This is a genomic window from Pseudarthrobacter sp. TE9888 (genome assembly GCF_056279345.1).
Genome location: NZ_JBWBRD010000002.1, coordinates 1,633,283 through 1,688,545, shown reverse-complemented (window position 1 = coordinate 1,688,545; position 55,263 = coordinate 1,633,283). Strand labels below are relative to the sequence as shown.

Sequence of the window (55,263 nt, the reverse complement as noted above, 5' to 3'; positions counted from 1 at the left end):
GGGGGGTGGCGGATCTCGCACACCATCGGCTACAAGATCACCCGGATCGATCCCCTGCGCGGCTCCGTGGCCCAGACATTCAGCGCAGTGATGCTCTTTGTGGGTGCGATCGGGCTGCACTGGCCGCTCTCCACCACCCACACCGTCACGGCCGGCGCCCTGGGCGCAGGGGAGAACCAGCATTTTTCGGTCACCAACCGGAAGCTGGTGATCCGGATCCTCTGGCTCTGGGGGCTGACCCCGCTGGCTACCTGCGCCCTCGGCTTCGTGCTCGCGCTGGCCCTCTCCCCCCTCCCCACGTAGGCGGGGCTGCTCCCCCTATACAGGGAATCCGGCGTGACGTACATTCAAAGTGCGCCCCCGGGTCAACGGTGCCGGGGACCGGCGTCCGCGCCGTGTGCAGGGCTGCGGACGGCGCGCCGCTGCAGCAAACCGGCGGTTCGGATGCACAAAGTGGAAAAGAGCAGGCGTCATGTCTTCCTCGTATTCCCGGCGCCCCCTTCCACAGCCCCGGCAGCCCCGGTGCGAGGCATGCGGAACCGAGCACCAGCTCACCATCCACGCGATCACGGCCATCGGCGCGGCAGGCGGTGACCTCGTCACGGTCTCGTACACCTGCAACGACTGCGACCTGTTCCAGGAACACACCGCCTACGCCACGGACGTCGCGGCTGCGTTGAACCAGGTGCACTGGATGACCGAGGTCATCCTCTTCGGGGACGACTACATCCACTGCGGCTTCCCCATGGAAGAGGCGGAGTTCGAGGTGGAGCGGCTCTGCTACCGCAGCGGCAGGTCAGGAAGCACGCTCAGCGCAGTGTCCCTCCCCACCCGGGTCCTGCGCTGCCACTGCGGATTCCAGCTGGAGGTGCCGGAATAGCTACAGGGCGTGCTAGATCTCCAGGGTCACGGGAGCTGCGGCCGTCAGTACCGTGGTGAGTTCGTCCTGGGTCAGGTTGGCCGCCGTGCAAAGTTCATGGTCCGCTACTCCGGCTGCCGAGGCTTTGCGCACCGCCTGCCGCAGGGACTCCTGGGCGGTATCCAGTTCCCACTGCATGCTCTCGAGGCGGGAGCTGGTGCGCCACACCTCGGCCAGAACATCCTCTTCCTCGACGGGGGCCACGGCCAGCGAGAGATGCGGTTCGAGCTCAGGCGCCAGGGGCCCGGCTGCGAGGGGCCCCGCCAGCCCCGCCGCGGCGGCGAACGCCTGGGCCGGTTCCACGGCATCCTGCACGGCGTCAATCTCAGGTACGGAAACAGTAAGCTGGGGGCCCTTGGGGTCACTGGCCGTCTGCGTCATGGCAAAACTCCTTTAGCGGGCTTACTACTAGTTCCGAAAGTATCTAGATTAGCGTACTAAACGCCTCAGTAGATCGCCAACGACGCCAATGCTTATCCGAAGCGGCCGGAAACGTAGTCCTCGGTGGCCTTCTGCACGGGGTTGCTGAAGATGGTGTGGGTATCGCCGTACTCAATCAGCTTGCCCGGCTTGCCGGTTCCCGCGATGTTGAAGAACGCCGTCTTGTCGGACACACGCGCGGCCTGCTGCATGTTGTGGGTCACGATCACCACGGTGTACTGGTCCTTGAGCTCGTTGATGAGGTCCTCGATGGCGAGGGTGGAGATGGGGTCCAGGGCGGAGCAGGGCTCATCCATGAGGATCACCTGCGGCTCCACGGCGATGGCGCGGGCAATGCAGAGGCGCTGCTGCTGGCCGCCGGAGAGGCCGGAGCCGGGCTTCTCCAGCCGGTCCTTGACCTCGTTCCAGAGGTTGGCGCCCTTGAGCGAGCGTTCCACCAGGACGTCGGCCTCGCCCTTGGAGATCTTCTTGTTGTTCAGCTTCACGCCTGCCAGCACGTTGTCCCGGATGGACATGGTGGGGAACGGGTTGGGCCGCTGGAAGACCATGCCGATCTGCGAGCGCACGGTGACAGGGTCCACGCCGGGGCCGTAGAGGTTGTCGCCGTCCAGCAGGACCTCGCCCTCGACGCGGGCGCCGGGGATGACCTCGTGCATGCGGTTCAGGGTGCGGAGGAAGGTGGACTTTCCGCAGCCGGAGGGGCCGATAAACGCGGTGACGGACTTGGCTTCGATGTTGATGCTGACGTCCTCAACGGCGAGGAAATCGCCGTAGTACACGTTCAGGTCCTTGACGTCGATGCGCTTAGACATGGTGTTCCTTCACTTACTGGGTATGGATTGAAGTCTAGGATCCGCCGCGGTGTGGCGGAAGATGCGGCAGGTCTGGCTACCGGCCCGTTTTGGGGGCGAAGATCCTGGCGATCAGGCGCGCCACCAGGTTCAGGACCATCACCAGGATGATCAGCACCAGCGCCGCACCCCAGGCCCGCTGTGAGGACGGGTCCGGGTTGGAGGGGGAGGTGGGGTTGAGGATCTGGGTGTAGATGAACGTGGGAAGCGAGGCCATCCAGCCGCCGAACACGTTGGAGTTGATGCTGGTGGCAAAGCCGGCGGTGACCAGGATGGGCGCCGTCTCACCGATGACCCGGGCAATAGCCAGGGTGACGCCGGACGCGATGCCCGAGATCGCCGTCGGGATAACCACCTTGAGGATGGTCCGCCACTTGCGCACGCCCAGGGCGTAGGCGGCCTCGCGGAGCTCGTTGGGGACAATCTTGAGCATTTCCTCGCTGGAGCGGACCACCACGGGGATCATCAGCACGGAAAGCGCGACGGCGGCCACTGCACCGGTCTTGGTGCCCGGGCCAACCACAGCGAAGAAGAACGCGGCCGCGAACAGGCCGGCCACGATGGAGGGGATGCCGGTCATGACGTCCACGAAGAACGTGATGGCTTTGGCCAGGCGGCCGTCGTGGCCGTACTCCACCAGGTAGATGGCCGTGAGCAGGCCCACGGGAACGGAGATGACGGTGGCCAGCAGCGTGATCTGCACGGTGCCCAGGAGGGCGTGGTAGATGCCGCCCATCACCGGGCCGCCGCTTTCCACGGCCTTGTTGTCGAAGGCGCCGGTGACCCCGTTCATGGAGGTGGTGAGGAATCCGGGGTCGATCAGTCCGGGTATGCCGTTGACCAGCACGGTCCAGATCACCGAAACGAGGGGCAGCAGCGCCACCAGGAACGAGCCGACCACCAGGCAGGTGGCCAGCTTGTCCTTGGCCCTGCGGGAGCCTTCCACGGCGGCGCTCCAGGAAACCAGGCCAACGGCGAAGAGAATCGCGGAGACCAGGCCCCAGCCGAACGCGTTGAAGCCGATCAGGGCGAGGATGGCGGCCCCGACGATCAGGGCTCCAACGAGCACCGCATAGGGTGCATATTTGGGCAGCTGGCCCTTGGTGAGGGCCGACCGCTTGCTGCGGACCGGAGTAAGCGTGGAGGTCATTTAGTTGGCTCCCGAGAATTCTTTGTGCCGGGTGATGACCCAGCGCGCGATCATGTTCACGCCAAGGGTGATGATGAACAGCACCAGGCCGGCGGCGATCAGGGTGCTGACCTTGAGGCCGCTGGCTTCGGGGAAGTTCAGGGCGATCTCGGCGGCGATGGTCTGGTTTCCGGACTGGATCAGGCTGGCAGTCAGGGCACCCGAGGAGAGCACCAGGGCAACGGCCATGGTCTCGCCGAGCGCACGGCCCAGGCCCAGCATGATGGCGCTGATGATGCCCGGGCGGGCAAAGGGCAGCACGGCCATCCTGATCATTTCCCAGCGGGTTGCACCAAGCGCCAGCGCAGCTTCCTCATGCAGCTTGGGGGTCTGCAGGAAGATCTCGCGGGACAGCGCGGTGATGATGGGCAGGACCATGACGGCGAGGACGATGCCCGCGGTGAGGATGGTCTTGCCGGTGGTGGAGGCGGGGCCCTGGAAGATGGGGAGCCAGCCCATGTTTGCTGCGAGCCAGCCATAGGCCGGGGAGATCTCCTTGGCAAGGAAAGCCGCGCCCCAGGCGCCGTAGACCACGGAGGGGATGGCGGCGAGCAGGTCCACCACGTAGCCGAGGCCGGAGGCCAGGCGGCGGGGTGCGAAGTGGGAGATGAACAGCGCCACGCCGATGGCGATGGGGGTGGCGATCACCAGCGCGATGGCCGCGGCGATCAGGGTGCCGACCACGATGGGCCAGATGTAGGCGAAGAAGCCCTGCCCGCCCTGGATCTTGTCCGCGGGCGCGGTCAGCGCGGGAATTGCCTGGACTACCAGGAAGAGTGCGACGCCGAAGAGGACGGCGAGGATCAGGCACCCGGCGGCGAGCGTGGCACCGGAGAAGACTTTGTCCCCGGCGCGCCCGGCGCCCTGGGAACTGGTCAGGGAGGTGGCGGTCATGCGACGGCCCTTCGATTCGTTGCTGGATTAAGGAAGCGGGGTGCAAAGCCAAGTTCCCCGCACTGCCGTCCGGCAGGCGGGGAACCCGGTTTTACAGCGCTGGCTAGGACTTGACCTTGATCGAGTCGATGGCCTTGGCGGCCTTGGCTGCGAGGTCGGAGGACAGCGGGGCGGACTTGGCCGATTCTGCTGCGGCCTTCTGGCCTTCGTCGGAAACTACGTAGTGCTCGAAGGCCTTGACCAGGTCAACGGTCTCCTGCTTGTCGTAGGTGGTGCACAGGACGTGGAAGGACACCAGGACGATCGGGTAGGCCCCGGCGATGGTGGTCTTGCGGTCCAGCTTGATGGAGAGGTCGTTGGCGGCGCGGCCTTCGACGGGCTGGCCGGCGTCGACTGCCTTGGCAGCAGCGTCGGCGGAGATCTTCGTGAAGGAATCGCCCACCTTGATCTGGGCCACGCCCAGCTTGCCGCTGACGGCGGAGTCGTCGGCGTAGGTCACGGCGCCGGGGGTGTCAGTGACGGTCTTGACGACGCCGGAGGTGCCCTTGGCGTTTTCGCCCTGGAGGCTGGCGGGCCAGATGCCGGCGGACTTGTCAGTCCACACGTCGGACGCAGCAGCGGCCAGGTAATCAGTGAAGTTCTGCGTGGTGCCGGAGTCGTCGGAACGGTTCACCGGGGTGACCTTCAGGTCCGGCAGCGTAACGCCGGCGTTCAGGGCAGCGATCGCGGGGTCGTTCCACTTGGCGATCTGGCCGCGGAAGATCTTGGCCACGGTGGTGGCGTCCAGCTTCAGGTCGGTGACGCCGGGAACGTTGAAGGCCACGGCGATCGGGGAGATGTAGACGGGGACGTTGATGGCGCCGTCGGGTCCGCACACGGACTTGGACGAGGCGTACTCGTCATCCTTCAGGTAGGCGTCCGAGCCTGCGAACTGGGCCGAGCCGTCCAGGATTGCCTTGCGGCCCGCGCCGGAGCCGTCCGGGGAGTACTGCACGCTGGCGCCGGAGTTGGCGGAGGCGAAGTTGGTCTTCCAGGCGTCCATGGCTGCGCCCTGGGCGGAGGAACCAATGCCGGTCAGCGTGCCGGTGACCTTGGGGCCGGAGGCGGACTGGGAGCCGGCAGGCGCGGTGCCCGTGGCGTTGTCTGAACCGCAGGCGGTAAGCGCGAGTGCGCTGGCTGCGATAACAGCGATAGCCGCGTGGCGGCCGAAGCGGAGTGCCTTCACTAGATGTACCCCTTCCAGGGTTATTCAGGTGCGGGACAGGGACGGAGAACCCTGCTGCGCGATGCGTACGTTTTGTACCTTCAAGTAAGTTATGGGCCGCAGGTAACGGGATGGGCTGTCCAAAGTGAACGGAGGATTAACGACGGCGGGATTTTGGCTGACAAATGCCGGGTCACCATTGCGCAGATCACATGCGCGGCCGTAGTGCACCTGCGCAGGGCGGTGGAGCGGCACTGAATAGTATTGGACCCATGGCCATCCCAGCAGGACTCTCATCAACCAAGCGGTTCCTGCGCAGCCGGGTCCGGACCGGTCTGATCCGCAGCCGCAACTCGTTTGTCCCTGCCATCCAGATGACCGTCTGCGCCGTGGGCGCGTACGCCTTCGCGGAGTACATCCTGGGCCACACCGGGCCGCTCTTCGCCGCCACCTCGTCCCTGATCGCTCTGGGGTTTTCCCGGGAACCCCGGCTGCGTCGGGTGATGGAAGTGGGCCTGGGCTGCACCCTGGGCATAGTGGTCGGTGATCTGCTCCTGCATTGGCTTGGCGGCGACATCTGGGTGGCCGCCGTCGTGCTCCTCTTTTCCATCCTGCTGGCCCGGTTCCTGGACAGCGGAAACATCTTCACCACCCAACTGGCGCTGCAGTCGCTGCTGGTGGTGCTGCTCCCGGCACCGTCCGGAGGCCCGTTCACCCGCAGTATCGATGCGGTGGTGGGCGGCATGTTCGCCCTGCTGGTGACCATCCTGGTGCCCAAGGATCCCCGCCAGGAGCCGCGCCGGGATGTGCAGAAGCTGCTGCATGAACTGGCGGAGGTACTGCGGGAATGTGCCGGGGCGCTGGCCAACAGTGACTCCACGCAGGCCTGGCACGCCCTGATCCGCGGCCGGAACTGCCAGCCCCTCGTTGATGCCATGCGCCAATCCCTGCGCGCGTCCGGCGAGGTGGCCACCCTGGCCCCCGCCTACCGCCGGCACCGCGATGAACTGGACAGGCTGAAGCAGTCCCTGGATTTCATCGACCTTGCCCTGAGGAACAGCCGGGTGTTCGCCCGGCGGCTGACCAGCGCCATCAACCACACGGCGCTCTCGGACGAGGCGACGGACAGCATCGCCGGCGTGCTCCAGGAGACGGCCGCCGCCATCGACGAGCTGTCGCTGGGGCTCGCGGAAACGCACGAAGGAGTCCGCCGCGCCCACCTGCGCACTGCCCGTCGGGACCTGAGCGAGATCGCCCTTCGCCTGCATCCGAAGCTGCTGGAGGTCCAGCGGCTGGAAGGCGAAACCGTGGTCATGCTGTTCCGGCCGCTGATGGTGGACCTGCTGGAAGCCACCGGCATGGACGCCGCCGAGGCCAGGGACGTCCTGCCCGCGTTGTAGTGTCAGTGCCCGCCAGTAGGGTTGAAGGCATGGCAACAAAGACATCCCGGGCGTCCAAGGCGCCCGCGTACAAATGCGCCGAATGCGGCTGGACCACCGCCAAGTGGGTGGGCCGCTGCGGCGAGTGCCAGGCCTGGGGCACGGTTGAGGAAACGGGCACGGCCGTGGCGCGGACGACCGCTGCTACGACAGTCGTGGAGCCGGCGCGCCGGATTGCCGATGTCGACGCCACCACGGCGGCTTTCCTGCCCACCGGCGTGGACGAACTGGACCGGGTGCTGGGCGGCGGCCTGGTTCCGGGCGCCGTCATCCTGCTGGCAGGCGAACCCGGCGTCGGAAAATCCACGCTGCTGCTGGACGTGGCCGCCAAGTTTGCCCGGACTGCCCAGGATGTCCTGTACGTGACCGGCGAAGAGTCGGCTGCCCAGGTGAAGCTGCGCGCCGAGCGGATCGACGCCGTCGCCGAATCCCTGTACCTGTCGGCGGAGACGGACCTCGGGCAAGCCCTGGGCCAGGTGGAAAAGATCGAGCCGCGGCTGCTGATCGTGGACTCCGTGCAGACCCTCAGCAGCGCCGACGTCGACGGGAGCGCAGGAGGCGTGTCCCAGGTGCGCGAGGTGGCGGCCTCGATCATTGCTGCAGCCAAACGGCGGAACATGACCACGCTGCTGGTTGGGCATGTCACCAAGGACGGTTCCATCGCCGGGCCCCGCCTGCTGGAACACCTGGTGGACGTGGTGTGCCAGTTCGAGGGTGAGCGGCACTCCCGGCTGCGGCTCCTGCGTGCAGTGAAGAACAGGTACGGGCCCACCGACGACGTCGGGTGCTTCGACCTCAATGAGAACGGCATCGAGGGCCTGGCCGATCCGTCCGGCCTGTTCGTCAGCCGCACCAAGGACCCGGTGTCCGGGACCTGCATCACGGTCACCATGGAGGGCCGCCGTCCCCTGCTGGCGGAGGTGCAGTCGCTGCTCGCCGAGAGCCCCAACTCGCAGCCGCGCCGGGCCACCAGCGGCCTGGACAGCTCGCGGGTGTCCATGCTGCTGGCCGTGCTGCAGCAGCGTGCGGGCACTCTGCTGCACAAGGATGACTCCTACGTTGCCACCGTGGGCGGGGTGAAGCTCAGTGAACCGGCCACGGACCTTGCCGTGGCCCTTGCGGTGGCCTCTGCCAAGGCCCGCAAGCCGTTGCCCATCCGCCTGATTGCCTTTGGCGAGGTAGGCCTGGCCGGCGAGGTCCGGCCCGTTCCGGGGATCAACCAGCGCATCCAGGAGGCCCACCGGCTGGGCTTCACGCACGCCGTGGTGCCTGCCAGCCACACCGGGCCCGGGCCAGTGCCGGCCGGATTCTCGGTACGGGAAGTGGAGCACCTCACGGAGGCGCTCAGCCTGTTGATCGGCTAGCAGCCGGGGTCCGTCCGGCTTGCGGCCCTGGCGGCTGCCCGCGTTCCTGGCAGGTACTCTAAGTGCAGAACCTTCAGGCAGACGGAGGTCGTTGATTTCTGTGCTGGGGGAAGCTTGGTAATCCAGGAACAGCAGGGCGCCGCAGACGCTGCCGGCCACGCACGAAGGGCGCCCATGCAGCCTGTTGTATCGGACCGTCTGGATGGTCTTTTGGGGGGCCTCAGTGCGCGCAAACGCGTAGCCGTGTGCCAGCTGCCGGTCTCGGTGACTGTTGGGCTGGTGGTGCTTGCCGCTGCTGCCTTCAGCCCGGAGACGCTGGCCAGCAACCTGTTCATGGCGGCCCTGCTGTTCCATGTGGCCATCGCCGCGGCCTGCGTGGCCGTCCCGTGGGGCAGGCTCCCGGCCAGCGCGTTTGCCGTTATTCCGCTCCTGGACTGCCTGGCCATCGGGTTCACGCGTGAGGCGGGAGGCCCGGCCTTCAGTGTCCTGAGCTTGACGCTGCTCTTCCCCGTCATTTGGCTTTCGGCGCAGGTCCGGCCGTTCATGCCCGTTCTGGCCATTGCGGGGACCGTCCTCAGTACGGTGGCCCCCTCCGTCCTCCAGGGCTCGGTGCCGGCGGGCGGATCAATGATCCGTGTCCTCATCCTCCCGCTGGTGATGACCGTCGTCGCGGTCAGCGCCCACGTGGTGGCCACCACCATCCGCCGGCACCGCGCGCGGATTGTCCAGAATGAGCAGGACCTGGCCCGCACCCTGGACGAAAGCATCCGCCGGCAGGGCCTGCTCGACGCCGTACTGAAGGCCGTGGGCGTGGGCGTGTGGGTGGTGGACGCCCGGGGCCGCACCGTGCTGGCAAACAAGGCCATGCGCACGGACCCTGCCCTGGCCGGCGTCGTGGATCCTGCCGGTGCGCCGGGCCTGCTGATGGCGGACCGCTGCACCCCCGTACCGCCGGCCCTTCTTCCTGCAGCCCGGGCCGCGGAAGGGGACGCCTTTGCGGATGAGCTGTATTGGGCCGGCCCTCCGGAACGGCAGCATGCCTATTCCGTGAGCTCGCACGGTTTCCCGCCGGCCGGGGGCCAGGAAGCCGGCGCGGTCATCACCTTTGTGGACGTCACCACCCTGGTGAGTGCCCTGGCGGCCAAGGACGACTTTGTTGCCACTGTCTCGCACGAGCTGCGGACACCGTTGACCTCCATTCTGGGCTACCTGGAACTGGTCCTGGACGAACCCGATCACGAGGACATCAGGGAGGAGCTCCAGGTGGTGCGCCGGAACGCGGAGCACCTGCTGAGCCTGGTCAATGACCTCATCGCCGTGGCTTCGGAGCGGGTTGACCTTTCGCTTGAGGAGGCGGACCTGGCCCGGCTGCTGGCACTCGAGGTTGATGCCGCCCAGCCCAAGGCCGCCGGCAACGGGCTCCATCTGGTGCTTGAAGCGGAGGAGCCGCTCCCTGCCAGGGTGGACCCGCAGCGGATCAGCCAGGTGTTCCGGAACCTGCTCTCGAATGCCATCAAGTACTCCCCCAACGGCGGCATCATCACGGCCCGTGCCGTCAGCACCGACTCGGGCATGGCCTGCTCCATCACCGATACCGGGCTGGGGATGACGGCTGAAGAGCAGGAACAGGCGTTCACCAAGTTCTTCCGTTCGGCGCGGTCACGCGAAACCGCCATCCCGGGCGCCGGCCTGGGACTGCCCGTCAGCAAGACCATCGTTGAAGGCCACGGGGGTTCCATCAGCCTGGACAGCGAGCCCGGTGTGGGCACCACGGCAACGTTCATCCTGCCGCACGCCTAGCGGCCCGGAACCCTGCCCGCCGGAGCCGGCAAAGGGTTGCAGGCAGGCAAGTCAGGACGCGGCGCCGGCCAGCCAACTGGAAACGTCGCTGCGCAGCACCAGCAGTGGGCCGCCGGTGGCGCTGACGTTGCCGTTTGCCACGTAGTACCCCCGGCCAGAGCCTGTTCCCCCGGCCGCGCGGTCCAGCGCATCCACCAGATGCCGCGGCAGGTGGCCCTGGGGGCCAAGGCTGCGGAGCTCCTCCACTTCTTCCGCCGTGAGTCGTCCCAAAACCTCAGCAATGTTGGCCACGAGTGCTCCCTTCGAGCGGAGTGCCTGGCAGAGTGCCTGAAGGAATAACCTAGAGCAGCGCCGTGAACTCCACGTTAACGGCGGACGGCAACTGCACTTTTCTGAAGATCCGGAGACCCAATGCCCATTCGAAGCGCAGGCATCCTGTTGTACCAGCAGGACCCCGCCACCCCCGAGGGCGCCCGGAATGGGTTGCAGGTGTGGATCGCCCACATGGGCGGCCCCTTTTGGGCCCGCAAGGACACGCACGCCTGGTCCATTCCCAAGGGTGAGTATGCCGACGGCGAGGATCCGCTGGCCGCAGCGCTGCGGGAGTTTGCAGAGGAGATGGGGACCGCGGCCCCGGAGGCCGACTACCGGCTGCTGGGCGAGTTCCGGCAGTCCTCGGGAAAGCTCGTTACGGCCTATGCCGCCGAGGCCGGGTTCTCCCCTGAGGTGATCACCAGCAACACGTTCCCGCTGGAATGGCCCAAGGGGTCCGGCAAAATCCAGCACTATCCCGAAATTGACGACGCCCGCTGGTTCCCGGCGCAGGAGGCCCGGACCAAGCTCGTGAAGGGCCAGCTGCCTATCCTCGATGCACTGGTTGAGGGCTTGGCAGGCAGGTAGCAGGCCTGCCTGCCAAGCCAGGCAGGGGCGGCGGCTAGAACGGCGACCGCCGCGAACAACGCACGGCAACCGGTCCCAAACGAGCCAAACCGGTCGTGCACGCCACCGCCCCGAATCAGCTGTGGAGCTGGGACATCACGATGCTCCACGGCCCGGGGAAACACACCTACCGGCTCTACACGATGTTGGACGTGTTCTCCCGCAAGGTCGTTGGGCACCGGGTCGAACACACCGAAACCGCGTCCCTGGCCGCGGCACTGATCAACGACGCGGTCACCGCGAACCGGCAGCGCCCAGAGGTGCTTCATGCCGATAACGGGGCACCCATGAGGGCCGGCAGCACCCTTCAGCTGGCCCAGTCCCTGGGCATCACTCTGTCCTACTCCCGGCCAAGGGTCTCGGACGACAATCCCTACTCCGAATCACTGTTCAAGACCGTGAAATACGACCTGGACTTTCCGCGCCGCTTCCGCGACATCCAGCACGCCCGGGACTACATGGCGGCTTGCTTCGCCAACTACAACGCCAACCACCGCCACAGCGGTTTGAACTACTACACCCCGGACCTCGTCCACAAAGGGCGCGGGAACCAAGCACGCCTACAACGGCAAGCCACCCTCGACGCGATCTATGCACGCCATCCGCAGAGATACCGCAACAAACCCACCGCACCAGCTGTGCCCTCTCAGGCCGGCATCAACCACAAAACCACCCCGCTGTCACAGACAGCTTGATATATACCGCCGTTCCGGCGATCGCGCACCGTTCAGGCGTTTTCGGTGTTTGCCTAGGCGCCGGCGAGCACCAGGGCAACACTGTGGCCGCCAAAACCGAACGCGTTGACCAGGCCGGCTCGCGGGGATCCGGCAGCCAGGGCCAGGGAGTTTCCGGTTACGACGTTGAGGTCCACTTCCGGGTCCAGCGACTCCACGTTCAGCGTCCCTGGCAGCTGTCCGGTGCGCAGGGCTTCGAGGACCACGACGGCGGCCAGCGCACCGGCGCCGCCCAGCAGGTGTCCGGTGTGCCCCTTCGTGGACGTCACCGGCACGGAGGCGCCGAAGACGGCATTGATCGCCTGGCCTTCCAGCCGGTCGCCCACCGGGGTGGACGTGGCGTGTGCGTGCACGAAGCCAATGTCCGCCGGCTGCATGCCTGCCGCATCCAGGGCCTTCTGCATGACGCGGCGCTGCATGGCGGGATCTGCGGCCACGATGTCGTTGGCATCTGAGGTAACCGCTCCGCCGGCCATGGCCCCAAGGACGGCGGCGCCGCGGGCACGGGCGTGCTCCTCACTCTCCAGCACCACCACCCCGGCGCCCTCGGCGAGCACAAAGCCGTCCCGGCCGCCGTCGAACGGGCGCGAGGCCCGCTGCGGGTCATCCGAGCGGGTGGACAGGGCCCGGATCTGGGCGAAGCCGCTGATCACCAGGTCGTTGACGGAGGCGTCCACACCGCCGGCAATCACGACGTCGGCGGCGCCGGAGCGGATCAGCTCGGCTGCCTGGACAATCGCCTCGGCCCCGGAGGCGCAGGCGCTGACAGGCGTCCGGGCGCCGCCGCGCGCGCCAAGGTCGATGGACACCCACGCGGCCGGGCCGTTCACCATCAGCCGGGTCAGGGTATGGGGCGACACCTTGCGCGGACCTGACTGGTTCAGTGTCCGGTCCTGCTCGATGGTGGAACCCAGTCCGCCGTAAGCTGACCCGATCACCACCGCGAACCGTTCGGGGTCCAGGTCGGGGCTGCCCGCCTGGGTCCAGGCCTCCCGGGCAGCAACCAGGGCAAGCTGGCCGCAGCGGTCCATCCGCTTCATTTCGCGGGTGCTGAGGTGCTCCGAGAGGTCGGTGGTGATTTGGCCGGCCATCTGGACCGGCAGCTGTTCCGCCCAGTCCTGGTCCAGCGCGGTGATTCCGGAGCGGCCGTCAAGCAGGGCTTCCCAGGTTTCCTTGACCGTGGACCCAAGGGGGTTGATGGTTCCGGCGCCGGTGACTACGGCGCGGGGTGCAGGAGTTTCCACAAGTGCCTTACTTCGCCGGGTTGTGCGTGCCGATGGTCAGCAGCGTTAGGTCAGGGTGGTTCTTCTCGATCCGGCGGAGCGCCCAGACGTCGTTGAACAAGGCGAGGTATTCGCCGTCGGACCGCAAAAGCACCTCAGCGCCCGGCACGTTTGCCAGCGCGGGCATGGCATCCGCCGTCGAAATCCTGGCCAGCGAGTAGGGCAGGCGCTCCAGCCGCATGGGGGCGCTGAAGTCATGCGCCATCCGGTCCTCCACCACCTCGAACTGCATGGGCCCGACGGCGGCAAGCACCGGCGCCTGGTCTCCGCGGAGGTCGGAGCGGAGCAGCTGGATGACGCCCTCGTGCTCGAGCTGCTCGATGCCGCGGCGGAACTGCTTGAACTTGCTGGGGTCCTTGGACCGGGCCACCTGGAAGTGTTCGGGCGCGAACAGCGGGATGGCCGGGAATTCCACCGGGTTCTCCAGGAAAAGGCTGTCGCCGACGCGCAGCGAGGAGGCGTTGACCAGCCCCACCACGTCCCCGGGGTAGGCCTCGTCGATGACTTCACGTTCGCGGCCGAACACCTGCTGGGCGTACTTGGTGGCGAAGGACTTGCCGGTGCGGGTCTGGGTGACCACCATGCCGCGCTCGAAGACGCCGGAGCACACGCGGATGAAGGCCACGTGGTCGCGGTGTGCCTTGTTCATGCCCGCCTGCACCTTGAACACGAAGCCGGAGAACGGCGATTCAACCGGTCGCGGGTTGCCGTCGATGTCCGGGCGGGGCGCGGCCGGCGGGGCAAAGTCCACCAGTGCGTCGAGCAGTTCCTTCACGCCGAAGTTCAGCGCTGCCGAGCTGAACAGGATGGGGGTGGCCTTTCCGCCGTGGAAGGCCTCGACGTCGAAGTCAAGGTTGGACTCGATCACCAGGCCTGCTTCGTCGACGGCGTCGGACCAGTTGCTGCCCTGGTCTTCGGCTGCTTCCTCGGGGCTGAAGTACTCGGTGATGGCGATCTGGGCTCCGGCGTTGTTGCGCTGGAACCGGGTGAAGCGGTCGTTGCGGAGGTCCCAGACGCCGCGGAAGTCGCCGGAGATGCCCACGGCCCAGGTCAGCGGCATGGGCTGCAGGCCGGTGCGTTCAGTGATTTCGTCCATCAGGGCCAGGGCGTCCAGGCCGGGCCGGTCCCATTTGTTGATGACGGTGATGATGGGCAGGTTCCGCTGCTTGCAGACCTCGAAGAGCTTCATGGTCTGGGTTTCCAGGCCCTTGGCGGCGTCCACCAGCATGACGGCGCAGTCGACGGCGGCGAGCACGCGGTAGGTGTCTTCCGAGAAGTCGGCGTGGCCGGGGGTGTCAAGCAGGTTGATGACAGTGTCCCGGTAGGAGAACTGCAGTGCGGCGGAGCTGATGGAGATACCGCGGTCCTTCTCCATCTGCATCCAGTCCGAGACCGTTTCCTTGCGGTTGGCCTTACCGCTGGAGGCGCCCGCGGTACCGATCACCTTCGCGTGCAGGGCCAGCGCCTCCGTCAGCGTGGACTTACCGGCGTCGGGGTGGGAAATGACGGCGAAGGTCCTGCGGCGGCCCGCCTCCTTGTGAATCTCGGAGATCCGGGCGGGGGTCAGGACATCTTGGGACACGGTGCTACTTTCGCTGCGGTTGTGGCTGCCCAGGGCCTTTCGGGTTCTGCACTGCGGCTCAAGGGCGGGAATGTCATTGGCAAACGGCCAAAGTACAAGTTTATCGCAGGCCCGCAAACCGGTACCGGCTGCGCTTAACGCGGGCGAAACCGGACGTTCAAAGCCTCGAAATGCCGGGCCGTTAGCTTGGGGCGCATGATGCATGGCGCCATATTCCCGGGCAACCCCTTCTTCGATCCGCTCGCCACCAATCTGGCCGCGGGCCCCGTGGGTGCGGGTACTGTTGGTGCGGCCACTCAGGGGCCCGCCGCTGCCCTCCCGTCGGCCCCGCAGCGAAAACGGGGCGTCCAGACGGCGGCCGAGCACAAAGCGCTGCGGGCGGCGTCCCTCTCAAAGGTCAGCCGGGATTTGGAGCGGATGCTCCGGGACCGCAAGCGCTGACATTTACCGGCCACCCCGCAGGACCGGCATGATGTGCTTATGCGCAGCATCGAACTGGTCTTTGATGACAGCACCGACGCCCTCATCCGGGCCGATTGGGCAAGGCTCGAGGCCGCCGGCCTCCCAAGCCTGGCCGCGCACACCTCCCCCAGCAACAGCCCGCACGTCACGATGGCCGCAGGCATGGACCTGGAGTCCAGCCAGGAAGGGCCCTGGGCGGCACTGCCCCTGGACATAGCGTTCTCCGGCGCCTTCGTTTTTCCGGCCGGTCCGGGCAAATATGTGCTGGCACGCGCGGTCCTGCCGACCGCTCCCCTGCTGGACCTGCACCGGCGCCTGCACCAGGGTCTTTCCGGTGCGCAGCCGCTGACCCTGCCGGGCGCCTGGACACCGCACGTCACCATCTCCCGCCGCATACCGGGCCACCAGCTGGGAATGGCCATGGACCTGCTGGACCTGCGGATCGGTGGCCGATGCGCGGCGGCCCGGCTGTGGGACAGCAGCACTAAAACGGTGGCGCCGCTGGCTGGGCCCGCCTGAGCGGACGTAGCACCTGCGCGCCGGAAACAGTGAAAAGTACCCTCCGGGTGCGGGGTCCAGACCGCACTTTCCCTGTCGTCCGGCCCACCCCCTAATGAGGCACTTTGGGGCTTGTCCGTGCGGAACTTGGGCTTCTTACCCCTATCATTGAGCTTGCGGGAACCAGAGCACTTTTTGGTCCTGCCGGACAACTGCAGATGCCGGCATTCCTGCGGGCGGCGGTCCGCACCTTTGAAGGGAAACACCTATGGCGCGGAGCCCCGAAGAATCGCTGAGGGCCACTCTGGGCCGGGTTGCACCCGGAACCCCCCTCCGCGACGGCCTGGAACGGATCCTCCGCGGGCGCACCGGCGCCCTGATCGTCCTGGGCTCCGACCGCACCATCGATTCCATTTGCTCAGGCGGCTTCGATATCGGCATTGAGTTTTCTCCCACCCGCCTGCGGGAACTGGCGAAGATGGACGGTGCCATCATCTGCGACAAGGACGCCGGCAATATCCTGCGGGCAGCGGTCCAACTGGTTCCGGACTCAAGCATCGAAACCCAGGAGTCAGGCACCCGCCACCGCACCGCGGAACGGGTGGCCAAGCAGACCGGAGTCCCCGTCATCTCCGTCAGCCAGTCCATGCAGATCATCGCCCTGTACGTCAACGGCTTGAGGCACGTCCTGGAGGGCTCGGAGAACGTCCTGGCCCGCGCCAACCAGGCCCTCGCCACCCTGGAGCGGTACCGCGCCCGGCTCGACCAGGTCACCAGTTCGCTGTCCGCGCTGGAAATAGAGGCGATGGTGACAGTGCGGGACGTTGCCGTCACCCTTCAGCGGCAGGAAATGGTCCGCCGCATCTCAGAGGAAATTTCACAGTATGTCCTGGAACTGGGCGAGGACGGCCGGCTCCTCTCCCTCCAGCTCGACGAACTCACCGTGGGAAGGGGTCCCGGCAGCGACGTGATCATCCGCGACTACGCCAGCCCCAACGCCTCCGCGGATGACATCGACAAAGCCGTCCACGAACTAGTCAACCTCGGCCCCACGGAACTGATCGACCTGGGCAAGATCGCGGCGATCGTTGGTTTCGCAGGCGGGGAAGCCAACCTCGACGCAGTGGTCCAGCCCCGCGGCTACCGGCTGCTGTCCGGCCTGAAGGCAGTTCCCAAGGCCGTGGCCGACCGCCTGGTGGACCATTTCGGTGGCCTGCAGTTCCTGATGGCCGCCACCATCGACGACCTCATGACCGTTGACGGGATCGGCGACCAGCGCGCCCGCACTGTCCGCGAAGGCCTCAGCCGCATGGCAGAGGCCAGCCTCCTGGACCGCTTCCTCTAGGCACCCGGATAACACTCATCGAATGCTCCCCACCGGCTCCCAGCCCTCGCAAGCTCGGGCCGGGGCCCTCGCCGGCGTGGGCCCAAGCGCCGTTTTGAGCGCTGAAAACGACAGTTACGGAGCAATCGATGAAGAGGCAGCTCAGTTCAGCTGGAAGACGGCCTTGGGACTGGCCCGCGAACCGAGTTTCGCGGTGAAGATGTAGTACGCCCCGCCGCCACCGGGCGCCGCGGCCACGGCTTTGCAGCCGTCGGCGCTGCGGTTCCTGCCCCATGGGAAGTTGGCGGTTTCGCTGGCGCCCGGCGCAATCACCTTCACCAGGTCTTCGCTCGAGGCCTGGCAGTCCTTCGAAGAGAAGATCCGGTCGGCGCCGCTGGTCACCAGGAACTCCATCTGTGAGGTTCCGATGTTGACCTCGCAGGGGACGGTGCCGCCGTTGGTCACTTTCAGGGTGAGCAGCGGGTTTTCGCCCGGGCCGTAGGCGGGCTTGTCGGTGGCGGCCGTGACGGTCACCAGGTTCTGGTTGCAGGTGGGGGTGGCCGCCGCAGTGGGCGTCGGCGTGGCGGACGGAGATGCCGTTGCCGAAGCTGAAGGGGCAGCCGCGGAGGCGGAATCGGTGGAGGAAGGCTGGGTGGACGAGGCCTGCTGCGAACCGCCGCGGAAGGCACCGGCCAGCGCGAAACCGCTGACCACCAGCACGATCGCCAGCAGGAGCGCACCGCCAACCACCAGGCGCCGCCGCCGGTATACGGCGGCACTCGGTTTCCGGACGCTGCTGGAACCCGCTGCGGTGCCGCGCGCTGATGAATTGCCTTGCCTGCCCATCCTCCTAGGCTAGGGAAACCCGCCGGATCTGCACTGCCACCACGCCGCCGCATCCGCATCGCTCTGGTCACAACCGGTTTGCCGGCCGCCCGAACCCATCAACTACAGTGTTGGCATCGACACTCAAACCTCCCCCATCACGCCTGCCCGGGCGGACAATGCAGAACTCGACCTGCTCCACCACCGGATCAACGAGTGGTTCGCCGGCATTGCCCGCGATTTGCCCTGGCGTGCACCCGGCTGCTCCGCGTGGGGCGTCCTGGTCAGCGAAATCATGCTGCAGCAAACCCCGGTGGTCCGGGTCCTTCCTGTGTGGCGCGAGTGGCTCAGGCGCTGGCCCACCCCCGCCGGACTCGCGGGCGAAACTGCCGGCGAAGCCGTCCGCTCGTGGGGCCGGCTGGGTTACCCGCGCCGGGCGCTTCGGCTGCACGCCGCGGCGACGGCGATCGTGCAGGACCACGGCGGCAGGGTCCCGGACACCCATGCCGAACTGCTGGCCCTTCCCGGGGTGGGCAGCTACACCGCCGCCGCAGTGGCGGCGTTCGCGTACGGCCGCCGGGAAACGGTGGTGGACACCAACATCCGCAGGGTGCACGCCCGGCTGGTGTCCGGCGCCGCGCTGCCCGCCCCGGCGCTGACGGCGGCCGAGATGCGGCTCGCCGCTGCCCTGTTGCCGGACGACGACGAAACCTCCGTGCGCTGGAACGCCGCGGTGATGGAGCTCGGGGCTTTGGTGTGCACGGCCCGGGCGCCCAAGTGTGCCGCCTGCCCGGTCAAGGACTCCTGCGCGTGGCTGGCGGCGGGTGAGCCACCGCCGTCGTACGTTCCCAAGGGGCAGGCCTGGCACGGCACCGACCGCCAGGTCCGCGGTGCCGTCCTGGCCGTGCTCCGGCTGGCGGAATCGCCGGTGCCGCCGGACATGTTCCAGCGTGAACCCGCCGACCTTGGCTTCGCCCCGGAAGGAATCGGCGTGCCGCTGGCCGCGCTGCACCGGCTCAACTCCGCGCCGGAACAGCTGGAGCGGGCGCTGGCGGGGCTGCTGGCGGACGGGCTGGCGGAGATGCACGATGGCGGTTACCAGCTTCCAACCTGACCCGCCGGGGTGCCCGCCCGGGATGGCATACTTCTTGGTGACCGGAACCGGGGGAAACATGAAGACCATTCTGTACATCGTGTGGGCAGTGTTCGTTGCCGGCATGATATTTTCGCTGCTCTTCGCGGCGCGCAGGACCAGGCGCCAGCAACAACAGATGGCGTCCTGGCCGAAGGCCCAGGCCACCGTCACCGGCAGCGCTACCGGCTGGACCAGCGGCATTGGCGGCGCCAGCCGGAACCTCCGCCACTTCCCCACGTACCAGTTCACGGACCCGCGCGGAACCCTCTTCATGGGCAAGTCGGAAATCTCCGGGGTGGAACCGCCTATACCGGGTTCGCTGATCGAGGTGGCCTACAACCCGGTGGATCCCAATGAGTCACTCCAGGTGTCATCGGAGCCGCGTACCGCCATGGGCTGCCTGATCGCGTTTTTCGCCGTCTTCGCGGTGGCGTCGTTCTGGTTCATCGGAATTTTCCCGCTGGGCTGAGTGTCCCGCCGGCGCGGTAGCCTTAAGGCATGCACAAGCCTGGGCTGCTGGTGGCGATGGTGGCGGCGGCCCTCGTGTCCGGTTGCGGGCCCGCCGGCACCGCCTGCCCCGCGATTGCGCAAGCGACCGCCGTGGCCCTGACTGTCACCGCCGAATACGCGCCGAGGGTGACGGCGCTCCACCTGCAGGCCTGCCAGGACGGCACCTGCAAGGAGGCCGACGTCGAACTGCGCCCCGGCAGCTCCTCCGTCGACCAGGGGTGCACCGAAGAGGGTGCGTGCTCGGCCACCGCATCTCCCGACGGCACCAAGATCGCAGCGCTGATGCTTGAGACGCTGACGGAATCAGCCATGGAGGTCACCGCTTCCGGCACGGCATCCGACGGGACCACGCTTCCTGTCAGGACCCTGGAATTCCGCCCGCAGGCGTTGTATCCGTTCGGTGGGCAGTGCGGGAAGTTCCTGTCGGCATCACTCACGCTGGATGGCGGCGGGCTGCACCAGCAGCCGGCATCCCAAAAGCCGCGGGCTAGAAAAGCGCCGGCTGGGTGAAGGTATCGCCCTCCGGGTTACCGGGCAGCGGTCCTCCGGCCACCGGCCCGGCACTCCAGTCGAAGCCGAGTTCGGCGAGCAGTTCCTCCACGGAGGCCTGGCCGTCCAGCACTTCGATTTCCTGGGAGTTTTCTGCAAGCGGCCGTTCCATGGCATCGAGCTTATTCGCAGGAACCCTCTGGCGGTTCAGGGCTCGCCGAAGCCGGCCTCCACCAGGCCCCCGACGTACTCCACGGCCCTTTCCGCGTCGGCGCCCCACGCTTCGACATGCAGCACCGTACCCTTCCCTGCCCCGAGCGTCATCAAGCCGGTCATGGACGCTCCGTCCACCCCGTTGATGGTGACCTCGGCGTCAAGGGATGCCAGGCCTCCCGCCACCTTCGCAGCGGGCCGGGCGTGCATGCCGGCCTGGTTGACCAGTTCAAAATCCCCCGTGAAGTCAGGGGCGGCGCTGGCGGGAGCTTCCAGGTGCTCCGTTCCGCCGTCGGCCGGTGCCGGCTGGCCGGCGGGGCTCCCCGCTTCTTCGGCCGCCTTCCGGACCGCCTGCACGTCCGCGCCTCCCTGCGCGGCGACGGCCGCGGCCACCAGTCCTTCCACCAGCGGCGCGTCGGCAAGCAGGACGCCGGCGGGATTCTCCAAAAACTCGAGGGCCGATTCCGCGGTCATCACTGCCGATCCGAGGTCCGTCAGCACCACGGTGCCCTCCGCGCCGGCCCCGCCCGACTGCCCGCCGGCTCCTTCCAGGGCGGCGAGGACCTTCTCCAGGCTGGTGCCGATCCTGCCGTCGTCGGTGCCCCCCGCCGCCAGGATCATCACGTCCGGCGCCATCTGGGCGGCAAGCTCCACGGCGCCGTCGGCAATCTTTTCGCTATGGGACACCACCACGATGCTTACGGTCACGCGGCCGCCCCAACGGCAGCACGGAGGATCAAAGCGCTGGAGGCTGCCCCGGGGTCCCGGTGGCCCGCGCTGCGTTCGCCAAGGTAGCTGGCCCGGCCTTTCCGCGCCACCATGGGGTCTGTGGCCACCGCTCCTGCCTCGGCAGCCTCGGCGGCCGCGACCAGCACGCCCAGGACGTCCGTGCTGCCGCCGTCCGCAGCGGCCCTGGCAGCATCAACTGCCGGCGTCCACGCATCCACCATGGTCTTGTCCCCGGACTCCGCCTTGCCGCGCGCCACGATCCCGTCCCGGGCGGCTTCCAGGGCGCCTGCCCAGGCGGATGCATCAATCTCTGCGGAATCACCCAGGGAGGTGGCAGCGCGAAGGAACGCGGTCCCGTAAAGGGGGCCGGCGGCCCCGCCCACCTTCGACATCAGGGTCATGGCGGTCATCTTCAGCGCGGCCCCCGGGGTCTCAGGCGTCGATTCGCCCAGTTTGGCAAGGACCGCCTGGAAGCCGCGGTCCATGTTCTCGCCGTGGTCGGAGTCCCCGATGGCGCGGTCCAGCTCGATGAGTTCGACGCGGTGTTCAGCCATGGCCTGTGCGCACAGCGTCAGCCACTTCACGGCCCAGTTGGCATCCAGCACCACGTCTACACGCCCCAGCGCAGGGCGGCGGTGTGCACGGGAGCGTCCCACAGTTCCGTGAGCTCGTCGTCTAGCCGGAGGACCGAGATGGAACAGCCCTGCATCTCCAGTGCGGTGATGTAGTTGCCCACGAGCGTCCGTTCCACGGTGGCGCCCGCGTCAGCCAGGACCTGCACCGCCCGCCGGTACACGATGTACAGCTCGCTCAGCGGTGTGCCGCCCATGCCGTTGACGAAAAGCAGGACCTTGTCCCCGGAACTGACCTTGAGGTCGGCCAGCACCGGTTCCAGCAGGCGGTTGGTGATGCTGTCGGCGTCTTCCATTGGGATCCGGTGCCTGCCGGGTTCGCCGTGGATTCCGATCCCGATCTCGATCTCGTTGTCGGCGAGGTCGAAACTTGGCGTGCCCGCGTGCGGCACCGTGCAGGCCGACAGCGCGACGCCCATGGTCCTGACGTTGGCGTTGACCCGTTCGCCGATGGCGGCCACGGCGTCCAGATCGTCGCCACGCTCGGCGGCAGCGCCGGCAATCTTCTCCACGAGGACAGTGCCGCCCACCCCACGGCGGCCGGCGGTGTACAGGGAGTCCTCCACCGCGACGTCGTCGTTGACCAGTACGGTCCGGATGCTTACTCCTTCAGCCTCGGCCAGCTCGGCCGCCGTCTCGAAATTCAGGACGTCCCCGGTGTAGTTCTTGACGATATGCACGACGCCGGCACCTGAGTTGACGGCGAGGGTGGCGGGAAGGATCTGGTCCGGGGTAGGTGAGGTGAACACAGCCCCGGGCACGGCGGCGTCGAGCATCCCCCGGCCCACGTATCCGGCATGCAGCGGCTCGTGCCCGCTGCCGCCGCCTGAAACCAGCCCCACCTTGCCGGCCACTGGCGCGTCCTTGCGCGTGATGTAGATGGGGTCTTCGCTGACGGTGACCAGTCCGGCATGCGCCAGGCCGAAGCCCTGCACAGATTCCTGGACAACGGATTTTGGATCGTTAATGAGTTTCTTCATGGCGGTGCTCCTGGCTGTGCTCCTGAAGGATGTGTCTCCGACCCTACTACCGGCATCGCGGCTGGCGGTAGGTTCCTCCGCCCCCGGTTTTCCGGGCGTCCGTCAGGGGCCGACCGGGCCGGGACGCAGCAAAGGGACAGCCCCCAATGACTGTCCCTTTCCTGAGGCCCCCCACATACCGGCCTCCAGAAGTTTATCCATCAATTCGAATAAAGCAAACAGGTGTTTGCCCTGGTGGAAGGCCCTGCTTCCTAAAGGGTGCGGATCATCCGGGTGTTGCCAAGGGTGTTGGGCTTGACGCGTGCCAGGTCGAGGAATTCGGCCACACCTTCGTCATGTGAACGCAGGAGCTCCGAATACACTTCCGGGTCCACCGCGGACTGGTCCGCCATCACCTCAAAGCCGTGGCGCTTGAAGAAGTCCACCTCGAAGGTCAGGCAGAAGACCCGGGACACCCCGAGGGCCCGGGCCTCCTCCAGCAGGCTTTCCACCAGGACGTGTCCCACCCCCTTGCCGCGCCATTGCCCGGACGCGGCGAGGGTGCGGATCTCGGCGAGGTCCTCCCACATGACGTGCAGGGCCCCGCAGCCGATCATTTCGCCGTCGCTGGACTCGGCGATGCGGAACTCCTGCAGGCTCTCGTAGTACGCCACCGTCTCCTTCGCCATGAGGATGCGCTCCTCGGCCAGGGGAGCCACAAGCTTCTTGATGGCGTGGACGTCGCTGGTGCGTGCTGGGCGGATATGGAAGGAGTCGGTCACTAGGCAATCCTACGAGGCGCAGGAACGGCCGGCAGCCTACAGCCCCAGTTCGGCCGGCAGATCGAGCTCCTGGCCCAGGACGTTCTTGGCCAGGAACCACTCCACCACCTGGTACCAGACCTTGGCGTGCTGGGGCTGGAGGATCCAGTGGTTTTCGTCCGGGAAGTAGAGGAACCGGTGCGGGGTCTGCCCGTCCTGGTCGGCTGCCAGCCGGGACTTGGACAGGAGCTCGTACCAGAGCCGCAGGCCTTCCCCGATGGGCACGCGGTAATCCTTGTCGCCATGGATCACCAGCATGGGCGAACTGATCTTCTCCGCGTGCAGGTGCGGTGAATTTTCCAGCGCCATCCCTTCGGTCATTTCCTTCAACCAGTACTGCGAGGCGTCCGTGGTGGGGCCAAACTGGTCCAGCGCCCACAGGCTGGCGTGGGTGACCACGGCCTTGAACCGGTCCGTGTTGCCCGCCACCCAGTTGGCCATGTACCCGCCGAAGGAGCCTCCCATCGCAGCGGTCCGGGCCTCATCGATGTCCGGCCGTTCCACTGCAGCGTCCGTGACGGCCATGAGGTCGGTAAACGGCGCCTTGCCCCAGGCGCCCCAGCCGCGCTGGATGTAGGCCTGCCCATATCCCGTGGACAGTGCCGGGTCCGGGAGCAGCACCGCGTAGCCCTTCGCCGTCAGGAGCCAGGGATTCCACCGCCACGTCCACGCGTTCCAGGACCCCAGGGGACCGCCGTGGATCCAGAGCAGCATCGGCGCAGGCTTCTCTGCTGATGCACCCTCGGGCAGAGCAAGGTAGGCAGGAACCCGGGAGCCGTCCGGAGCCGTGGCGGGGATCCGCTCCAGCCGGCCCGGGCGGGACGGCCGGTCGGCCGGTGCAGGCAGACGGGTGGTTTCCCCCGTGGCCACGTCGATCCGCACGGCTTCGGGCGGGAATTCGTAGGAGCTGCGCAGGGCGTAGGCATAGCGCCCCTCCGGCGAAACAACGACGTCGGAGTAGGCCGCCGCGTCCTGTGTCACCCGGGCAACACCCACCTCAGCGGCAGCCGCCGGGACGCTGACCCGGAAAACCGGCGACGCGCCGTCGTCGTCCGCCGTGACCAGGAGGGCGGAACCGTCCGGAAGCCAGGCTGCCGGCCTGGGCCAGCGGTCCCAGTCATGGGCCAGCGGTTGCAACCCGGCATCCCCGGCGCTGCCGGAGACGTCCAGGAGGTGCATCCTGATCTCGGGGGCCCGCTGCGGGGTGGAATCACTTTCGCTGACGACCACCAGCGTGTTGCCGTCGGGGCTGACGGGGCCCGGGAAATAGCTCATGCCCTCCTGGTCCAGGAGCACCTTGAGGCTGCCCGATGCCACATCCACCGCCACCAGGACGGACCGGCTGTCCGCCTTGGCGAGGGGTTTAGTGTAGCTGCTGTAGACGGTCTTCCCGTCCGGGCTGACCACTGTCTCGGCTTCCCTCAACCGCGGGCCGGCGTCGGGCGTGAGGTTCCGCAGGACCAGGGGAGCTGTGGCGTCAACGGTTGCGGGCTTGCCGGGCCCCTTGTCCGCCCCGGCTTCCACGGCGAAGATCCGCGGCTGGCCGGGACCCAGGTCGGCGTCCCAGTACCGGACCGGGTACTCGCTGTGCAGGATGGCGGAGACCTTCCTGTCCTTGCGGGACTTGCGCCGCTCGGCGTCGTCCTCCTCATCGTCGGACCCTGCCAGAACCTCAGCCGCCACGAATGCCGCATCGGCTTTCCTGGCGGTCATCACCTTGCCGACGCCGCCGGGCCGGCTGAGGACCACCCTCGCTTCCCCGCCGTCTGCCGGAAGGAGCCACAGGGCATTGACCGGCTCGTCATCGGGGCTGTCCGGATCGGGCCGCGCGGATGTGAAGTAGACATCGCCGTTCGCAGCGAACGCCGCACCGGCCTCGCCCTTGGCGCTGCGGGTGATGCGCCGGGCGTGCTTCTGCCCGGCCGGGTCCAGCTCCCACAGCGCGGTGGCAAATTCGGTGCCCTTGCCGTTCAGGGTGGCAACGGTAGTGACCAGGCGGGTGCCGTCGGGGCTCAGGGCCACGCCGCTTACCCGCGGGATGGCCAGGTAGTGGTCGAGGTCGTGGAAAGGGGTCAGTGGTTGCTCGTCCGGGATCGCCGGATTCTGATTAGCCATGCCCCGATTCAACACGCTTTGTGGCCTGCGTCACAAACCCCAGCCGCTGGCGGGATTTCAGAGGGCAAGCGAAAGCCCCGCCGCTCCTTCTGGGAGCAGCGGGGCTTTCGTTGTGGAACCTAGACGCTCGGGGCGATTTCCGGGATGCGCGGCTTGGCGTTGCCGGCGAAGGTGAACTTCGCGTCGTCGCCTTCGCCTTCGACGTCCACTACGACGATGTCGCCGGGGTGGATCTCGCCGAAGAGGATCTTCTCTGAGAGCTGGTCCTCGATCTCGCGCTGGATGGTGCGGCGCAGCGGCCGGGCACCCATGGCGGGGTCGTAACCGCGGGTTGCCAGGAGTACCTTGGCGGCCTTGGTGAGCTCGATGCCCATGTCCTTGTCCTTGAGGCGCTTCTCCAGGCGGGTCACGAACAGGTCCACGATCTCGATGATCTCGTCCTGGGTGAGCTGCGGGAACACCACGACGTCGTCAACACGGTTCAGGAACTCGGGGCGGAAGTGCTGCTTGAGTTCCTCCGTGACGCGGGCACGCATGCGGTTGTAGCCGGTCTGAGTGTCGGTGCCGGACTGGAAGCCGGTGGCTACGCTCTTGGAGATGTCCCGGGTACCCAGGTTGGTGGTCATGATGATCACGGTGTTCTTGAAGTCCACCACGCGGCCCTGGGAGTCGGTCAGGCGGCCGTCTTCCAGGATCTGCAGCAGCGAGTTGAAGAGGTCCGCGTGGGCCTTCTCAACCTCGTCGAACAGCACCACGGAGAACGGACGGCGGCGGACCTTCTCGGTCAGCTGGCCACCCTCCTCGTAGCCCACGTAGCCCGGAGGGGCACCGAAGAGCCGCGAAACGGTGTGCTTCTCGGAGTACTCGGACATGTCCAGCGTGATGAGGGCGTCCTCTTCACCGAACAGGAACTCCGCGAGGGCCTTGGCAAGCTCGGTCTTGCCGACGCCGGTGGGGCCGGCGAAGATGAACGAGCCACCGGGGCGCTTGGGGTCCTTGAGCCCTGCACGGGTACGGCGGATGGCCTGGGACAGTGCCTTGATGGCCTCGTCCTGGCCGACGACGCGCTTGTGCAGTTCGTCTTCCATCTTGAGCAGGCGCGAGGACTCTTCCTCGGTCAGCTTGAAGACGGGGATGCCGGTGGAGTTGGCCAGCACCTCGGCGATGAGATCCTCATCCACCTCGGAGATGTCGTCCATGCCGCCGGACTTCCAGTGCCGCTCCTTCTCCGACCGCTCGGAGATCATCTTCTGCTCCTTGTCGCGGAGCGAAGCTGCACCTTCGAAGTCCTGGGCGTCGATGGCGGATTCCTTCTCCATCTTCAGCTTGGCGATGCGCTCGTCCATGGCCTTGAGCTCCGGCGGAGCGGTCATGCGGCGGATGCGCAGGCGTGCACCGGCTTCGTCGATCAGGTCGATCGCCTTGTCCGGCAGGAAGCGGTCCGAGATGTAGCGCTCGGCCAGGCTGGCAGCGGAGGCCAGGGCGCCGTCGGTGATGGTGACGCGGTGGTGTGCCTCGTAGCGGTCGCGCAGGCCCTTGAGAATCTCGATAGCGTGCGCCACGGAGGGTTCCTTGACCTGGATCGGCTGGAAGCGGCGCTCCAGCGCGGCGTCCTTCTCGATGTGCTTGCGGTACTCATCCAGCGTGGTGGCACCGATGGTCTGCAGCTCGCCGCGGGCCAGCATGGGCTTCAGGATCGAGGCTGCGTCGATGGCGCCTTCGGCGGCACCGGCACCCACCAGGGTGTGGATCTCGTCGATGAACAGGATGATGTCGCCGCGGGTGCGGATCTCCTTGAGGACCTTCTTCAGGCGCTCTTCGAAGTCACCGCGGTAGCGGGAGCCTGCCACCAGGGAGCCGAGGTCCAGGGTGTACAGCTGCTTGTCGCGGATGGTCTCCGGAACATCGCCCCGCACGATCGCCTGGGCCAGGCCTTCGACGACGGCGGTCTTGCCGACGCCGGGCTCGCCGATGAGGACCGGGTTGTTCTTGGTGCGGCGGGAAAGGACCTGCATGACGCGTTCCATTTCCTGCTCACGGCCGATGACCGGGTCCAGCTTGTTCTCGCGGGCAGCCTGGGTCAGGTTGCGGCCGAACTGGTCCAGGACCACGGAACCGGCGGGCGCACCCTCGGGCTGCCCACCGCCGACGCCTGCGCCGGTGGTTTCCTTGCCCTGGTAGCCGGAGAGGAGCTGGATGACCTGCTGGCGGACCCGGTTGAGGTCGGCGCCAAGCTTGACCAGAACCTGGGCGGCAACGCCCTCACCCTCGCGGATGAGGCCGAGCAGGATGTGCTCCGTGCCGATGTAGTTGTGGCCCAACTGGAGGGCTTCGCGCAGCGAGAGCTCCAGTACCTTCTTGGCACGGGGGGTGAAGGGGATGTGGCCGGAAGGAGCCTGCTGGCCCTGCCCGATGATCTCCTGCACCTGCTCGCGAACGCCGTCGAGCGAAATGCTCAAGGACTCAAGAGCTTTGGCGGCAACGCCCTCACCCTCATGGATCAGACCCAAGAGGATGTGTTCGGTACCGATGTAATTGTGGTTCAGCATGCGTGCCTCTTCTTGGGCAAGCACAACTACGCGACGGGCACGGTCCGTAAATCGCTCAAACATTTCGCCACACTCCTAGCTACGACGTACTTTGATGCTACGTGGCCGCCCCTGTGTTGTGGAGCGTGTTCGCCACAGGGGAAACCGCGCCCCTTGCGGGAATAACTGTTGCGGTCCCCGCACAGTGGCCCGCGCCGCACCGGCGGTGCAAAGAATTATCCCGTGCCGGCCTGTGCGGGCGTCCCCGCAAACGGCCAAATAGTCCCGGGGAGGCCAGCCAGGGCAACCGCTCCAATTGCACCTAATGGACAAGTCCGCCCAGCGGAGCCGGGTGGCAATATCCCCCAAATTGAAAAACCCCGCTGCGCCTTGCGGCGGCAGCGGGGTTGGGTGGAGCTAAAGCCCGTCCTAGGGATTTGCCTTTTGGTAGGCTTCCTGGATTTCGGCCTGAATTCGACCGCGGCTGTTAACGGTGTATCCGTTATCCCGGGCCCATTGCCGGATTTGCGCCGAATCGTGGCTGCGGCCCCCCGTAACAGCTTTTGCCCGCTGGGCGCGGCCGCCGGATGCCTTGCGTGCGGCAGTGATGAACCTCTCCAGTGAAGACCGAAGTTCAGCGGCATTGGCTGCGGACAGGTCAATCTCATAGTTGGCCCCATCGAGGCCAAACTTCACATTCTCGTCTGCGGATCCCCCATCCAGATCATCAACGAGGATGATGTTTACTTTCTGTGCCATTAAAGTCTTCCTCTTGCTGGAAAGTCGGTTTTCAGAAAAGCAGGATGTTTCCCGAAAAAAGTATGACTCTTATCTTGGCAACGCGTCAAAGCGCCTAATGGTTCCTTGGGGATAAAGGCAGGAAAGTAGGGGGTTTTTCGCTATTTTGATTCGGGACCCTGGCCGTCCGTGGGCCGCACGGCAAGCGAATCAGCTTCTGCTTGGGCGCGGGCTTCCGCCTGCCGTTCGGCCTTGTCCGCGTTAAAGATCGCCTTCATGGCGAACCAGAAGATCAGGCCCACCACCAGGGAGGGAAGAATGACTGCGACGTATTCCATGGTCAGTGCCCCTCGGGCTTCAGCAGGGGGAAAAGGATGGTTTCGCGGATGCCGGCGCCCGTGAAGAGCATCACTAGCCGGTCGATGCCAAGGCCGATGCCGCCCATGGGCGGGGCACCGTATTCGAGGGCGCGCAGGAAGTCCTCGTCAAGCTGCATGGCCTCCACGTCGCCGGCAGCTGCGTGCAGGGACTGTTCGGTAAGCCGTTCGCGCTGGATGACGGGGTCGATCAGTTCGGAGAACGCGGTTCCGCGTTCCATGCCGCCGATGATCAGGTCCCAGGCTTCGATCAGCCGGCCGTCCTCCCGGTGGGGACGGGCCAGCGGCTGCGCGGACGGCGGGTAGTCGTAGACGAAGGTGGGGTTCAGCAGGGTGGGCTCCACGATCTCACCGAAGAGCTCCACAGCCAGCTTCTCGGCGTCCCACTTAGGATCAACCTTGACCTCGTGCTTAGCCGCAATTTCCCGAAGCACCTCGGCGGGGGTGTCCGGCGTGATTTCCTGCCCAACGGCGTCGGAAAGTCCGGGGTAGACGGCCAGCCAGGTCCACTCGCCGTCGAGGTTGATCTCCCCCGCTTCGGTCTGCAGGACGCGCCCGGCACCCACGGCGTCCGCGGCGTCGAGGATGATCTCCTTGATGCGTTCGGCCATGACGAACTGGTCCGCCCAGGCCTCGTAGCACTCGAGCGTGGTGAACTCGGGGCTGTGGGTTGAGTCCACGCCCTCGTTCCGGAACACCCGGCCCATGTCGTACACGCGGTCGATGCCGCCCACCACTGCGCGCTTGAGGTACAGCTCGGTGGCGATGCGCAAGGTCATCTTCTGGTCGAAGGCGTTCATGTGGGTCTCGAACGGACGCGCAAGGGCGCCGCCGTGGACCAAGTTCAGGATCGGCGTTTCCACTTCCACGTAGCGGTGCCGGAACAGCGTTTCGCGGATGGAGCGGGTGATGGCCGCGCGGGTGTAGACCATTTCGCGGGCCTCGTCGCGGACCATCAGGTCCACGTAGCGCTGGCGGACGCGGGTTTCCTCGTTCAGGTCCGCGTGCAGCACCGGCAGCGGGCGCAGGGCCTTGGACGCCATGGACCAGGAGTCGGCCATGATGGACAGTTCGCCGCGGCGGGAGGAGATGACCTCGCCCTTGATGAACACGTGGTCGCCCAGGTCAACCAGGGCTTTCCAGTCGGCGAGCGCTTCCTCGCCTACGTTGGCCAGGCTCAGCATGGCCTGCAGGCGCGTTCCCTTGCCGTCCGTGCCGCCTTCCTGCAGGGTGGCGAAGCAGAGCTTTCCGGTGTTGCGGACAAAGACCACGCGGCCGGTAATGCCCACGGTGTCGCCCGTGGTCTCGTCGGCCTCAAGGTGGCCGTACTTCTCCCGGATCTCGGCGAGCGAGTGCGTGCGTTCCACTCCCACGGGGTAGGCCTCCGTGCCGCGCTCAAGAAGTTTGGCGCGCTTCTCCATGCGGATCCGCATCTGCTCGCTGGCGTCGATGGGCTCTGGGGCATTTTTGGGCGCGGGGGTGTTTTGGGAAGTCACAATCATCAAGTTTACCGGGATTTGGCTTCCGGGACTTTCAGCTGCCCTGCAGGCTCGCACCCTAGGATGGCCGGGTGAAAGAACGGGTACTTCCAACGCACGACGGCGGCAGGCTGGCTTTGTACAGCTACGGCACCGGGGACGCGCCGGGCGAAAAGCGGGTGCTGCTGATCGGTGGGGCGTTCCTCACCGCCCTGATCTACCGGCCGTTCTCCATTGCGCTGGCGAAGGGCCTGGGCGACGGCTGGGCTGTTGACGTCTATGACCGCCGGGGCCGTGGCAATTCCTCCGAGCAGCCGCCCGACTATTCCATGGCCACCGAGATCGAGGACGTTCGGACTGTACTCAAAGCCACTGGCACCCGGAACATCCTGGGCCACAGCCTGGGCGGCGCAGTGGCACTGAACGCCGTGCAGGAGTTCACCGGGACGGCGTTCGTCCCGGACAAGCTCGCGGTGTACGACGCGGCGGTGAACATCGACGGAAGCATCGACACCACGTGGCTGGACGGATTCGAGGACGCCGTGAACAACGGCAGGGTGGGTCACGCGCTGGCGCACATGAAGAAGGCCACCAGCCCGGGTTCAGCCATGGCCAGGATCCCGGAACCGGTCCTGGCCGGCCTGATGGCGGTGCTGTCACGGACCAAGGTCAACAGGATGTTCCAGCAGGTCATGCCCAGCGGCGTGGGAGAGCTCAGGGCCGCGTACGACGAAAAGGACCACGCCAGGGACTTCAGCGTGCTGCCCGCCGGAACCCACTTCATGGCAGGCGGAAAGAGCCCCAGCTATTACCGGGTGACGGCGGAACGGCTCCACGCCGCAGTGGCGGGGAGCACCTACCAGTTGTCCCCCAAGTGCTTCCACGGGTCCATCCCGGCAGCGGTGAAGGAACTGGTGACGGACATCTCGGCGTACTTCAAGGACGAAGGTGCAGACGGAAACGCCCGCCCGGACACTCCTGACGCTATCCCCGTTCGCCGCGGCTGAACCCGGCGGCCGCAGCCGCGTCCGGGATGCCTGCAACCACTTGCTCGGCTAGGCTCAGAGCATGACGCGAGAGAACATCAGGACCCCCGACGGCGGCACGATTGAGCTCTTCTCCACCGGCGCGGAACTCGCTTCGGCAGGTTCGGGCGTGGTGGTGGTGCCGCCTTCAATGGTGACGGCCGCGGACTACACCAAATTCGCGCAGAAGCTCAGCGCCGCCCTGGGCCGGCCGGTGCACACGTTCAACCGGCGCGGCCGGGGTTCATCGTCCCCGCAGCCCGAGGATTACACGCTGGACGTGGACATCCGCGACCTGGACACCGTCATGAAGCACACCTCCAGCACGGATGTCTTTGGCCACAGCTTCGGCGGTGCCGTTGCCTTGCACGCCGCGCGGACCCTTCCGGTGGAACGCCTGGCGGTTTACGATCCCGCGGTCTCCGTGAACGGCAGCGTCACCGCGGACTGGATCGTGGAGTACGAGCGCGCCATCGCGGCAGGCGACCACGACCGCGCCCTCGCTGTCATCCAGCGCGGCCTGGAAGCCGGCGGCTCGTTCTCATCAAGGATGCCGCTCTCTATGCTGACCCTCGCCAACAAATTGACCGCGGGCACCACGGAAGGTAAGCAGCAGCGCGAGCTGATGCGCACCGGCGTCCGCGAGATCAAGGCCATCATTGCCGCGGACATGCCGGCCGAGCCGTTCCAGGCACTGCCCTTGGAGACGCTGATCGTGGTGGGCGAAAAGAGCCCGGCCTACTTCGGCATCGCCTGCGGCCAGATCCACGACGTACTCTCCGGCTCCAGCTACACCATCCTGCCCGGCTTCGGCCACGACGGCGCCATCAAGGCCCCGGACAAGTTGATCAAGGAACTGAGCGACTTCTTCGCCGGCTGAGCCTGCGCAAGGACTAGTGTGCCGGGCCGTGCCCCGCACCTTCGGTCTTGCGCATCATCGCGGAAAGCACGACGGCGGCGACGGCTATGACGGTTGCCGTCATGAAGGCGGCGCTCATCCCGGCGACGAGGCCCGACGTCGCGCTCACCACTGCGAAGATGGACACCAGCAGTGCCGTGCCCGCGGCGCCGGCCACCTGCTGCGTGGTGCTCATGATCGCCGAGCCGTGGGAGTACAGGTGCGGCGGCAGTGGGTTCAGGCCTGTGGTGAAGGCTGGGGTGAACAGCAGTGCCAGGCCGAAACTCAGCCCCACGTGCAGGGTGATAATCCACCACACCGCAGTGCCGGCGTCGAGCATTGAAAACTGCCAGAGCGTCACCACCATGAGGATGGAGCCGGTGACGGTGAGCGGCAGCGGGCCTACCTTGTCGAATGCGCGGCCGATGACAGGGCCGAGCAGCCCCATGGCCAGGCCGCCGGGAAGCAGCGCCAGGCCCGTCTCGAGCGATCCCAGGCCCCGGACCTCCTGGAGGTACAGCGGGAGCAGGATGACGCCGCCGAACAGCGCCATCATGGCCACCACCATCAGCAGGACCGAGACGGTGAACATCCGGAAGTTGAACGCGCGAAGATCCAGCAGCGGCGCGGCAGCCTTCTGGAGGCGGACCTGGCGCAGGACGAAGACCGTGAGCGCTGCGACACCGATCACCAGGGCTGCGATAGCACCGGCGCTGGGTCCCGACTGGCCGCCGTGGCCGCCGCCGATCTGGCTGAGCCCGTAGACCAGGCCGCCGAAGGCGGGGACGGTAAGGACAACGGACAGGACGTCGAGCTCGCCCTTCTCCACCTCACCCACGTTGGTGAGGTATTTGGCGCCGATGGCCAGCGCCGCGAGGGCCACGGGCAGGACGAAGACGAACATGAAGCGCCAGGTGAAGTGCTCAAGGATCAGCCCGGAGACGGTGGGGCCCATGGCCGGTGCCACCGAGATGGCAATGCTCACGTTGCCCATGACCGCGCCGCGCTTGGCCAGCGGGACCAGGGTGAGGATGGTGGTCATCAGCAGCGGCAGCATGATCGCGGTGCCGCCCGCCTGGACGATGCGGGCCAGAAGCAGGACTTCGAACCCTGGGGACACCGCGGCTAGTGCTGTTCCGCCGGCGAACAAACCCATGGCCAGCATGAAGACTGCCCTGGTGGAAAGGCGCTGGAGGATGAAGCCGGTAGTGGGGATCACCACGGCCATGGTGAGCATGAATCCGGTGGACAGCCATTGGACGGTGGGTGCATCCACCCGGAGGTCCACCATGAGCCGCTGCAGGGCGACATTCATGATGGTCTCGTTCAGGATCACCACGAACGTTGCCACCAGCAGGGTGCTGATGATGGTTACGGACTCCCGGGACATCTTCTCCGGCGCGGCGGACGGGGTTCCTTGGCGGATTCCTTCGCCGAGTCCCTGGTCAGGGGCGGACTGTCCGCTGGCGTTTGGAGAGACTTCGGTAGACATGGGTGTTCCCTCAGGGGTGTTTTAAGAGTGATGCGCGGTCGGCGCCGCTGCAGATTCCAACACTCTACCCGTTGGAGTAATTCCTCCGCATGGGTTCTTTTTACCCCCGAGGGAACATTAGGGGGTCCCTTTAGGCGGTCTGCCCTGCGTGCTGGCCTTCGGAGATTTCCTCGATCAGCTTGCTGTTGAACGCCGGAAGGTCATCGGGGTTGCGGCTGGTCACCAGGCCCTGGTCAACCACCACTTCCTGGTCCGTCCAGTTGGCGCCGGCGTTCTTCAGGTCCGTTTCGAGGGTGAAGTAGGACGTGACGTTCCGGCCCCGGATAACTCCGGCCTCGATGAGCAGCCACGGTCCGTGGCAGATCGATGCCACCGGCTTGTGCTGTTCGAAGAAGCTGCGGGTGAAGCTCTGGGCATCCTTGTCGACGCGCAGGTGGTCTGCGTTCACCACACCGCCCGGAAGTACCAGTGCGTCGAAGTCCGATGCGTTGGCGTCCCCGACAGTGAGGTCGACGTCGAAGGTATCGCCCTTTTCCGTTCCGTCGTAGCCCTGCAGCTTGCCACTCTTCGGGGCGATGAGGGTGGGTTCGCCGCCGGCATCCTTCACGGCCTGCCAGGGACTGGTGAGTTCCACCTGCTCCACTCCATCAGTCAGCAGGAATGCCACCTTCTTGCCCGCGATGCTGTGCTCTGACATTTTTCCTCCTCGCCGGAGCGGTCCGCGCAGCGTCTGGGCGCTTCGGGTCCCGCTCAAGAGTTGATTGCCTGACGCATTCCAGCCTAGGAAAGACAAAAGTAATAAGCAAGCTGACTATCTGCTTTGGCGCCCCCGGCGGGACGCGTGCCCCTTCTGCTGCGCAGCGGAAATGCGCACGACGTCGGCACGCGGGTTTTTCGGTCGAGGCACCTTTGGGTGCGGGTGGCGTTTGAGCGGTTAGCGTTCGGCGTGTGGGCGGCCAAGGTTCACGGCCTAAATGTCAGTGGGTCGATGGATGATGTCGGTATGGGAATCAGGGGCGGTGCTGGGGTGGTTTTGGAGGGTGTTCGTGCCTCTGTTGCTGCCCTGGATGCGCTGGAGTGTGAGGACGCTTCCCTGGCTTCCGGCGCTCACGTTGGTGCCGGTGTGGATGTTGGTGCCGGTGTTGATGCTTTGCAGCGGCGGTATGAGCTGTGCCTTGAAGGCTTGGAACTGATAGCCCGGCTGGAAGCTCAGGTCGCCGCGCTAAAGTCCCGGCAGGCTGCCCGAGCCGTTGAACTGCAAGAGGCGATGGCGCCGCCGGACGCTTCGGTGCAGGACCGCACTTACGCGCAGATGTCCATGGTGGAGGAGATCGCCGGTGTCCTGACCATCAGCTCTGCCGCAGCGGGGGCGTTGGTGGAGCAGTCCCGCCGGGTCTGTTCCCTGCCGCCGGCGTTCGAGGCACTGGCTGCGGGCGCGATGTCGTGGCAGCACGCCCGCATCGTTGCGGACGAAACCGAGAGCCTCGATGGGACTGGTGCGGCGTCTCTGGTGGCACACTTCTTCGACCCCGACGCACCCCATGCTTCACGGGGTGCCGCCCCGGGCGATCTCGTGCCGTCCCGGTTCCGGGCCAAGGTCCGGGCGTGGCGAGAACGCCACCACCCGGACTCCATCGAGAAACGCCATGCAAAGGGAGTTGCCGACCGTCGGATGGAATACACCCCCGACAAGGACGGCATGGCCTGGATCTCCCTCTACCTCCCCGGGGACACCGCCTGCGCCATCTGGAACCGGACCACCGCCACCGCCCGCGGCCTCCAAGGCCCCGACGAACCCCGCACCCTCACCCAACTCCGCCCCGACATCGCCGCATCCCTGCTGCTGGGGGCTGGCGTGAAGCCCGGAGCCGGGGACACCCCCGCCCACGCCGGGGAAGACGGTCCCAGCCCCGGCGTTCAGGGCAAGCAGGGTGCCACCGGGATCGGGAAGGGCCCTGCCCCGCGGGCCGATGTCCTGGTCACCGTCCCGGTGTTCTCGCTCCTCGGAGCCACCGACGAACCCGCAGTGCTGGACGGTTTCGGCCCTATCCCGGCGTCCATGGCACGCAAACTGGTCGCCGACGGGGCGAACTCGTTCTACCGGGTCCTGGTCGACCCGAGAGACGGGGCACCCTTGGAGATCGGCCGGAAGAACTACCGGCTCACCGGGGCCATCAAACACTGGATCCGCATGCGCGACACCACATGCACCTTCCCCGGCTGCACCAACAAAACCCCCGACAACGAAACAGACCACCTCACCGCCTGGCAACACGGCGGCACCACCAACGTCAGCAACCTGGCACAGCTCTGCCCCAAACACCACCGACTCAAACACCACAGCCAATGGACACCCGACCCAGCCACCAAGAATCAACCACCCGGCTGGACCTCACCAACAGGCAGGCACTACAACCCCGAACGACCCGACCCCGAACCAACCCACTGGCCACAACGATTCCCCGCGTTGTTCAGCGGCGCCCCGGAACGGGAAACCTCAATTGGAGCAACCGAGCAGACAGCCGTGTCCGCCGAAAGCCAATTCCAATTCCAATGCCTGGACACCAGCCTCGGATGCCCCCCTCAGTGGGAACCCGAAGACCTCAGATATGTGGACCTCTACGATCTGCCGGCCGACGATCCACTCTGGGCGGAATTCCTGGCCACGCCTTTCGCCCTTTCCCGGATGCCATAGGCGCCCGGGCCGTAGGTGCCCGGGCCGTAGGTGCCCGTCCATAGGCTCCCGCACTCAGTCCTGAATCCGGTTCTGCAGCACCGGTCGACTATGCCTTGTGGTGCTCGATCAGCCAGGCCGCCATCTGCCGGGCACGTTTCCCCGCATCCAGGTCACCGCCGATGGCCGAGATGATGGATCCCTTCATCAGGATCTGCCAGGAGCGCGCGAACCCATCGGGGTCCACAAGCCCGGCCTCCTCGGCCAGCGCCTGCACGTGGCCCCGGAGTTTCGCCAGGTAGTTGATGCTGGCCTGGCCCAAGGGGTGCGACGGCCCCATCTCCAGCAGAACCTGGGTAAAGGTGCTCCCCTCAAAGTCATCGCGCTGGAACCATTCCCCCAGGACGTCGAAAATGCTCAGCAGGCGTTCAACCGGCGTGTGTCCCCGCCGACGGGCCTGGGAAACGATCGCTTCCACGGTCCACAGCTTGTCCCGCTGGTCCAGGAACGCCAGGACCAGGGAGTCCTTGGACGGGAAATGCCGGTAGAACGTGGCTTTCGCCACCCCCGATCTGTCGATCAGCTCATTGACGCCAACGTCCCGGATTCCCCTGCGCGAGAACAGTTCGTAGGCCACCGACAGGATCCGTTCCACGGAATTGGTGCTGCCCTCCGGCGCAGCCGGGGAGGACGAATCAGATATCGGGACCTTCGCCTCTGTGCTCATAGGACTTGGAGTCTAGCCGAGAGGAAGACAGACCGGTCTTTCCCGCTGTAGTGTTTTCCCTACGCAGTTCTTTAGGACACCGCACAGGCGCACCGAGGGTCCGCCGGTTTGGAGCAAGGAGGCCCCAATGTCAGCAGAGCGGATGTTCCAAAGTGTGCCGTCGGACCCGGATCCCTGGATGTCCGGTGAGACGCCCGCCGAGGTCCGGCAGTTCGCCATCGAATCGCTCCGGTGGCAAGCCCAGGAAATCATCGATGAGTTGCTCGGCGGCCAGGATCCGGGTGAAGAGCTCGTCAGGGCCCGACTCCGCCGGTGCGTCGCCAGGAACCCGGGCCAGCCCGAACGCGCGCTGCTCGAACAGCTCATGATCAACCGGGACCATCCAGTCCCCTAAGAGGTCCCGCAGGACTGCCGTAAGAGGTCCCGCAGGGCTGCAAGGCAAATCCGGCGCGGCAGCACCCCGTCCCACCTACTTGTCCGAACCTATGTTCCCGGTACCTATGAACTGAGCGGCACGTTGTCGATCAGGCGGACTGGCCCCACCTTGGCCGCGATGAGCGCCAGGCCCTCGCCGCGGAAGGGTGTTTCCCGGCAGTTCTCGGCCAGCGGTTCTAGCGTGGCCGGGTCCACCACATCGAAATAGTCCAGTTCCACCAAAGGCTGGGATTCCACCATCGCCAGCGCGGAATCAAGGCCCAGCGGTTCGTGGGCGTTGGCCCGCTCTTCCAGCAGCCGCAACGCCCTGGACAGGACCAGCGCGGCGTCCCGCTCGGCCTCGGACAGGAACTGGTTCCGGCTGGACAGCGCCAGGCCGTCCTCCGCGCGGACCGTTGGCACGCCCACGATCTCCACCGGGAAATCCAGGTCGGCAACCATCCGCCGGACCAGGGCCAGCTGCTGGGCGTCCTTTTGCCCGAAGTAGGCACGGTATGCCGGCAGGCTGCCCCCGGCAGAACCTGCGGAGCCAGACGGGAGACCTGCCGCCGGCATGCCGTAGTGCAGCAGTTTGGCCACGACGGTCAGGGCACCGTCAAAGTGGCCGGGCCGCGAAGCGCCCTCCCACTTATCCCCCAGGCGGCCCGAAGTGATCCGCACCAGGGGTTCGCCGCCGGGGTAGACCTCCTCCACGGAGGGCGCGAACGCGAGGTCAACGCCCTGCTCCTCGAGCAGGGCGAGGTCCGCGTCGAGTGTCCGCGGGTAGCGGTCCAGGTCAATGGCATCGCCGAACTGCAGGGGGTTGACGAAGATGCTGGCCACCACCACATCGTTCTGCTCGACGGCGGTGCGCGCCAGAGTTGCATGGCCTTCGTGGAGGGCGCCCATGGTGGGCACAAGCCCCTGGGAAACACCCTGTTTCGCACCGAGCAAACGGGCGCTTTCGGCCTTCAGGCCGGCCACGGTGGTGACGAGTTGAATGGGCATTCAGTCTTCCTTCGGATCGAGGGCCTCGCGCAGCCCCTTCAGCTGCTCGGGTTTCAGCAGGCCGCGCCCTTCAGCACGCAGGGCAGTGGCGCGGGCCATCGCAAGGTAGGCCTCAAGCACGTCCCCGTGCCCGCCGCCGTCGAACTCCCGCAACGCCTCAGCGTGCGCACGCACGGTGCCCACGTCACCGCGGGCCACCGGCCCGGTCAGCGCAGACTCCCCCGAGGCCAGCGCGTTTTCCAGGGTGGCGCGCAGCAGCGGCCCCAGCATCCGCTCGGGCGATTCCACTCCCACCTCGCGCAGGAGCTGCGACGCCTGTGCCACCAAGGTGACCAGGTGGTTGGAACCATGGGCCAGGGCCGCGTGGTAGAGCGTCCGGTCCGCCTCGGCAATGGCCACGGGCTCCGCCCCCATCTCCACCACCAGCGCCTGTGCGATGGGGAGCATGGCGGCATCGGCCGTCACGCCGAAGGTGCAGTCAAGCAGCCGGGTGAGGTCAAGGCTCATGCCCGTGAACGTCATGGCCGGGTGCAGCGCCAGTGGCACGGCGCCGGCGGCACGGACCGGATGCAGTACGCCCACGCCGAACCGGCCCGAGGTATGGGCCACGAGCTGTCCCGGCTGCCAGGCGCCAAGCTTCGCCAGCCCCTCCACCAAGTTCGGCAGGGCGTCGTCGGGCACCGCCAGCAGCACCAGTTCGGCACGCTCCACGATGTCCTGCACTTCCAGGACGGGCACTCCGGGGAGCAGCGCCTCGGCCCGGTCCCGGCTGGCGTCGGACACGGCCGAGACTCCGACGACGGCGTGTTCGGCGGCGCGCAGGGCCGCACCGAGCACGGCGCCCACCTTGCCGGCACCGATGATTCCGACGCCGAGGCGTCCGGGCTTAGCCATGCTGCTGGCCTTCCTGTTGGTAGTGGGTGCGGGCTTCACTGGCTGGCGTCCCGGAATGCGGCGTCCCGGAATGCGGCGCTCCGGGAACCGGTGTGCCCGGCACGGCCGCAGGTTCCACTGTCGGAGCAACCTGCCGCAACCATTGTTCGGTGGTTTGCCGCTTCCTGGCCAGCCGGGCCCGCGCGGATTGGTCATCGAAGAGCTGCCGGGCCTCGTCCAGTCCCGCCTGGCTCAGCCTCGGGGCCACGGGACCGGCCGTCGTGTGCAGGACCAGGTCGGCCACCCGGAACCGCCGCGCCACCGGCCCCTGCTGGATCGCCAGTGACTGCGTGCGTTGGTGTGGCACCAGCACCAGGTCCCGCCACCAGCGCCCGGAACGAATCAGCAGTGCTGTGTCCGTGGCGGCAAATCCGTTCCGGCGCCATGCCAGGGGCGCCAGCAGCCAGGCCCGCCGCGGCGTGGTGGTGAAGCCGCCGCCGGAATCCTTGCCACCGAGTCCGGCGGCAAACACCTCAGCAGGCCGTTCGGTTCCCGGGTCTGGCAGGACCAGCGAGAGCATGGCCATGACGTCCGCGAACTTCCCGACCGGCAGGAGGATGGTCCGGGTGTTCCCTTCCGCGGCGTTGCCGGACGTCCCGTAGCCGGCGGCGTTCACCTGGATCCGGTACCAGCCGAAGGGACGCCACAGTGGCGGCTGGGCGATCTTCACTGCCTGGATCCGGCCCGGCGGAAGTGTCTGCGCCTGGGTGTCCAGCAGCCCATACCGCAGCCGGATGCCGTCCGGTGAGACGGCGGCGGTGAAGTTGTAGCCCTTGTTGAAGAAGTTCCAGTAGCTGGCGGCAAGGCCCAGCGCTGCGGGTACCAGGTAGAAGTAGAAAGCGCGGTTGTCCGTCAGCGCGGACAGGACCACGGAAGCGAAACCGCCCACCACAATGAAGAAACTTTGCTCGCTCAGCAGGAGCGATCCGATAAGGCGCGACGGCGGCACGCGAAGTACCTGGAGTTCCGGTGCCTCGGGTGCGGGCGGCCCGAAGGACGCCGCCGACGGGCTGCCGGGACCTGGAGGCCCCGCGGCGTCGAATCCGGCGGCCGGACCCGCACCGAAATTTGTTTCAGCCCCGGAGGCCCGGGCAAGAATGGTGGCGCGCAACTGGCGGGCGTCGTCGATCCGCAAATAGGCAAGCCGCACCGCTGATTCGCCGGCGTCGGCAACCTCGAACTTGAGTTCGGCCAGCCCAAAGATGCGGGCCAGCAGCGGCTGCACGATGTCAATGGCCTGCACCCGGTCCAGGCGTGCCTGCCGGTGCTGGCGGAAGAGGAGGCCGGTGTTGACCCGGACATAGCCGCCGGAGACCTGGTACTTGGTGAAGTACCAGGTCAGGACGAACCCCAGGACTGCCACAGCCAGTACCGCGGCACCGCCGCCGAGGAGCCACGGCGCACGGCGGGCAAACCCGTCCTCGAACACTGGTTGGCCCTGGAGCGTCCGCTCAAAGAGGTCGCGGCCAAAGAAGAACGTGATGGCGGCCAGCGCAACCCAGCCGCGGACGAACGGCGAGGCAGGATGCACGCGCAGCCACTCGCCGTCGGACGTTCCGTGGCTTTCCGGTGTAGCGGCAGGTGGGAGCGGAGCCGCTCCGGGCAACGGGCCGTCAGTGGTCACAGTCCTGCCAGCCTGGCTTCGCCGCGCGCGGCCAGCTGCTCGCGGAGCCGCGCCCCTTCCGCTGCCGGGAGGCCGGGAATGCGCGCGTTGGTGCCAGGGGATGCCGTATGGAGCTTCACGGTGCACAGGCCCAGCCCGCGCTCCACCGGCCCCACCGCGATGTCCACATACTGCATGCGGCCGTAGGGGACGGCCATGATGCGCTGGAAGAAAATGCCGCTCCTGACGAGGAGGTCCTCGTCGCGCTCGGCGTAGCCAATGGCCCGGACCTGCCGTGGGATGAGAACCAGACGCAACAGGGCGACCAGCAGGGTAACGGCCGGAACGGTGACGGCCAGCCACAGCGGCGGCCACCGCCACCATCCCAGGAGAACTAACACCAGCGGCGCGGACAGGACCAGCACCGTAAGGACGTTGGCCAGCGCCCACTCCACCAGCCGGACCGTCACGTACTTAGGGGAAACCCGCTGCCAGGCAATACCGGGCGGGTCAATCGCCTCGGTACGCATACTCGCCTTCCCCGGCGGCCTCACCGCGGGCGGCGCGGCCCTTCTTCCCGTCGGTACCGGGGGTTTCGCCGTCCTCCGGGGGAATCCTGCAGAACCGCTCGACGAGGAGTCCCACCACGATCATCACCAGGCCGCCGCCGGCCATGGCAAGGGCAAGCCAAGTGATGCCTTGGTCGCTGCGCAGGCTCCAGATCCGCAGCTGGTCAAGGAAAATGCCTGCGTGCCAGCCCAGCAGCACCGTCCCGGCGTACGCACACGCCTGCGCCAGGACCAGGGTCCGGGCGGCCAGCAGGGGGTCAAGCTGCGTCTTCTTCGCCTTGCTGTTGGGCTGGTGGCTGTTCCGCCACCTCAGGATCCGGATCCCCAGGATCAGGGTAATGACGACGATGACGCCCATCGTGGCAAGGGCGGTGGAGGGCAGGACAGGGGTGGCCATGCTGAACCGGCTGGTGACAACCGTGGCCGACCAGCCCGCGATGGCAAGAATGACGCAGATCAGCAGCAAACGCAGCGGGTTGATGGGCTTCATCGCTCGTCCACAGCTCCCGCCGTGGGCAGGCCGTCAAAGTCCCCAAAACCGTCGAACGGGGCAAGATCCTTGAAGTCGTCGGCCTGGACTGCCAAGGTGCTGATCCGTTCGCCGTTCAACGTGGCGCCGGGTTCGATGAGGGACCACGGATAGAGGACGAAAGCGCGTGATGCTGCGCGGGGGTGCGGGATGGTCAGGACGGGATCGTCGCTGCGGAGCTCGCCGTAGGTGATGATGTCGACGTCGAGCGTCCGCGGTCCCCAGTGGACCTCGCGGACCCGGAGGTGCTTGTTCTCCACGGCCTGGCAGTGTTCCAGCAGTTCCGCAGGGGTGAGGATGGTTTCCACGGTGATGACCATGTTCAGGAAGTCCGGCTGGCCGGAAGGTCCGCCCACCGCCTTGGTCTGGACGGTGGGCGAGACGGCGAGGAGCCGGACCTCCGGCGGATCCACCAGGTCCGCCACGGCCTCGGTGAGGGTCTCATTCCGTTCCCCAAGGTTGCTTCCCAGGGCCAGCACAGCCTTGGTGTAGATCCCGTTCATGCTTGTGCCCTGGCCGGCGGAGCGGCGGCGCGAGCCCGGTGGACCGTCACTGCCACGTCCCCGAAGGGAACCTCAATGGGGGCCTGCGGTTTGTGGACCGTGATGTCCACGGCTTGAAGCGCGAATTCGGACAGGAGGCTGTCGGCGATCCGCACCGCGAGTGCCTCAATGAGGTTCAGGGGCTCCCCGGTGATCCAGTCGGTAATACGCTGCGCCACCTCGCCGTAGTGGGCGGTGTCCCGGACGTCGTCGGACTGCGCGGCACCGGTGAAGTCCAGGTAGAGCACGGCGTCCACAACAAAGGGCTGGCCCTCCCGGCGTTCGAAATCGAAGACACCGTGGTGGCCGACGGCCGTCACTCCGGTCAGCGTAATCCTGTCCATGGGTCCCCCGGCCCTATTGCGTTTTAGGTACGGCTTGTGTCGAGGGTGCCGCCGCCATGCGCGCCGCCACCTTGACCGCGTCAAGGCTGGAGCCGACATCGTGTACACGCACGGCCCATGCCCCGCGGCTGGCGCTGATCGCCGTGATCGCGGCCGTGGCAGCGTCCCGCTCGTCCGGAGCGGCGGACTTTCCGGCGACGGTCAGGAGGGTGCCGAGGAAACGCTTGCGGGAGGCGGCCACCAGGACCCTGTGCCCCAGGCTGTCCAGCTGGTCCAGGTTTTGCAGCAGTTCCCAGTTCTGGGCGTCGTTCTTGGCGAACCCCAGGCCCGGATCGATGATGATCTGTTCCTGGCTGACGCCTGCGGCGTAAAGCTTGTCCCGCAACCCGGCCAACTCCGCCACTACTTCCCCTGCGACGTGCGTGTATTCGGCGAGCGAGTTCATGGTCCGGGCGTCGCCCCGGCGGTGGGTGAGGACGTAGGGCGCCTTTGAGGCTGCCACAAGCTCCACCATCTCGGGTTCGATGGTCAGTCCGGAGACGTCGTTGATGATCGCGGCACCGGCCTTGAGGGCAGCGGCTGCCGTGGAGGCGTGCGTGGTGTCGATGCTGACCAGGGCGCCGGCCTTCACCAACGCTTCGATCACAGGCAGCACGCGGCGCTGCTCTTCATCCGGGGTCACGTCGTCGGCGCCGGGCCGGGTGGACTCGCCCCCGACGTCGATAATGTCAGCGCCGGCGTAGAACATCCGCAGGCCGGCCGCGATGGCGGTGTCCGCCGTCGCGTGCTTGCCGCCGTCGCTGAAGGAGTCCGGGGTGACGTTCAGGATGCCCATGACCAGGGTGCGGCCGGTGGGCAGGTCTTCGAAGCGCGCGGCCGGCCGCGGCTTGCGCAGGATGGGCAGCGGGGATGTTGCGGGCCCCGTTCCGGGGGCTGCAGCGAGTGTATCCATGGTCTGTGGTTACCTTCCGAGGATGAGGCTCATGGCTTCGGCACGGGTGGCCGGGTCATGAAGCTGCCCGCGGACCGCACTGGTGACGGTCTTCGCTCCGGGCTTGCGGATGCCGCGCATGGACATGCACATGTGCTCGCATTCGACAACGACGATGGCACCGCGGGGTCTGAGGTGCTGCACCAGCGCCTCGACGATTTCGGTGGTCAGCCGTTCCTGCACCTGGGGGCGGCGGGCGTAGATGTCCACTAGCCGGGCCAGCTTGCTCAGCCCGGTCACCTTGCCGTCATGCGAGGGAATGTACCCGACGTGGGCCACCCCGTGGAACGGCACCAGGTGGTGCTCGCACGTGGAATAGAACGGAATGTCCTTCACCAGGACCAGTTCCTCATGGTCCAGGTCGAAGGTGGTGGACAAGACGTCCGCCGGATCATGGTGCAGCCCGGCGAACACCTCCGCATAGGCCTTTGCAACCCGTTTGGGGGTGTCCACGAGGCCGCCGCGGTCCGGGTCCTCGCCGATGGCAAGGAGGATCTCACGGACGGCCGCCTCAATCCGTGGCCGGTCCACCTTTTCGCTCTTGGAGTGGTGGGAACCGGCCTCCGCCGGGTAGGCGGCGGAGGCGGAAACGTCGTCGTCGTCGAAGGAAGTCACAGGGAAAGCTTAGCCGCGAAGGGTGTCAGGCCCCGAGTCGGGGGTGCCTCCATGAAACGGAGCGTCTTCCGGAACGCCCTGCGAATGCGGGGGCTGGGCGTCCAGCGGCTCGTCCAGCCGGGCCTTCTTGGCTTCCTCCTGTGCTTCGCGCTCTGCCCGCTCCCGGCGGCTCTCCACCGGCCCGGTGAGCTGCACGGCACGGGTCTCCTTGGACAGCCACACCTCGCGGAAGTCACGCTTGCGCACGTCACGGAAAATGTCGGCAATCTCGGCCTGGTTGAGGGTTTCCCGCTCCAGCAGTTCCAAGGCCAGGATATCCAGGATGTCCCGGTTTTCGGTGAGGATTTCGTAAGCCTCGTCATGCGCCTGCTCGATCAGGCGGCGGACTTCCTCATCCACGACATAGGCAATCTGGTCCGAGTAGTTGCGCTCGTGCCCGGCGTCGCGGCCCAGGAAGGGCTCACCCCCGCCCTGGCCCAGGCGCACGGCGCCGACGCGTTCGCTCATGCCGTATTCGGTGACCATCTTGCGTGCGGTGCCGGTTGCCTTTTCGATGTCGTTGGAGGCGCCGGTGGAGGGATCGTGGAACACGATTTCCTCCGCCACCCGGCCGCCCATGGCGTAAGCCATCTGGTCGAGGAGTTCGTTGCGGGTCACGGAGTACTTGTCGTTCTCCGGAACCACCATGGTGTACCCCAGGGCCCGGCCGCGGGGAAGGATGGTGATCTTGGTGACCGGCGCCGAGTTCCGCAGGGCAGCCGCCACCAGGGCGTGGCCGCCTTCGTGGTAGGCGGTGATCTTGCGCTCGTGTTCCTTCATGACGCGGCTGCGCTTCTGCGGGCCGGCCATAACGCGGTCAATGGCCTCGTCGAGGGCACGGTCGTCAATCAGGTTGGCGTTGGAGCGGGCCGTGAGCAGCGCGGCCTCGTTCAGGACGTTGGCCAGGTCCGCACCGGTGTAGCCAGGCGTCTTCTTGGCAACGGCCTTCAGGTCGACGCCGGGGGCCATCGGCTTGCCCTTGGCGTGGACCTGCAGGATCTGGTCGCGACCAATCATGTCGGGCGCGTCCACACCAATCTGGCGGTCGAAGCGGCCGGGGCGCAGCAGGGCCGGGTCCAGGACGTCGGGCCGGTTGGTGGCGGCGATGAGGATCACGTTGGTCTTGACGTCGAAGCCGTCCATCTCCACGAGCAGCTGGTTGAGGGTCTGCTCACGTTCGTCGTTGCCGCCGCCGATGCCGGCACCGCGGTGGCGGCCGACGGCGTCAATCTCATCCACGAAGATGATGGCCGGCGAGTTGGCCTTGGCCTGTTCGAAGAGGTCGCGGACGCGGGAGGCGCCGACGCCGACGAACATTTCCACGAAGTCGGAGCCCGAGATGGAGAAGAAGGGAACCCCTGCCTCGCCCGCAACTGCGCGGGCCAGCAGGGTCTTACCGGTGCCCGGGGGGCCGTAGAGCAGGACACCCTTGGGGATCTTGGCGCCGACTGCCTGGAACTTGGCCGGTTCCTGCAGGAATTCCTTGATTTCCTGCAGTTCCTCCACAGCTTCGTCCGAGCCTGCGACGTCGGCGAAGGTCACCTGCGGCATGTCCTTGCTAACCATCTTGGCCTTGGACTTGCCGAACTGCATGATCTTGGAGCCGCCGCCCTGCATGCGGGTCATCAGGAACCAGAAGAGTGCGCCCAGCAGGATCACGGGGATCAGGAGGGAAAGCAGGCCTGAGAACCAGTTGCTTTCAATCGGCTGGTCCGTGAAGCCTTGGGCCGGCTTGGCGTCGGTGACAGCCTTCACCACGTCCTGTGCGCGGGCATCCACGAAGAAGAACTGGACGCTCTTGCCTTTGTCCTGCCCGTTGACCTGCAGGTTGTCCTTCAGCGTGAGGTCAACGCGGTTCTCGCCGTCAAAGATCTTGGCCTGCTCCACCTTGTTGCTGGAGAGCAGTTCCAGGCCCTTGTCCGTGTCGATCCGGGCCGCACCGCCGGGGGCGAGCGTTGCAAAAGCCACGAGGAGCAGACCGACCACAACGACGATCCAGATGCCCGGGCCTTTGAAGAAGTTCTTAGCTTTCATCTGTTCGGGGCTGGCCCCGTCCCTTCCGGTAGTGCTTCACGGCGAGTAGTCTGCGCGCGTGATGGTGCTGCGTCAGCTTCTAGCTATACACCGTCCGGAGTAAATCACGCATAGCGAAAAGCAAAAGTTCCCTGTGGGCGTACGGCCCGGCCCCTTTGCCGCCGGGCGCACGGAAGGGGGTGCGCCGGGCGGTGCGGGCCGGGGCTTTCCGCGGCCGGCGCCTACTCGTAGACGTGCGGGGCCAGGGTGCCTACGAAGTCCAGGTTGCGGTACTTCTCGGCGTAGTCCAGGCCGTAGCCCACCACGAATTCATTGGGGATGTCGTAGCCGACGTACTTGACGTCGATCTGCACCTTGGCGGCGGTGGGCTTGCGGAAGGCCGTGCAGATTTCCACTGAGGCGGTCCCGCGGGATTCCAGATTGGTCTTGAGCCAGGACAGGGTCAGGCCTGAGTCGATGATGTCCTCGACGATCAGCACGTCCTTGCCCATCAGGTCGGTGTCCAGGTCCTTGAGGATCCGCACCACGCCGGAGGACTGGGTGCCGGAGCCGTAGGAGGACACGGCCATCCAGTCCATGGAGATGTGGCTGTGCAGCGCCCGGGCCAGGTCAGCCATGACCATCACGGCACCCTTGAGGACGCCAACGATGAGGATTTCGCGTCCCTCGTAGTCCTTGTCGATCTGCGCGGCGAGTTCGGTGATCCGCTGCTGGATCTGTTCCTTGGTGTAGAGAACGTGCTTGAGATCTGCCTGGACGTCGTTTGAATCCACCAATGGCTCCTGTTTAGATGCGGGGTGCGACTATTTTGCGGGCGGTTTTTGAGGCCGGAATACTAGCTTCCCACAGCGCGCGGGTTCGCGGGGAACGGAACCGGCGCCGCCCCGGGCCCCTGCAGCGGCAGTGTCCTTCGATTCCTCCAGCTGCGCGAGCGACAACCGGTACACCGCCACTCCGCCGGGAAGCTCCACGGGACCGGCTGAACCTTGCCGCCGCAGCAGTGCCTCCGCCGCCAAAAGGCGCCGGTAGCTGGGCTGCTGGCCGCCGGCGTCGGCCGCTGCCTTGGCGATGACGCGGAACCTGATGGCAGGCGCCAGCGCGCGCAGCTCCTCCTCCGGCAGGCTCAGGTCCCTGCCTTCCCGCTCCACCAGGGAGGCGTACGTGCTTTCCGCCACATCCTCGAGGTAGTCGGCGTCCAGCTGGAGGATGGCAGCGGTCCGGGCCAATGATTCGGCGACGCCGGGACCCAGTTTTTCCTCGAGGTGCGGGAGGACTTCCACCCGGGTCCGCGACCGGGCGAAGGCGGGGTCGGAGTTGGTGGGATCGTGCCAGGGATCCAGCTCCTCCACGGCGCAGATTTCTTCCGTGTCCGCCCGCCGGAGCTCCAGGAAGGGGCGCAGGAGGACGGCATTTCCGGTTCCAGGACGGGCCGGCCGCATACCGGCCAGGGACCGCGTGCCGGAGCCGCGGGCCAGGCCCAGCAGTACTTGCTCCGCCTGGTCGTCCAGGGTGTGGCCCAGCAGCACTGCCTGCGCGCCCTGATCTGTGGCTGCAGCCTCCAACGCGGCGTGCCGGGCTTCGCGGGCGGCGGCCTCGGGGCCCATTCCGGCGCCGGCCACCGTGACGGTACGGATTTCCACCGGCTGCAGGCCCAGGTCCTGCAAGGCTTCAGCCGTGCGGGCGGCGACATCCCCGGACCCCTCCTGCAGCTGGTGGTCCACCACCACGGCGCCGACGGTCAGCGGGTGGCCGTCCACGTGGCCACGGCGTGCGAAGTAGGCGGCGACGGCGGCGAGCGCCAACGAGTCCGGTCCGCCGCTGCAGGCTACGAGCACGTGGCGGGGATAGCCGGCGCCGGCCAAGGCGTTCTGCAGCAGTTTGCGCGCAGTGCCAACGACGGGCGACAACCTGCCGGGCCGTCGTCGGCCGCTCCGGGCACCCCGTGCTTCAGCCGCCGGGGCGCCCACCGGTACCTCTGACGGCAACTAGAGGCCCATCCGGTCGAGCCACAGCTTGGCATCGTGGATTTCGGGCTCGGTGGGAAGGTGGTCCACCGAGTCCCACACCTTGTTGAAGCCCTCCATGCCGGCCACGTCCACCACGGCGCGGACAAAGCGGGCGCCGTCCGAGTACTGGCGCATCTTGGCGTCCAGGCCCAGGAGGCTGCGGATGAACTTCTCGATCACGCCGCGGTCCTTGCCGCGGTCGTTGAAACGCTGCCGAATGGTCTTCACGGAAGGCACGATGCTGGCGTCCACGGCATCCATCACCACATTCGCGTGCCCCTCGAGCAGGCTCATCACAGCGGTGAGGTGCGAGATGGCGGCCTTTTCCTCGGGATCCTGCAGCAGGTCCAGGATGGCGCCGCGGCCCGGCGCGTTACCACTGGCGGAACGGTCCTTCAGTGAACGCGCGGCAGCTGAGGCACGCTCCATCAGGGAGTCGACGTTGCCCAGGAGGTGCCCGCTGAGTTCGTCGATTTGCTCCAGCATGTGGTGGCGCAGCCACGGTGCCGCCGCGAACTGCACCCGGTGCGTCTGCTCGTGCAGGCACACCCAGAGCCGGAAGTCCTCCGGGGCGACGTTGAGTTCGCGCTCCACCGAGATGATGTTTGGTGCCACCAGCAGGAGCCGGCCTGCGGCAGGGGCGGTGGAGTTCTCCGCAAGGGCTGCAAAGGGATCGTACTGGCCCAGGACCTTGCTCGACAGGAAGGCGAGGACGGCGCCCAGCTGGCTGCCGGTGATGGCGCCGCTGACCTGGGCGGCCGCGGGGCTGAGGTTTCCGCGGCGGGTGTCCAGCATCTTCTGCATGGCAGGCTTGAGCATTACTGCAAAGCTTTGGGTGTTGGCCTTGGCCCAGGATGCCCGGTCCACCACCAGCACGGAGGAATCGCGAAGATCCCGGGCCGCTTCCAGCCCGGTGATTTCGTGGACATGGGGAACGGATGCGTCAGCGAGCCGGCGCAGGCTGTCCACCGCCTCGCCGATGGCTTTTCCGTCGAGCACGGGTCCGGCCGGAGCCAGCCGCGCCGCGGCAGAGGCAGCGAGGTCCCAGTTGATCAGGGCCTGCGCCTGGTTGGACTGGGCTTCCGGGGACAACGTCGGTGCGGACTCGCGCGCAGTGGACTCCATGGTTCCCATCAGAACACAGCAGGCCGGGGATCGTCCTTAAGTTCGCTGACCGGCGAAACTTCCACAGCCCCTGCACAGGGAGGCGAAAGCGCTGTCCCAGTCCGGACCCGCACAGTGGAAACCACGAAACATCCCGCCCGCGCAGGAGCGGCCCATACCCGCATGGGCGTTGCCGCCCCGCACCGTCTATGCGGGGCAGGGCCGCCCCTGCGCTTCACCGCCGGGCCATCCCCACCGAAGGAGGACACCATGATCCCCTACCGTCCCATCGCTCCCCTGACCGTCGGTCCGCGCAAGGGCTGGAAGTCGGTGCTGGCCGCCGTCGTCATGGCCGCACTGCTTGGCACCACCGCACCGTCCGCTATGGCTGCAGTTCCGGCGCCCGCCGCCGCGTCAGCCGCGGAGGCGGCACAGCCGGGAACCGTCCCCGCAACGGAGCGCCGCGCGGAGTAGGCAACCCTACCGGCAGCCGCAGCCTGCCAGTGCGGTGGCTGCCCGGTCCAATGCCACCTTGTTGCCGGCAGCTCCGGGCGTCAGTCCGTTGCCGATGAAGGAGAACACCAGGAGCCGTCCGTCTGCGTCAACCACATAGCCGCTGAGCGCCAGCACGGTGTTCAAGGTCCCGGTCTTGGCGCGGACCAGCCCGGCACCGCCGGAGGTGGTGGAGTCCCCGTAGCGGGTGTCCAAGGTGCCGGACAGTCCGCCCACCGGGAAACCGTCCAAGGCAGAGCGGAGCCTGGTATCAGCGCCGGTGGTCATGGCGCGCACCACGTCCGTGAACTGGCGGGCCGTGACCTGGTTGCCCATGGCCAGCCCGCACACATCCACCAGCTTCACGGCGTCCGGGGTGACCCCCGCTGCCGCCAGTTCGGCGGTGACTGCGGCCGTGGCGCCATCGTTGCTGCCGGGCCGGCCAGTGGCCACCGCCGCCATCCGGCCCATGGTCTCGGCCAGGTAGTTGTCCGAGACCTGCAGCATCAGGTCCACCTGTTCGGCCACGGTGGCCGAGTCAACCCTGGCCAGGACGGCAGCACCGGCCTTGGCCGCGCCGGCTGAACGGTCGACGCCGGCCGCGACGGTCAGTCCCGCTCCGGCACCAGCTGCCTGGAGCCGTGCCGCGAATTCCTGCGCTGCGGACATGGCCGCATCCTGGGGGCGGGGACCGGTGGTGACGGCTGGGTCGAACCGCGCGGAGTTGAGCGCCAGCGGGTAGAGCGGGGCGATTTCGCCGGCTTCCACGTCGCCGGACAACCAGTTGGGATTCAGTGCAGGGCCGGTGAAGAGGGAATCGTCCACCAGCACCTTGATGTCGCCGGTGGTGCCGGCGGCCTGCAGGGACTGCATGGTGAGGGCGGCAAGCGTGGCCAGGCCGGCATGGCCCAGTGTCTGCCCGGGCTGCGATTCCCCTGCCCCCAGGAGGACGTCTCCGGCGCCCACCAGGACCACCTGGCCGGGAGCAGGGCCATGCACCACCTTGGTGGTGAACCGGTGGTCCGGTCCCAGGGTGCGCAGCGCGGCCACGGCAGTCAGCAGCTTGAGGTTCGACGCCGGAACCCGGCCTTCCGAGCCACCCCGGTCAAAGAGGACCTGGCCCGTGAGCGCGTCCTGCACCATGCCTGTGAAAGTACCGCCGCCGTCGGCCGTGAGTACCGGTTCCACCTGCGCCGCCACGGCAGACGCTGCGGGCACCGGGGCCGAAGGCTGGAGGGGTGCAAGCACCTGCGGGGCGGACAGTGTGGCGGGGGCCTGCTGCCAGGCCGGCGCAGGGATGGCCGGCGCCGGGGCCTCCGGTCCGCGGAATCCAGGAGCAACAAGCAGTGCCGCCGGGAGGGCCAGCGCGAGCAGGACCAGGGTGGCCAGGACCAGGTGCCAGGGCTTCCCTGCCTCCCGGGCCATGCTGCCGGAGCGTCGGAAACGCCGGTCGCGCAAACGTTCCCCGCCGGGTGGTGTGGTCATGCTGGTGCCGGTCCTCAAGTCCTGAAATTTCCCCACAAGTTCCTGATTCCAGGGCCTCTCGCTATATCCTCAATTGTAGTCGGCGGCACCGACACGCTTTTTGATAGGCCCGTCCTGTGTGCCGCGCACCCCCTGCAATTGCCGAGGAGCATTCCCATGAAGCACGACGTGACCATCGAGATCCCCAGGGGATCACGCGTCAAGTACGAAGTTGACCACGAGACCGGCCGCGTCCGCCTGGACCGCGTCCTCTTCACCTCCATGCAGTACCCCACGCACTACGGGTACTTCGAGAACACCCTCGGCGAGGACGGCGACCCGCTGGACGCACTGGTGCTCCTGCAGGACTTCGACCTGCACCCGGGCGTCATCGTCGAATCCCGCCCCATCGGCGTGTTCAACATGACCGACGACGGCGGCGGAGACGCCAAGATCCTATGCGTGCCGGTGGACGCCCGCTTTGACCACATCCAGGAAGTCAGCGACGTCAACGAGTTCCTGATCAAGGAGATCGAGCACTTCTTCACCCGCTACAAGGACCTGGAGCCGGGCAAGTGGGTCAAGGCCGAGGGCTGGGGCGACCGCGCCGCAGCCGAAGCCGAGCTGGAAGCCTCCATCAAGCGCTACGTCCCCACCGGACACTAGTTTTCTTGGTGGTTGAGCTTGTTGAAACCTTGGGGTTCTGACAAGCTCAACCACCAGTACGACGGCGGGTGCCCGGCTTTCCGAAGCCGGGCACCCGCCGTCGTTGTTTCAGGAAGTTATGGCAGGGTGGGGCTGTGAATTCCGAGCCAGCCGTGACGTCCCAGCTTCTGTTCCATCCCCCGTGCGGGCCCGTCAGCGGCTGGCGTGACGGCGACGTTGTGCGTGCCTCCGGCATTCCCTACGCCCGGGCCCCGCGTTTCCAGGCGCCGGTACCGGTCCGGGACTGGACCAGCGAATATGCCGCCACGTCCCCCGCTCCCGCATGCCCGCAGGCTCCGGTCCCGTTCCTGGACGACGTCTTGGGCACGAAATACGGCGAGCTTCCGGGCAGCGAGGACTGCCAGAACCTTTCCATCACCCTGCCCGTCCGTCTGGAACCGGATGAGAAGCTGCCTGTCATGGTCTGGATCCACGGCGGCTCCTACACCACGGGCTCCGGGGACCTCGCCATCTTCGACCCTGCACGGCTGGTGGCCGAAGACCGGGTGATCGTGGTCTCGGTGACATACCGGCTTGGACTGTTCGGCTTCCTGGCCACACCTGCAGGGCGGCCCGGCAACCTGGGGCTCCTGGACCAGCTTGAGGCCTTCCGGTGGGTGCAGCGGAACATCGCCGCGTTCGGGGGCGATCCCGGCCGGGTCACCGCGTTCGGCCAGTCCGCCGGTGGGGACGCGATCGCCCACCTGATGGCCACACCGCAGGCACCTACGCTCTTCCAGCGCGCCATCATCCAGAGCGCACCGCTGGGCATCACCCGCGGCCGGGCGAAGATGAATCACGCCATGGGCATCGCCGCGGATTCCGTGACCGGGGAGACGCCGGCCATGGACGTGGTGGCCCGTGAAGCAGAAGTTACCCAGGTGGCCAGGAAATTCGGCATGCTGGCCGCCATGCCCTTCGGCACGCAGTACGGCCATGAACCGCTCCCGGAGGAGCCCGGCATCGAGGCAGCCTGGAACCGGAACGCCCCCGCAATCGAGGTGCTGATCGGCCACACCTCGGAAGAGGCCCGCCTGTTCCTGCCACGCAACCCGCGCCTGATGCGCCTTGCCCGGGTGCCGTTGGTGGGCTCCGCGGCCGTGCGCGCCATCGACTGGGTGGTCACCGAAACCGTGTACGGCCGGGCCACCCGAAGGTTCGCGCGCCGGCACGCGAAGGCGGGTGGACAGGCGCACCGGTACGTCATGGACTGGCATGCACCCGGCAACATCTTCGGCGCCGCCCACACCATCGACCTGCCGCTGCTGCTGGGAAACCGCAAGACGTGGGACGGCGTGGGCCTGATCGCCGGCGCCCGCTGGGAGGATGTGGACATGACCGGCAGGGCGGTGAGGTCATTGTGGGCCGGTTTTGCCCGTGGTGATGACCTGGGCGAGGCCGGCGCAGTGGACGGCGCCCTGCACTACCGGCGGATCTGACAGCCCATGAGGACCCTTGGCGTGGACCTGGCGGCGGCCACCAAGAAGACTGCCGTGGCCGTCATCGACTGGACCGAAGACCGGGCCCGGCTGGCCCACCTGGCCCTGGACGTGGACGACGAGGAGATCGTGGAGCTGTTCGGCAGCTGCGACATGACCGGCGTCGACTGCCCCGTGGGCTGGCCGGACGCCTTGATCCCGTTCCTCACCGGCCACCTCAACTTCGACGCCGCGCCCGTCCTGGAACATGACGGCATCGCGGGCCGGCGGCTTCTTGCGTACCGGGACACGGACCGGTTCTGCACCGCCCGGACCGGCCTGATTCCGCTGAGCGTTTCCGCGGACCGGCTGGCGCACCCTGCCATGCGCTGCGCGGTGATCCAGGCAAAGATCGCGGCGGTGTACGGGCCTCAGCTCCGGGACGGCTCGGGCCGGCTTGCCGAGGTGTACCCGGCGGCATCACTGAAGATCTGGGGCCTCAACGGCCGGGGTTACAAGGGCCGCGGCATCCCCGAAGCCGAACGCCTGGGCCTCCTGCTGGCGGCCCTCGAGGAGCAGGCCCCGTGGCTGGACCTCGGCGCGCACCGGGACCGGATTACCGCTTCGGACGACCTGTTCGACGCCGTCATCGCCTCGCTGACCGCCCGGGCCACAGCCCGCCGTCGGACGATCCTGCCCGATGATGCCCACGCGGAAGCTGCCCGCAGCGAAGGCTGGATCCACCTGCCCTCCTGCACGCTGGACGACCTCCCGCTCTAGGTGTAATTCCCAGGGACGTTGTGAACAGCGTGGCGTGATGTAAAGGGCGAGGGCCTCCGGTATCGATTTGGGTTACCACACTCATCTCGACGCCAGGAGGCCCTCGTGTCCTACGTTACCCACGCCAACGCCGACCTCACACCTAAGGCCAGGGGTAAGCTCGCCCGCTTAGTCATCGAGCAGGGCTGGACGTTGCGCCGAGCTGCAGAGCGTTTCCAGTGCTCGCCCGCCACCGCAAAGAAATGGGTGGACCGGTACGTCGCCCGGGGTGAGGACGGCATGGCTGACGCGTCCTCCCGCCCGCGGCGGAGCCCGAACCGCACACCCATACGCACCGAACGGCGGATCCTCGCGCTGCGTTTCACCCGGCAGTGGGGACCGCACC

General features: G+C 67.0%; 58 protein-coding genes (2 of these 58 only partly in view). 22 read left to right on the top strand and 36 right to left on the bottom strand.

Translation table 11 applies throughout. The features are described 5' to 3' along the window. Both ACZ9J7_RS08500 and ACZ9J7_RS08495 read left to right on the top strand, forming a co-directional pair. Positions 1-303 carry the final stretch of an inorganic phosphate transporter gene (locus tag ACZ9J7_RS08500; protein ID WP_476208599.1) on the top strand. 708 nt of this gene lie to the left of the window's left edge, so the window shows 303 of its 1,011 coding nt (coding positions 709-1,011); its start codon lies off the left edge, out of view; it ends in the stop codon at positions 301-303. 169 nt (positions 304-472) lie between these two features. Continuing rightward, positions 473-880: a hypothetical protein gene (locus ACZ9J7_RS08495; RefSeq protein ID WP_476208598.1), complete on the top strand. Its 408-nt coding sequence runs from the start codon at positions 473-475 to the stop codon at positions 878-880. Between the two features lie 12 nt (positions 881-892). On the opposite strand, the gene ACZ9J7_RS08490 is transcribed toward ACZ9J7_RS08495, so the two are convergent. The 5 genes from ACZ9J7_RS08490 to pstS all read right to left on the bottom strand — a co-directional run bounded on the left by ACZ9J7_RS08490 (position 893) and on the right by pstS (position 5,519). After that, positions 893-1,300 carry a hypothetical protein gene (locus tag ACZ9J7_RS08490; RefSeq protein ID WP_476208596.1) on the bottom strand — a complete coding sequence of 136 codons (408 nt, stop codon included), beginning with the start codon at positions 1,298-1,300 and terminating at the stop codon, positions 893-895. 92 nt (positions 1,301-1,392) lie between these two features. Beyond that, positions 1,393-2,172, bottom strand: coding sequence for a phosphate ABC transporter ATP-binding protein PstB (pstB, locus tag ACZ9J7_RS08485; protein ID WP_018763202.1), 780 nt, complete (start codon positions 2,170-2,172; stop codon positions 1,393-1,395). A 76-nt stretch (positions 2,173-2,248) separates the two neighbouring features. Continuing rightward, on the bottom strand, positions 2,249-3,361 hold the full coding sequence (gene pstA / locus ACZ9J7_RS08480; protein WP_476208594.1) for a phosphate ABC transporter permease PstA: 1,113 nt from the start codon (positions 3,359-3,361) through the stop codon (positions 2,249-2,251). Next, the gene (gene pstC, locus ACZ9J7_RS08475) at positions 3,362-4,294 is read right to left on the bottom strand and encodes a phosphate ABC transporter permease subunit PstC (protein ID WP_476208593.1); all 933 of its coding nucleotides are present in this window, start codon (positions 4,292-4,294) and stop codon (positions 3,362-3,364) included. A 103-nt stretch (positions 4,295-4,397) separates the two neighbouring features. Next, positions 4,398-5,519 carry a phosphate ABC transporter substrate-binding protein PstS gene (pstS, locus tag ACZ9J7_RS08470; protein ID WP_476208592.1) on the bottom strand — a complete coding sequence of 374 codons (1,122 nt, stop codon included), beginning with the start codon at positions 5,517-5,519 and terminating at the stop codon, positions 4,398-4,400. 251 nt (positions 5,520-5,770) lie between these two features. On the opposite strand from pstS, the gene ACZ9J7_RS08465 reads away from it, so the two are divergent. The 3 genes from ACZ9J7_RS08465 to ACZ9J7_RS08455 all read left to right on the top strand — a co-directional run bounded on the left by ACZ9J7_RS08465 (position 5,771) and on the right by ACZ9J7_RS08455 (position 10,101). Then, positions 5,771-6,898, top strand: coding sequence for an FUSC family protein (locus tag ACZ9J7_RS08465; protein ID WP_476208591.1), 1,128 nt, complete (start codon positions 5,771-5,773; stop codon positions 6,896-6,898). Between the two features lie 29 nt (positions 6,899-6,927). Beyond that, positions 6,928-8,301, top strand: coding sequence for a DNA repair protein RadA (gene radA / locus ACZ9J7_RS08460; protein WP_476208589.1), 1,374 nt, complete (start codon positions 6,928-6,930; stop codon positions 8,299-8,301). A 243-nt stretch (positions 8,302-8,544) separates the two neighbouring features. After that, positions 8,545-10,101 (top strand): sensor histidine kinase, encoded by a 1,557-nt coding sequence (locus ACZ9J7_RS08455; protein ID WP_476208587.1) that lies wholly within the window; start codon positions 8,545-8,547, stop codon positions 10,099-10,101. A 51-nt stretch (positions 10,102-10,152) separates the two neighbouring features. Here the strand turns inward: ACZ9J7_RS08455 and ACZ9J7_RS08450 are convergent, their stop codons facing one another. Beyond that, positions 10,153-10,392, bottom strand: a complete 240-nt coding sequence (locus ACZ9J7_RS08450; protein WP_476208585.1) for a hypothetical protein — start codon at positions 10,390-10,392, stop codon at positions 10,153-10,155. 120 nt (positions 10,393-10,512) lie between these two features. On the opposite strand from ACZ9J7_RS08450, the gene ACZ9J7_RS08445 reads away from it, so the two are divergent. Together ACZ9J7_RS08445 and ACZ9J7_RS08440 are read left to right on the top strand one after the other, a co-directional pair. After that, the gene (locus tag ACZ9J7_RS08445) at positions 10,513-11,001 is read left to right on the top strand and encodes an NUDIX hydrolase (protein ID WP_476208583.1); all 489 of its coding nucleotides are present in this window, start codon (positions 10,513-10,515) and stop codon (positions 10,999-11,001) included. A gap of 95 nt (positions 11,002-11,096) precedes the next feature. Beyond that, entirely contained in the window at positions 11,097-11,735 is a 639-nt protein-coding gene (locus ACZ9J7_RS08440; protein ID WP_476208582.1) for a transposase, read from the top strand. A gap of 53 nt (positions 11,736-11,788) precedes the next feature. On the opposite strand, the gene ACZ9J7_RS08435 is transcribed toward ACZ9J7_RS08440, so the two are convergent. Continuing rightward, positions 11,789-13,018: a beta-ketoacyl-[acyl-carrier-protein] synthase family protein gene (locus tag ACZ9J7_RS08435; RefSeq protein WP_476208580.1), complete on the bottom strand. Its 1,230-nt coding sequence runs from the start codon at positions 13,016-13,018 to the stop codon at positions 11,789-11,791. A 7-nt stretch (positions 13,019-13,025) separates the two neighbouring features. Then, a complete protein-coding gene (locus ACZ9J7_RS08430) occupies positions 13,026-14,639 on the bottom strand; it encodes a peptide chain release factor 3 (protein ID WP_476208579.1) in 1,614 nt (537 codons plus the stop codon). Between the two features lie 195 nt (positions 14,640-14,834). On the opposite strand from ACZ9J7_RS08430, the gene ACZ9J7_RS08425 reads away from it, so the two are divergent. From ACZ9J7_RS08425 to disA, 3 genes are all read left to right on the top strand, one after another. After that, the gene (locus tag ACZ9J7_RS08425; RefSeq protein ID WP_476208577.1) at positions 14,835-15,080 is read left to right on the top strand and encodes a hypothetical protein; all 246 of its coding nucleotides are present in this window, start codon (positions 14,835-14,837) and stop codon (positions 15,078-15,080) included. A 39-nt stretch (positions 15,081-15,119) separates the two neighbouring features. Next, positions 15,120-15,620 carry a 2'-5' RNA ligase family protein gene (locus ACZ9J7_RS08420; RefSeq protein ID WP_476208576.1) on the top strand — a complete coding sequence of 167 codons (501 nt, stop codon included), beginning with the start codon at positions 15,120-15,122 and terminating at the stop codon, positions 15,618-15,620. A gap of 247 nt (positions 15,621-15,867) precedes the next feature. Beyond that, positions 15,868-16,944: a DNA integrity scanning diadenylate cyclase DisA gene (gene disA / locus ACZ9J7_RS08415; RefSeq protein ID WP_141183018.1), complete on the top strand. Its 1,077-nt coding sequence runs from the start codon at positions 15,868-15,870 to the stop codon at positions 16,942-16,944. A 141-nt stretch (positions 16,945-17,085) separates the two neighbouring features. Here the strand turns inward: disA and ACZ9J7_RS08410 are convergent, their stop codons facing one another. Then, a complete protein-coding gene (locus ACZ9J7_RS08410; protein WP_476208574.1) occupies positions 17,086-17,769 on the bottom strand; it encodes a hypothetical protein in 684 nt (227 codons plus the stop codon). 274 nt (positions 17,770-18,043) lie between these two features. Between ACZ9J7_RS08410 and ACZ9J7_RS08405 the strand changes: the two genes are divergently transcribed. From ACZ9J7_RS08405 to ACZ9J7_RS08395, 3 genes are read left to right on the top strand one after another with little or no spacing between them, the layout of a single operon-like run. Next, on the top strand, positions 18,044-18,862 hold the full coding sequence (locus tag ACZ9J7_RS08405; protein ID WP_476208572.1) for an HhH-GPD family protein: 819 nt from the start codon (positions 18,044-18,046) through the stop codon (positions 18,860-18,862). Positions 18,863-18,920: 58 nt separating this feature from the next. Continuing rightward, positions 18,921-19,352 carry a DUF3592 domain-containing protein gene (locus ACZ9J7_RS08400; protein WP_476208570.1) on the top strand — a complete coding sequence of 144 codons (432 nt, stop codon included), beginning with the start codon at positions 18,921-18,923 and terminating at the stop codon, positions 19,350-19,352. 29 nt (positions 19,353-19,381) lie between these two features. Further along, positions 19,382-19,903, top strand: a complete 522-nt coding sequence (locus ACZ9J7_RS08395; RefSeq protein WP_476208569.1) for a hypothetical protein — start codon at positions 19,382-19,384, stop codon at positions 19,901-19,903. Here ACZ9J7_RS08395 and ACZ9J7_RS08390 read toward each other — a convergent pair. The 10 genes from ACZ9J7_RS08390 to lysS all read right to left on the bottom strand — a co-directional run bounded on the left by ACZ9J7_RS08390 (position 19,881) and on the right by lysS (position 30,496). Continuing rightward, a complete protein-coding gene (locus ACZ9J7_RS08390; protein ID WP_476208567.1) occupies positions 19,881-20,054 on the bottom strand; it encodes a hypothetical protein in 174 nt (57 codons plus the stop codon). The genes ACZ9J7_RS08395 and ACZ9J7_RS08390 overlap by 23 nt on opposite strands. A gap of 35 nt (positions 20,055-20,089) precedes the next feature. After that, entirely contained in the window at positions 20,090-20,803 is a 714-nt protein-coding gene (gene dhaM / locus ACZ9J7_RS08385) for a dihydroxyacetone kinase phosphoryl donor subunit DhaM (RefSeq protein ID WP_476208565.1), read from the bottom strand. Next, on the bottom strand, positions 20,800-21,432 hold the full coding sequence (gene dhaL / locus ACZ9J7_RS08380; RefSeq protein WP_476208563.1) for a dihydroxyacetone kinase subunit DhaL: 633 nt from the start codon (positions 21,430-21,432) through the stop codon (positions 20,800-20,802). The genes dhaM and dhaL overlap by 4 nt, the downstream gene beginning before the upstream one ends. A gap of 2 nt (positions 21,433-21,434) precedes the next feature. Further along, on the bottom strand, positions 21,435-22,436 hold the full coding sequence (gene dhaK, locus ACZ9J7_RS08375; RefSeq protein WP_476208562.1) for a dihydroxyacetone kinase subunit DhaK: 1,002 nt from the start codon (positions 22,434-22,436) through the stop codon (positions 21,435-21,437). Positions 22,437-22,687: 251 nt separating this feature from the next. Beyond that, positions 22,688-23,197: an amino-acid N-acetyltransferase gene (locus tag ACZ9J7_RS08370; protein WP_141158566.1), complete on the bottom strand. Its 510-nt coding sequence runs from the start codon at positions 23,195-23,197 to the stop codon at positions 22,688-22,690. Between the two features lie 36 nt (positions 23,198-23,233). Next, a complete protein-coding gene (locus tag ACZ9J7_RS08365) occupies positions 23,234-25,351 on the bottom strand; it encodes a S9 family peptidase (RefSeq protein WP_476208559.1) in 2,118 nt (705 codons plus the stop codon). Between the two features lie 119 nt (positions 25,352-25,470). Next, the gene (locus ACZ9J7_RS08360) at positions 25,471-27,963 is read right to left on the bottom strand and encodes an ATP-dependent Clp protease ATP-binding subunit (RefSeq protein ID WP_476208558.1); all 2,493 of its coding nucleotides are present in this window, start codon (positions 27,961-27,963) and stop codon (positions 25,471-25,473) included. Positions 27,964-28,308: 345 nt separating this feature from the next. Then, positions 28,309-28,638, bottom strand: coding sequence for a histone-like nucleoid-structuring protein Lsr2 (locus ACZ9J7_RS08355; protein ID WP_476208557.1), 330 nt, complete (start codon positions 28,636-28,638; stop codon positions 28,309-28,311). Between the two features lie 140 nt (positions 28,639-28,778). Continuing rightward, positions 28,779-28,955, bottom strand: a complete 177-nt coding sequence (locus tag ACZ9J7_RS08350) for a hypothetical protein (RefSeq protein ID WP_476208555.1) — start codon at positions 28,953-28,955, stop codon at positions 28,779-28,781. A 2-nt stretch (positions 28,956-28,957) separates the two neighbouring features. Further along, complete coding sequence (gene lysS / locus ACZ9J7_RS08345; protein ID WP_476208553.1) at positions 28,958-30,496, bottom strand: lysine--tRNA ligase; 1,539 nt, start codon at positions 30,494-30,496, stop codon at positions 28,958-28,960. 68 nt (positions 30,497-30,564) lie between these two features. Here lysS and ACZ9J7_RS08340 point away from each other — a divergent pair, with 68 nt between their 5' ends. Both ACZ9J7_RS08340 and ACZ9J7_RS08335 read left to right on the top strand, forming a co-directional pair. Next, the gene (locus tag ACZ9J7_RS08340) at positions 30,565-31,479 is read left to right on the top strand and encodes an alpha/beta fold hydrolase (RefSeq protein ID WP_476208551.1); all 915 of its coding nucleotides are present in this window, start codon (positions 30,565-30,567) and stop codon (positions 31,477-31,479) included. 61 nt (positions 31,480-31,540) lie between these two features. Continuing rightward, complete coding sequence (locus ACZ9J7_RS08335; RefSeq protein ID WP_476208549.1) at positions 31,541-32,377, top strand: alpha/beta fold hydrolase; 837 nt, start codon at positions 31,541-31,543, stop codon at positions 32,375-32,377. Positions 32,378-32,390: 13 nt separating this feature from the next. Here the strand turns inward: ACZ9J7_RS08335 and ACZ9J7_RS08330 are convergent, their stop codons facing one another. Both ACZ9J7_RS08330 and ACZ9J7_RS08325 read right to left on the bottom strand, forming a co-directional pair. After that, a complete protein-coding gene (locus tag ACZ9J7_RS08330; protein WP_476208547.1) occupies positions 32,391-33,887 on the bottom strand; it encodes an MDR family MFS transporter in 1,497 nt (498 codons plus the stop codon). Positions 33,888-34,017: 130 nt separating this feature from the next. Beyond that, positions 34,018-34,584 carry a type 1 glutamine amidotransferase domain-containing protein gene (locus ACZ9J7_RS08325; RefSeq protein ID WP_476208546.1) on the bottom strand — a complete coding sequence of 189 codons (567 nt, stop codon included), beginning with the start codon at positions 34,582-34,584 and terminating at the stop codon, positions 34,018-34,020. A 306-nt stretch (positions 34,585-34,890) separates the two neighbouring features. Here ACZ9J7_RS08325 and ACZ9J7_RS08320 point away from each other — a divergent pair, with 306 nt between their 5' ends. Beyond that, a complete protein-coding gene (locus tag ACZ9J7_RS08320) occupies positions 34,891-36,582 on the top strand; it encodes an HNH endonuclease signature motif containing protein (protein WP_476208544.1) in 1,692 nt (563 codons plus the stop codon). An 88-nt stretch (positions 36,583-36,670) separates the two neighbouring features. On the opposite strand, the gene ACZ9J7_RS08315 is transcribed toward ACZ9J7_RS08320, so the two are convergent. Beyond that, positions 36,671-37,288, bottom strand: a complete 618-nt coding sequence (locus tag ACZ9J7_RS08315) for a TetR/AcrR family transcriptional regulator (RefSeq protein WP_476208542.1) — start codon at positions 37,286-37,288, stop codon at positions 36,671-36,673. A gap of 127 nt (positions 37,289-37,415) precedes the next feature. On the opposite strand from ACZ9J7_RS08315, the gene ACZ9J7_RS08310 reads away from it, so the two are divergent. After that, the gene (locus ACZ9J7_RS08310) at positions 37,416-37,682 is read left to right on the top strand and encodes a hypothetical protein (RefSeq protein ID WP_476208541.1); all 267 of its coding nucleotides are present in this window, start codon (positions 37,416-37,418) and stop codon (positions 37,680-37,682) included. A gap of 104 nt (positions 37,683-37,786) precedes the next feature. On the opposite strand, the gene ACZ9J7_RS08305 is transcribed toward ACZ9J7_RS08310, so the two are convergent. From ACZ9J7_RS08305 to ACZ9J7_RS08245, 13 genes are all read right to left on the bottom strand, one after another. Further along, positions 37,787-38,710: a 4-phosphopantoate--beta-alanine ligase gene (locus ACZ9J7_RS08305; RefSeq protein ID WP_476208539.1), complete on the bottom strand. Its 924-nt coding sequence runs from the start codon at positions 38,708-38,710 to the stop codon at positions 37,787-37,789. Continuing rightward, positions 38,711-39,604 carry a Rossmann-like and DUF2520 domain-containing protein gene (locus ACZ9J7_RS08300; RefSeq protein ID WP_476208537.1) on the bottom strand — a complete coding sequence of 298 codons (894 nt, stop codon included), beginning with the start codon at positions 39,602-39,604 and terminating at the stop codon, positions 38,711-38,713. Then, entirely contained in the window at positions 39,597-41,267 is a 1,671-nt protein-coding gene (locus tag ACZ9J7_RS08295; protein ID WP_476208535.1) for a PH domain-containing protein, read from the bottom strand. The genes ACZ9J7_RS08300 and ACZ9J7_RS08295 overlap by 8 nt, the downstream gene beginning before the upstream one ends. Then, a complete protein-coding gene (locus ACZ9J7_RS08290; RefSeq protein ID WP_476208533.1) occupies positions 41,264-41,776 on the bottom strand; it encodes a PH domain-containing protein in 513 nt (170 codons plus the stop codon). The genes ACZ9J7_RS08295 and ACZ9J7_RS08290 overlap by 4 nt, the downstream gene beginning before the upstream one ends. After that, positions 41,757-42,305: a DUF3180 domain-containing protein gene (locus ACZ9J7_RS08285; protein ID WP_476208531.1), complete on the bottom strand. Its 549-nt coding sequence runs from the start codon at positions 42,303-42,305 to the stop codon at positions 41,757-41,759. The genes ACZ9J7_RS08290 and ACZ9J7_RS08285 overlap by 20 nt, the downstream gene beginning before the upstream one ends. Then, positions 42,302-42,847, bottom strand: a complete 546-nt coding sequence (gene folK, locus ACZ9J7_RS08280; protein WP_476208529.1) for a 2-amino-4-hydroxy-6-hydroxymethyldihydropteridine diphosphokinase — start codon at positions 42,845-42,847, stop codon at positions 42,302-42,304. The genes ACZ9J7_RS08285 and folK overlap by 4 nt, the downstream gene beginning before the upstream one ends. Further along, on the bottom strand, positions 42,844-43,230 hold the full coding sequence (gene folB, locus ACZ9J7_RS08275; protein ID WP_476208527.1) for a dihydroneopterin aldolase: 387 nt from the start codon (positions 43,228-43,230) through the stop codon (positions 42,844-42,846). The genes folK and folB overlap by 4 nt, the downstream gene beginning before the upstream one ends. 13 nt (positions 43,231-43,243) lie before the next feature. Further along, the gene (gene folP, locus ACZ9J7_RS08270) at positions 43,244-44,182 is read right to left on the bottom strand and encodes a dihydropteroate synthase (protein ID WP_476208526.1); all 939 of its coding nucleotides are present in this window, start codon (positions 44,180-44,182) and stop codon (positions 43,244-43,246) included. 9 nt (positions 44,183-44,191) lie between these two features. Then, positions 44,192-44,836, bottom strand: a complete 645-nt coding sequence (folE, locus tag ACZ9J7_RS08265) for a GTP cyclohydrolase I FolE (protein WP_476208524.1) — start codon at positions 44,834-44,836, stop codon at positions 44,192-44,194. Between the two features lie 9 nt (positions 44,837-44,845). Beyond that, on the bottom strand, positions 44,846-46,909 hold the full coding sequence (gene ftsH, locus ACZ9J7_RS08260) for an ATP-dependent zinc metalloprotease FtsH (RefSeq protein WP_476208522.1): 2,064 nt from the start codon (positions 46,907-46,909) through the stop codon (positions 44,846-44,848). Between the two features lie 221 nt (positions 46,910-47,130). Beyond that, positions 47,131-47,682, bottom strand: coding sequence for a hypoxanthine phosphoribosyltransferase (gene hpt / locus ACZ9J7_RS08255; protein ID WP_141158593.1), 552 nt, complete (start codon positions 47,680-47,682; stop codon positions 47,131-47,133). 30 nt (positions 47,683-47,712) lie between these two features. Beyond that, a complete protein-coding gene (gene tilS / locus ACZ9J7_RS08250; RefSeq protein WP_476211820.1) occupies positions 47,713-48,786 on the bottom strand; it encodes a tRNA lysidine(34) synthetase TilS in 1,074 nt (357 codons plus the stop codon). Between the two features lie 108 nt (positions 48,787-48,894). Continuing rightward, complete coding sequence (locus tag ACZ9J7_RS08245) at positions 48,895-50,040, bottom strand: zinc-dependent metalloprotease (protein ID WP_476208520.1); 1,146 nt, start codon at positions 50,038-50,040, stop codon at positions 48,895-48,897. A 249-nt stretch (positions 50,041-50,289) separates the two neighbouring features. Here ACZ9J7_RS08245 and ACZ9J7_RS08240 point away from each other — a divergent pair, with 249 nt between their 5' ends. After that, entirely contained in the window at positions 50,290-50,493 is a 204-nt protein-coding gene (locus tag ACZ9J7_RS08240) for a hypothetical protein (protein WP_476208518.1), read from the top strand. 6 nt (positions 50,494-50,499) lie between these two features. On the opposite strand, the gene dacB is transcribed toward ACZ9J7_RS08240, so the two are convergent. After that, complete coding sequence (gene dacB / locus ACZ9J7_RS08235) at positions 50,500-51,936, bottom strand: D-alanyl-D-alanine carboxypeptidase/D-alanyl-D-alanine endopeptidase (protein ID WP_476211819.1); 1,437 nt, start codon at positions 51,934-51,936, stop codon at positions 50,500-50,502. Positions 51,937-52,152: 216 nt separating this feature from the next. On the opposite strand from dacB, the gene ACZ9J7_RS08230 reads away from it, so the two are divergent. The 4 genes from ACZ9J7_RS08230 to ACZ9J7_RS08215 form a co-directional block, all read left to right on the top strand. Next, positions 52,153-52,641, top strand: a complete 489-nt coding sequence (locus ACZ9J7_RS08230; protein WP_214939237.1) for an inorganic diphosphatase — start codon at positions 52,153-52,155, stop codon at positions 52,639-52,641. Between the two features lie 134 nt (positions 52,642-52,775). Next, positions 52,776-54,119, top strand: coding sequence for a carboxylesterase family protein (locus ACZ9J7_RS08225; protein ID WP_476208515.1), 1,344 nt, complete (start codon positions 52,776-52,778; stop codon positions 54,117-54,119). Between the two features lie 6 nt (positions 54,120-54,125). Further along, positions 54,126-54,878 carry a DUF429 domain-containing protein gene (locus tag ACZ9J7_RS08220; protein WP_476208514.1) on the top strand — a complete coding sequence of 251 codons (753 nt, stop codon included), beginning with the start codon at positions 54,126-54,128 and terminating at the stop codon, positions 54,876-54,878. A 105-nt stretch (positions 54,879-54,983) separates the two neighbouring features. Then, positions 54,984-55,263 carry the 5' end (the start) of an IS481 family transposase gene (locus tag ACZ9J7_RS08215; RefSeq protein WP_476207363.1) on the top strand. It continues 698 nt past the right edge of the window, so 280 of the gene's 978 nt are visible here — the first part of the coding sequence; the start codon lies at positions 54,984-54,986; its stop codon lies off the right edge, out of view.

Bases quoted from the DNA above. Each gene is read 5' to 3' on its own strand.
- ACZ9J7_RS08495 (WP_476208598.1), top strand. From the start codon at position 473: ATGTCTTCCTCGTATTCCCGGCGCCCCCTTCCACAGCCCCGGCAGCCC.
- ACZ9J7_RS08490 (WP_476208596.1), bottom strand. From the start codon at position 1,300: ATGACGCAGACGGCCAGTGACCCCAAGGGCCCCCAGCTTACTGTTTCC.
- pstB (WP_018763202.1), bottom strand. From the start codon at position 2,172: ATGTCTAAGCGCATCGACGTCAAGGACCTGAACGTGTACTACGGCGAT.
- pstA (WP_476208594.1), bottom strand. From the start codon at position 3,361: ATGACCTCCACGCTTACTCCGGTCCGCAGCAAGCGGTCGGCCCTCACC.
- pstC (WP_476208593.1), bottom strand. From the start codon at position 4,294: ATGACCGCCACCTCCCTGACCAGTTCCCAGGGCGCCGGGCGCGCCGGG.
- ACZ9J7_RS08465 (WP_476208591.1), top strand. From the start codon at position 5,771: ATGGCCATCCCAGCAGGACTCTCATCAACCAAGCGGTTCCTGCGCAGC.
- radA (WP_476208589.1), top strand. From the start codon at position 6,928: ATGGCAACAAAGACATCCCGGGCGTCCAAGGCGCCCGCGTACAAATGC.
- ACZ9J7_RS08445 (WP_476208583.1), top strand. From the start codon at position 10,513: ATGCCCATTCGAAGCGCAGGCATCCTGTTGTACCAGCAGGACCCCGCC.
- ACZ9J7_RS08425 (WP_476208577.1), top strand. From the start codon at position 14,835: ATGATGCATGGCGCCATATTCCCGGGCAACCCCTTCTTCGATCCGCTC.
- ACZ9J7_RS08420 (WP_476208576.1), top strand. From the start codon at position 15,120: ATGCGCAGCATCGAACTGGTCTTTGATGACAGCACCGACGCCCTCATC.
- disA (WP_141183018.1), top strand. From the start codon at position 15,868: ATGGCGCGGAGCCCCGAAGAATCGCTGAGGGCCACTCTGGGCCGGGTT.
- ACZ9J7_RS08410 (WP_476208574.1), bottom strand. From the start codon at position 17,769: ATGGGCAGGCAAGGCAATTCATCAGCGCGCGGCACCGCAGCGGGTTCC.
- ACZ9J7_RS08405 (WP_476208572.1), top strand. From the start codon at position 18,044: ATGCTGCAGCAAACCCCGGTGGTCCGGGTCCTTCCTGTGTGGCGCGAG.
- ACZ9J7_RS08400 (WP_476208570.1), top strand. From the start codon at position 18,921: ATGAAGACCATTCTGTACATCGTGTGGGCAGTGTTCGTTGCCGGCATG.
- ACZ9J7_RS08395 (WP_476208569.1), top strand. From the start codon at position 19,382: ATGCACAAGCCTGGGCTGCTGGTGGCGATGGTGGCGGCGGCCCTCGTG.
- ACZ9J7_RS08390 (WP_476208567.1), bottom strand. From the start codon at position 20,054: ATGGAACGGCCGCTTGCAGAAAACTCCCAGGAAATCGAAGTGCTGGAC.
- dhaK (WP_476208562.1), bottom strand. From the start codon at position 22,436: ATGAAGAAACTCATTAACGATCCAAAATCCGTTGTCCAGGAATCTGTG.
- ACZ9J7_RS08365 (WP_476208559.1), bottom strand. From the start codon at position 25,351: ATGGCTAATCAGAATCCGGCGATCCCGGACGAGCAACCACTGACCCCT.
- ACZ9J7_RS08360 (WP_476208558.1), bottom strand. From the start codon at position 27,963: ATGTTTGAGCGATTTACGGACCGTGCCCGTCGCGTAGTTGTGCTTGCC.
- ACZ9J7_RS08355 (WP_476208557.1), bottom strand. From the start codon at position 28,638: ATGGCACAGAAAGTAAACATCATCCTCGTTGATGATCTGGATGGGGGA.
- ACZ9J7_RS08350 (WP_476208555.1), bottom strand. From the start codon at position 28,955: ATGGAATACGTCGCAGTCATTCTTCCCTCCCTGGTGGTGGGCCTGATC.
- lysS (WP_476208553.1), bottom strand. From the start codon at position 30,496: ATGATTGTGACTTCCCAAAACACCCCCGCGCCCAAAAATGCCCCAGAG.
- ACZ9J7_RS08335 (WP_476208549.1), top strand. From the start codon at position 31,541: ATGACGCGAGAGAACATCAGGACCCCCGACGGCGGCACGATTGAGCTC.
- ACZ9J7_RS08330 (WP_476208547.1), bottom strand. From the start codon at position 33,887: ATGTCTACCGAAGTCTCTCCAAACGCCAGCGGACAGTCCGCCCCTGAC.
- ACZ9J7_RS08325 (WP_476208546.1), bottom strand. From the start codon at position 34,584: ATGTCAGAGCACAGCATCGCGGGCAAGAAGGTGGCATTCCTGCTGACT.
- ACZ9J7_RS08320 (WP_476208544.1), top strand. From the start codon at position 34,891: ATGGGAATCAGGGGCGGTGCTGGGGTGGTTTTGGAGGGTGTTCGTGCC.
- ACZ9J7_RS08315 (WP_476208542.1), bottom strand. From the start codon at position 37,288: ATGAGCACAGAGGCGAAGGTCCCGATATCTGATTCGTCCTCCCCGGCT.
- ACZ9J7_RS08310 (WP_476208541.1), top strand. From the start codon at position 37,416: ATGTCAGCAGAGCGGATGTTCCAAAGTGTGCCGTCGGACCCGGATCCC.
- ACZ9J7_RS08305 (WP_476208539.1), bottom strand. From the start codon at position 38,710: ATGCCCATTCAACTCGTCACCACCGTGGCCGGCCTGAAGGCCGAAAGC.
- ACZ9J7_RS08300 (WP_476208537.1), bottom strand. From the start codon at position 39,604: ATGGCTAAGCCCGGACGCCTCGGCGTCGGAATCATCGGTGCCGGCAAG.
- ACZ9J7_RS08290 (WP_476208533.1), bottom strand. From the start codon at position 41,776: ATGCGTACCGAGGCGATTGACCCGCCCGGTATTGCCTGGCAGCGGGTT.
- ACZ9J7_RS08285 (WP_476208531.1), bottom strand. From the start codon at position 42,305: ATGAAGCCCATCAACCCGCTGCGTTTGCTGCTGATCTGCGTCATTCTT.
- folK (WP_476208529.1), bottom strand. From the start codon at position 42,847: ATGAACGGGATCTACACCAAGGCTGTGCTGGCCCTGGGAAGCAACCTT.
- folB (WP_476208527.1), bottom strand. From the start codon at position 43,230: ATGGACAGGATTACGCTGACCGGAGTGACGGCCGTCGGCCACCACGGT.
- folP (WP_476208526.1), bottom strand. From the start codon at position 44,182: ATGGATACACTCGCTGCAGCCCCCGGAACGGGGCCCGCAACATCCCCG.
- ftsH (WP_476208522.1), bottom strand. From the start codon at position 46,909: ATGAAAGCTAAGAACTTCTTCAAAGGCCCGGGCATCTGGATCGTCGTT.
- ACZ9J7_RS08245 (WP_476208520.1), bottom strand. From the start codon at position 50,040: ATGGAGTCCACTGCGCGCGAGTCCGCACCGACGTTGTCCCCGGAAGCC.
- ACZ9J7_RS08240 (WP_476208518.1), top strand. From the start codon at position 50,290: ATGATCCCCTACCGTCCCATCGCTCCCCTGACCGTCGGTCCGCGCAAG.
- dacB (WP_476211819.1), bottom strand. From the start codon at position 51,936: ATGGCCCGGGAGGCAGGGAAGCCCTGGCACCTGGTCCTGGCCACCCTG.
- ACZ9J7_RS08230 (WP_214939237.1), top strand. From the start codon at position 52,153: ATGAAGCACGACGTGACCATCGAGATCCCCAGGGGATCACGCGTCAAG.
- ACZ9J7_RS08220 (WP_476208514.1), top strand. From the start codon at position 54,126: ATGAGGACCCTTGGCGTGGACCTGGCGGCGGCCACCAAGAAGACTGCC.